The organism is Agarilytica rhodophyticola, from assembly GCF_002157225.2.
GTDB lineage: Bacteria > Pseudomonadota > Gammaproteobacteria > Pseudomonadales > Cellvibrionaceae > Agarilytica > Agarilytica rhodophyticola.
The window spans coordinates 461,370-519,040 of sequence record NZ_CP020038.1 but is presented as its reverse complement, the minus strand read 5'-3'; the positions used below and the strand labels follow the sequence as shown (position 1 = coordinate 519,040).

Here is a 57,671-nt window from a genome sequence, read left to right as displayed (position 1 = left end):
ATAGCACTAAGTAAACGCGAGTGTTATCACGCAGATATTTATTGCAGTGATAGCAACTCCGCGAAAAAAACATTAAGAGAAAATCAAATATCCATATTAGCCGTGGATTTTTATTTGTATGGCCGGGAGAACGGTACTCATGTCTTGGCGTGGGCTAGGAAAAAAAAACTACTTCCACCTTATGTAGTGGTAACAGAAAGCGACCGCAATAAACGTGTTCTATTAGCTGAAGAGCTCACGAAAGGAGGTTACAACTCTGCTGATGGGACAACATTTATAAAACATTAATGTCCTCGTGGCGCAACTGGAGAGCGCAACGGATTTCTACTCCGTAGGTTGTGGGTTCGAATCCTACCGGGGACGCCAGTTTAGCAACCAGTAGGAGCAGTAAGATGGGCAGAGTATTGCGCTTAGATATTTCCGGTACACCAACTTCTTGGCTTTCACGGGAAGAAGCGGCCGTTTTATACGTTAAAAATTTAGTGCAGTGGGAAGTCGGAGATAAAAGTTTAGTTATCTTCGGAGGAACAAATCGATTAACCGGCTTACAATCTTCGTTGGAAATCAGCCCAGTTATTGCAACTCGAGGTGATACTCATCGAAGAAAATTGGTTTCTGGGTTTAATAACCGAATGCTATTCCGTCGAGATAATTACCACTGTATGTACTGCGGTGGCAAATTTAGTCACGCAGAATTGACACGAGATCACGTAGTGCCGCGTGCACAAGGAGGATTAGATATTTGGGAAAATGTTGTTGCAGCCTGTGGAAGGTGCAATCACTTTAAAGCGGACCGCACACCTGAACAAGCGAGTATGAAGTTATTAGCCATACCCTTTAGACCAAATATATTTGAATCCATGTATTTAGCACAACACAAAGTACTGGCTGATCAAATGGAATACTTGGAAAAACAATTTTCAGGTAAAAGAACTTGGAAAGCGGCGTAATTTATTTACGTCGTATTCCACACAGAAGTTTATATCTTCGCCCAGAATTAGCGGAACTGGTTCTGTACGCCAGTCTGGCACAAGCGTTGCTAACGTGCTGTGTACCAATTTGAAAGCGGGAATAAACTACCACTGTTTTTGTAGCTCAGTTGGGTAGAGCAATCGACTCATAATCGAAAAGTCGCAGGTTCGATTCCTGCCAAAAACCACCGTCGTCTCCAAAACGACTCTATGGGAAGGCCGAGAGGCTTGAGGTTCGAGTCCTCACAAGACTTTCACTCTTGTTTAAAAATCTACGAGAGGTCCATGATCTTGAATTGGGTAGGTCAGTAGCGAAAGCCATTGACTGATCACAATTTAGGGTGCCGACAATATAGCCGGATTAAATGGGTCGAATTGGCACGATGACATTCTATGAATGGAATACGTTTATACATCACCTCAATATAAAAGGATGACTGTTGGGTAAGTGATAAATGAATCCATTCCTCTGGAATGCTTTCCTGCCGTTTTCAAATTTGATCCCCCTGTATTCGAGAGTGGGCCTCGCCAATAACATTATTTTTTAAGGCAAAAGGAAATACGATGTTCTTTTTCAAAACAGTTGATATTGCCGATAACGAACGAGCCTTGCTCTTTGATCGAGATCGGCTACAAAAAGTACTTGGCCCAGGTCGACACCGATTGTCTACTTTTGGGCGAAAGTTAAAAGTAGAAAAGTTTGATATTACCTCTGTACGCTTCGAACACCCAAAGCTCAAGTTTTTGGTGCGTCAGTACCAAGCACTTCTTGCAGACTATATTGATGTGTTCGAACTAAATGATAGTGAGGTCGGTGTTATCTACCGCGATCAAAAAATCTCAGATATTCTGCCTCCAGGTAATTTATTGGTAACTTGGAAAGGCTCTGAAGTCGTTCGAGTGGATATCGTAGATATTACCAAGAACTACGAGATTAAAGATGAACTAGTTGCACTTTTAGGTCGGGGTGTAAAAATCGGTACAAGTCGACAAGTTGTCAATGCTATTAACTATACAGAAGTGCCTGATGAACATGTCGGCCTTCTTCAAGTTAACGGTAAGTTGGAGCGTGTACTTCAGACCGGCGCTTACGCCTTCTGGAAGTACAACCGGTCAATTGTTGTAAAGCTGCTTGATTTACGTGTACAGACCACGGATGTCAGCGGTCAAGAAATCTTGACTAAAGATCGTGTGAGTCTGCGTATTAACTTATCAGCCAGCTACAATATCATCGATCCAGAAACCGTTGCGCTAAAACTGAAAGACTACGCAAACTTTCTTTATTTAGAGCTTCAATTGCGATTGCGTGAAGCCGTGGGCACAAAACTTTTAGATGAATTACTTGAAGATAAGGATGCACTCAATTCCGTCATCGCGGATGGCGTAAGTGAAAAACTTGCTGAATTTGGCATTAAATTGCGCAGCGTGGGTGTGAAGGACATTATCCTACCCGGTGATATGAAGGTAATCCTAAATCAGGTTGTCGAAGCTCAAAAAGAAGCCGAGGCCAACGTGATTAAGCGAAGAGAAGAAACTCAAGCGATGCGATCACTTCATAACACCGCAAAGGTAATGGAAAATAACCCAGTGCTATTGCGATTAAAAGAGCTTGAAGCACTAGAGCGAATCACTGCAAAAATCGATAAGATTTCTGTTTACGGTGGCCTAGACAGTGTCCTCAATGACATGGTCAAACTCGCTCCGTCCAAATCGGCTCAATAAAATCTCCCGTTCGAAAGAGCGGGAGTTATGAGGAAACGATTATGAAGACAATCACTTTATACCGACCAATAGGCCCTGAAGAGTTAAAACTCGTTGAGAAAAGCGGCTTTAAAAAGTGGCCTCCTCGGTTACCCGAACAGCCAATTTTTTATCCCGTCACAACCAGTGCTTACGCGGAGAAAATCGCAAGAGACTGGAACGTTAAGGATAGTGGCTGTGGGTTTGTCACGGAATTTCAGGTTGACGCTGAATTTCTCTCTCGCTACCCCGTCCAAATCGCCGGAGGCCGAGAGCACAGCGAATACTGGATTCCAGCCGACGAACTTGATAAGTTTAATCGCCACATAGTCGGTAAGATTAAAGTTATCAAATCGTTTAAATAGCCTCTGAAAATAAGGCTATTCTAACGCTTGTCGGATGACTTTCGTATAACAGTTTGACAGCACTACGTAAAGGCTTACTGCGTTAAAACGTCGGAATAAATCGATAACTCCCCCACCTCCCTAATGTTGCATTATTGCACCAAGGCAATAGCAAATTAATCCAATACATAGAATTTTTCTCTGTTTAGACTTGCATTTATGTGGTGTTTTTATATTTTTTTAAAAGAGGAAAACAGTTATGTTTACTTTTTGTATTCGTAAATTTGTATTAGGATTTTGTATAGTAAATACCTTGGTATTATTTCAAACGAGTGTAGCGGCTTCAACGCAAGACACTCATACACCCTCGAAATCACTGAAAGTGCACCTCAAAAAAGATAATTTATTGTCAATAATCAATCCTAAAAATAAGAAATCTGACGAAGCAAAAGCTGCGTTAAAGGTTTATTACGATAAGGCAATTCCATTTGCACAATCCTACGGTTACAAAAATGTTGGGGCATTGACAGTTGCAGAGACACTTGTAGGTGAAGATCAACCCGGAACATTTGTATTAGCCAAATGGCCTAGCGAAGAAGCCGATGTAGCCTTTGAATCACACCCAGACTGGCAACAATATAAAATAATGCGACCAATAATTTGGGAAGAGCTAAATTTTTATAAAGCCCCAGTCTCAGAAGAAACAACATTACATTTTTTTGAAAATAAATTTTATACCATAGCATTTGCTTGGTTAGATCAAGCACACCCAAAAGATTACCAAAAATATATGAAGGGCATCGCACCATCAGTAGAAGCTGTAGGAGGAAGGTTTATTCACACAATGAAAAACCCTAGGTATGTGTCTCATACAGATCAACAACCAGGGCCAGATCAAATAACTTTCGTTGAATGGGACAGCCTTAAAGCATTCGATAAATTTGGAACAAGTGAAGGGTTTAAACAACACGCTAAGTATTTAAATAGCGGAACATCACAATTTAAGCTATATCAAATTAAACCTATTATACGATGAATAAATAGAAAAAAGCCTAGTATTAACTGGGCTGTTTTATAAATTAGATCAAAATATAATTAATTTGCATTCACTAACATATTTAACAAAAGATAAGCTTGTATGAACTAGACGGCTATTTATACATTTATTTTAGAACGACAGAACTATACTATCAACACGAAAAGAGATTATCATTAGCGAACTACATAAAAATACTTGGTTACTATAAAGCGGTTAGAATAAAGGTTAAGATATGACTGAACTTGATGAGGAGTTTACAGAATTATTAGAGAAGAATGAACATAAACTACTTAAAGACATTGAGCTTGCTATTAAAGAGTGCGAGAAAAAATGCAAAAAATATGTTGTTCAGCATAATATTAAAATAGGTGAAATTTTACCCGCAAACACAGATTACCTGAAAGCCATTGTAATGAGTTATTTATTCGAAGATTTGCATAAAAATAATAAAGATGTAGCCAAGGTTATACTCACTAATATGGCCGGACAGGCGGGTTTATATGAAGATAATACACATGTAGAGCTTACCCCATCTAAACAAGATTAGGCTGGCGTCCTTAGATAGGCGAATATCAAAAAATACATCAACTCATATTTGTTAACATATTTAGTAGAAGGCAAGGCTTGACCCCGCCGCCTGTTTTAAATTGGGCTCCACAATTGTGATGCTATTTCCTGAAAGCATCATGCAATGGGATGCTGAAATTCAAACGAATAACGCGATAAAGATGGGGTAAAAAATTAGGAGCTTGAATTAAATTGTCTTTCGATAAGAGTAATTTAATTTTGTTTAATATATCACCAAAGCAATATGAACAAATGTATTATTCTCGCCTAAAAAACGTCTAGGGATTTAAGGGAGATTATTTTACACGGAAGTAATATGGGTCAATTTTGACACAGGATGTATAGCTACGCCCTCCCGCTACTCTGACCCATCATTACTGCTGCTCCAATTAAATGGGCCAATCTAAGTGCCTCTGGCACATTACCTCGGTCAGTCAATTTTGATAACGCTTCAACGACAAGTTGCGGGCTAGCACCACAAACCTGAAAAACAAAGTTATCAAGCTCATACACCTTTCCAGCACTTAATATCAAATCATACTTTTTATTTCCATCTTCAAGATTTTCCAGCGCCTTATTTATTGCATTCATATCTGGCACACGACGCATGACAGACACACAAGGCCTATCCACAATCAAACTCAAATTTTCTAGGTCTAGAACATTGAACCCACCAACAGCGATACCGTCGATAAGAACAAGATGTATTTGATCATGAAATTTGCTGTCCAGTATCATCTTTGAAAAAACGCTTGTAGCATCAGAGCCATCTTTTTGAACCTCTCCCCAAAGCATTCCCTCAAAACGTGTATTTGAACAGATCACACCAGAAACCTTTACAGATGATAATTTTTCACTTTTAAATGGAGCATCGTCAAAGCCAATAACTCGAATCGACTTACCAGCTTTCAGGGCATCTTTAAATGAAGGCATAAAATTCTATTACCATGAACCATTGGATATTATTTAATTAACGATAAACACTTTTTATTTTTCTTAAGTCATCTCGATAATCGTTATAATGCGAAATACTAGGTTTTCGCTTACTTAGTACTTGATGTAGATTGGATCTAATTTCAGAGTCTTTTAATCGACTAAGTTTTAAAGTGTGTAGTGTAGGGTGTTTTTGTATTTGATTGAGCATAGCGCAAACACTTCTGTGACCAATCCCAGTTTTGTTTAAGAGCAGTTCTTCGAGGCAATTTTGTTGAGAGAGCCATTCGTTCCACAATTCTCCCATTGTATCACCAAAAAATTTGCCCTTTGCTCCTAACACCTTTGTGCTTCTAGAATATCCTAAATCCAGTGATTTGAATTGGAGCTTTTCAGATGAACACAGTAATTTTTCCAAGTACTTAGAACTCAAACCATTACTGGCCAAGCCCAAAGTTAGAATTTTATTATTATATGGTGCATTATCTACCAGCGCATTTAAGAAATCATCACCTAGCAAATTCACATTTAAAAACAAAGCGTCTAATTTTGAGCTTTGAAGTATTCTAATTAGCGAGTATATGCATGTACTATCAAGGTGGTTTCCACCTAAAAATATTGCTTGTAAAGACGTTTCGTTCTGCTCGAGTGTATCAGCTAAAAGACTCAACCCATATGAGCTAATTTGTGTGTTAACCAAATCAAGAGTTCTCAAAGTCTGGTTCCGTTGTAACATTTCTGATATTGAAATAATGCCAGCATCACCGATTGGATTTCTCTTTAGCCACAGCGACTTAATTTGAGAGTTGTCTTTTAACGCTTTGGCTAATGCTTGTGCTCCCTGTTCAGTAATTACATTACACCCTAAATAGATTGTTTCTAGGTAGCTTGTTTCTTTAATATGTGAAGCTAAAAGCTTTACCCCCTCATCTCCTAGGCTATCAGTTCCAAGTAAAATATGTTTTATGGCTGGATTATCCTGCAAGGAATTCATTAACCTCTCGGTACCAGAGATACCAATTCCTTGCTTACACAGATCCAAGCGTCCATCTAAAGAGACATGCCCCCTTTCGAATCTAGTATTTGAGACGGGCAATTCCTTTTTTCTAAGAAAATTAAACAACTCGTCTAACTCCGTTGACTCACATAAGGGAACATTAGGCACTTGAGATTTTCGATCTTGCATTAAAGGGCAGAGAATAGTTTCTTTTGTATCCATTGTTTTCACACTTCTACCAAGCATAAGGTTCATAGTCTTTCAAAAAAAGTCCATAGATTTGATTACCTAACGTACCCTGTACAATAGGATCATAAACCCGCGCTGCACCATCGATTTCATCTAAGGGTGGAACAAAGCCGCTTTTCTCCATGCTTTGTGCTTTTGGATAGGGGTTTTCTTGAGTTATCCAACCTGTATCAACGCTGTTCATATAAATACCAGATTCCGCATAATCTGAGGCGGATGTACGAGTCATCATATTCAAAGCTGCTTTCGCCATATTGGTATGTGGATGGTAATATGTTTTACTCTTGCGGGAGAACTGCCCTTCCATCGCAGAAACATTAACTATATACCTATCAGGAAATGGCGACTTAATTAAAAGGTGTTTCAGGCTACTAGTAAGAAAAAAAGGGGAAAAATAGTTGATAACTTGAGATTCTACAAACTCAAGTCTCGATACACTATCGAGCTTTTCAACCCAGCTATTCTTAGATCGTTTATCTAGAGGCTGTAAAAAACGATCTACTTCCCCAGCAGGAAACAGAGATCTATCCACCCACTCGCCATTACTTGGCACTCTATTTGGCTTTGCAATTAGATTGTTTTTTTCAAACCCAATATCCAGCATATGTGCTGATTCTTTGATATAAAGTTCTTCATAAAAATTATTGGGTCTTTTTATTGTTTGGGCAGCATTATTTATTAAAATATCGATGTGAGTATAGTGCTTATGAATATGCTGAATAAATTCATCGACACTCGGCATATGACGTAAATCTAAACCATAAAACTGTATTCGATCTTGAAACTCAACAAAATCCTTTTCTTGCATTAATCTGTTCATCGCATCTAGCGGAAACCGTGTCGTTGCTACCACCGTTGCTCCATCACGTAACAGCTTCAGTACCAATTCGTAGCCAATCTTAATTCGACCACCTGTAACAATCGCAATACGTTTTTTTAAGCAAGCCTTCTGGCTGCGTTTTTGGTGATTATGCTTAGCACAAGCTGGACACAAGCGATGATAAAAGCTATCTAGAAACTGGTATTTAGTTTTACAAATATAGCATCGAATAGGTTTAAGCAAAAAATTATTATTCATCGAAATATCTGCAACATTATCTGCAGACTTTTCAAGACGGACTCGTTCGGTACTGTCGATAGCTAGGCGATCTATCTTTTGCTGATCTTTACGAACTAAACGATTTTTTTCACGCTTTGCTTGTTTATTAATTTTAGCAATTAAGGACTTAAAACGCGGTTCATTATCCGCCAAGTTTGTATCACTACAAACGGCCTGTAAAACTTTCAGGCAAATCCGAAATTCTTGGTCAGTAAATGATTCCATTGAATATCATCGCAGTTAATTTGGGGAGATTGGCCGGACTCGAACCGGCATCTCGGTATTTGGTTACCGTATTTTTCAATTAAACTACAACCTCCGTAGAAATGGGGGAGAACGGCCGGATTCGAACCGGCATCTCGGATTAGCTGTCCGATATTTTTCATTAAACTACGTTCTCCATGAAGAAGCCTAGGTGGATTTGAACCACCATCTCTATCTTGCTAAGATAGCGTTTTTCATTAAACTATAGGCTTCAATAAAACTTATTAACTTCTGCTTTTTACATTATCTAATATCTTCTGAATTTTTTCGAAGTGAGAACCTTTCCAATAAACCTGCCTACAGCTCATACACTGCTTAAACTCATCTTGCCAGTCATATACACCTTCTGGCACTTGTTTTTCCACAATTTCTTTATCAACCTTTTCAATCCGGCCATTACATTTAACGCAGAGTGACATGGGTTTAAAACTTTCTTTTAACTGATAGTGTTCAACAACCTCTTTAAACTGTAATTCTGGTAAAACGTTTCTTATCCATCGAGCGTATCTAACCTTACTCCTCTTAAGTAAACCTATATCACGAGTTAAGAGAATCAGATTCTCTTTAGCTGAAAATTCAGCTAGTGCAGCGTCCCCAATATCTAATGTCTGGTGCAAGCAGCTAAATCCAGCCATGCGCAGATAACGTGTTAAGGCCGACAAATGTACATCCAATAAAAATTCGACATTACCATCAGGTTTGTAAGGAAGAAGTTGCGCCTTTGAACTAGGGTTTGGATAGACTTCCAATTCATCGCCATCTCTAAGCTTTTCGTCAAAACTAACCCAATGACCATTCTTTTTAATTGCGCCTACTTCTGGGTGAGGCACACCAGACGCTTCTATTGCATCTTTAATTGATGGGGGGTCATTAAATGTATAATCAATAGGCACGCTTTCAGAATAGTCATTTAAAAAGTCCGTGCATTCACCAAAAAATTGTATTGACGCTTTGTACAATCTATCTTTATTTTTATTCTTTTCGCTGAGATAAATAGGCCATAGTTTATGAAGTAGCCTTCTAGCTTGAATATGATTCATCGAGCCAACTTGAGCTAACTTTTGTATCCATTCTACATACTGTTCATTGAGCAGCTGCTCAGTTGCAGGCTTTAGAGATGGCGATTTTTCTCGGATTGACTTGAGATAATCATGGCTATTTCTATAGCCATACAACTGGCTCAAAATGTCTCGGGCATAAGCTGTTTTGAAACCAGGGAAGGGCCAATTGTTTACTAAAACCTTAGCTTGTTGCTTGAAAACTCTTTGACTTACTAGGATAGGCATAACATTGTTTCCGTCAACTACAGCGAACTCTGTCCCACTCTAAACTCGCTGCACCAGACAAGACGACTTAAACTATGTTATAAAATTAATAAACTTTCAAAAAAGTATACGACTGCTTCATGACCGATAGATCTTTTCTTGTGGGAAGAAGGGCACAAAAGCTGCCCTTATCCAATAATTTATACAAGTTAGACCTAAGTGTCAATTTGTATTTAAATTTATTTATTGTCCCCCCCCATGGAATATTACAAATTATCCATTTGTAAATTAGAGCTCTAGGCGTAGTGCAAGAGGACAACTAACAACCCTTAACTCACAATCTACGACCATAAATGTGGCTTAAGGTTTGGTGGGCATTCCAACCCCTCCCCGAAGCCACAGACCCCTGGCATTTTGGTTACTATGCCATGAGTGATTGGTTGGAGGATTTGAGTGCAGCGGTAATGCATGAGGTAAAGGAGATTCAGACATGGACGGCGCAACAGGCTGACCTTATGACACAAATACATAGCAACAGCGGCTAAAGCATAAACACCAATAAAAAAGCCTAGGATTAACTAGGCTTTTATAAAAATAAGATCAAAAAAATATATCAACTCATATTTATTAACATGTTTGGCAAAAGACAGTAGATTTGATCCCGTTGCCTATTCTCTCACTTCGACCCCGTCGAATTAATTTAACTGAAACTTTTCCCCTTGCTCAGCTCCCTTAGGCCTTGGCGGGCCTAGTACATGAAAAGGAGCTAGCCCCTCGTGAGCGTGGTACATTTTTTCTGGTTGAGAGGAAAATCGGCCACAACAATCAAGCCTCACCCTAGTAAACTTTTCGTCACATGATTCGACGTAGATATTTACCCACTCAGGAACGCTTCCTTCACGCCAAAGAAGAGGAAATACATCCTCTACAGACTCTCTTAGACGTTCCACATCCAAATAATCATCAGGATATGTAATTTCCCCCTCCTGAAGCTCACTGTCATAAGAAGCTCCTAAGAAAACTATAAACTGAATCCTATCAGGCAAAGTATTTATTACTAGTGTCTTGGCAAACTCAACTGCACGTACAATTGCCTGATCCAAATTTTCCTTAAACCTGTTATAACTAATATCAACTAACTCCAAATAAGTATTCTCGGCTTTTAAAACAGGTATATCCGCTGCGGAATATTTTTTATCTGCCATAACCCATCCTCACCATGTTGGGGTAATTGTAATTTGTCCAGACAGTCTCAACTCATCAAACAGCGGAAATACGACCGGAAGTACGATCATCTCTAATCCAGGAGACTGCGAAGATGCACCTATTGGTGGCATATCCTGAATTACCGATCCAGCACTAATCGCCTGATATGCAGAAGTAGTAAACGTTACTTGCACAGCATTACCACCTCTCCTTTGACCAAAAAACTGTGCCACCCAGAGCTCTGGCGTTAAATAAAAACCTATTCTAGACGACTCCCCCGGATACTTTAGTTCGGTCGCTGCGTTGGCAGATAAGGGAGCACCTCCGAGCAAAGCTGCTAAAGAATCAACAGAAGCACCATGATACATCACAATACTTCCACTAGTATCCTCTCCTAATTTGTCAGTAACGAGGTCTAATAAATTAGATCCTGTTCCGGCCATCGCAGCCAACAATATCCAAAAGCTTTGGCGAGGAGAAGGTGTATCAAAAGAAGACGCGCTACTAGAAAAATTTGTCAAGCTAACTCCAGCGGCTGCGGCCGCTGAAGCACCAAGAATAGCTTGAATATTAGAAGCTACACCAAGGCTCCCGATGCTAAATTTCCCACTTGGATCAATTAAGTTAGCCGGCTCCGCATTGGCATATAAATATTTGTGAAGCGTAATCGGATCTTGATTATTACCCATCCACGTATCCATCTGCGTAAAACGACCCACACCCTGGTCGTAATACCTCGCCCTTAGGTAGTATTGGCTTAATGACGCATCCAACTGCTCCCCAGTAAATAAATAATTATTCACCGTAGAACCCGTTTGACTTAACGTCTCCCCAAAGGCCTCGTAATCATAGCTGTCTGTCAAAGAACCAAGGCTATCGCTCAGATGCCTCGTACTGCCTAATCCATCGTAATGGTAGTAACTTACTGTGCCTGCTCTGTCTTGATTTATCAAGTCGTGGCCGTAGCGGTAGGTCACTATGGCATTGTTATCCACCACTTCTTCCAATACTTGGGCGTAGTCACGGTTTTCATCGAGGATGAAATGGGTGGTAGTGCCTGCTTCGGTTTTACTGGAGCGGATTCCACTGTGATTGTAAGTATATGTGGTAATGGCTCCAGCATTATCCAGGCTGGTGAGTTTGTTTTTACCATCCCAGGTGTAGGTTTTTACATTGCCATCCAGGGTTTCGCTTAACGTGTTGCCGTTATTGTCGTAGGCGTAGGAGGTGCCACCGGTTTGGGTGAGGCGGTCGTTGTCGTCGTAGCTATACGATGTACTAACGCCATCCACCGTTTCAAAGGTTCGGTTGCCTACCCAGTCGTAGTCGTAATGTGCTCGGTAATCTGCACCGGTGGTATCGGTGAGGCAGCCTTCTGTAACAGGGCTTGTCGGCGCATCAAAAATAACGTCATCCACAAGTCGGTAAAGGGCGTCATAGCAATAGGCCGTGGTTCTGCCGTCTAATTCAATGATGGTTTCCCGTCGACCGGTGGCGGTTAAACCGTAGTTGTAATGGCTGATCACCGTGCCTAACGCATCGCGAGTATACACATCCGTTAATTGGTTAATGGTGTTGTACACATACTCAGTGACTAGAATCTTGGGATTAAGTCACTGTGCATATCCACTATTCACGTCATTGTAAATTTACCTAGTAATTACTTATATAAACAAGGTAGCTGAAAAATAAACATCAATAAAAAAACCTAGCATTAGCTAGGCTTTTGTAAAAATGAGATCAAAAGATATATCAACTCATACTTATAAAAATGTCTAGCAAAAAGCAATGTATGACTCGCCTCAGTCTGTCAACAGTGTTTTTCAATAAATAATTAGGTTGCGTCAATGTATTCGAGTTTTATTGTGAACATGTTATCTTCACGACTCAAAATGAGAATACGCACAACTTCTTCCTATCAAGACCTTCAGTATTTTTCATACTATTGCTTTTTACAGGTTTCAGAAATTGCGGATGACCTTTTTATTCATTGCTAACACTATCGGCAAACCCGGTAGAAAACATATTTTATTTACGAATGATCAGTTACATCATACTGATGGTTGATAACGTTCGTTCTTAGATAAGATCACCCAAAGCGTTCTCACCATCTTATTAGCTAATGCAATCACCACTTTCGACTTAGGCTTTTCCTGTAATAACTTCTCTGACCAACTTAGCCAACGCGTCGGATTTTTATGATGCCACTGCAATACCGAACGCGCTCCATGAATCAAGTAACAACGCAGCAACTTATGACCTCGCTTACCAATGCCTAGCAAGGTACTTTTCCCTCCCGTCGAATATTGTCTGGGTACTAAGCCAATCCATGCCGATAGTTCGCGACCCGATCGAAAGTGTCTCGCATCGCCTACCCAAGCAATTAAACTCGCTGCAGTGATTACTCCAATACCAGGCATACATAATAAACGCTTACCTTGACCACTATTTTTTAACACCTTAGATAAGTCCTTTTCTATTTGGAGGATAACATCATGTAAGTAATCATATTCTTCGATCAAGCGAAGAAGCAAACACCGCATTAATGATGGAAGTGGCGTATCTTCTTGTGATGTGAGATCCATCAGTGCTTGACGTGTACCTCGACCTTTTTTCAAAGCAATACCGTATTCCAGTAAAAATCCATGCGCTTGATTCAATACCGCGGTTCTTTGCTGCACTAATTGATTACGTGTTTTTACCATCGCGCCAATGGCTTGCTGTTCTGGATTACGTATCGTAACAAAGCGCATATTCGGTCTTTGCACGGCCTCACAAATCGCTTCAGCATCCAGAAAATCATTTTTATTGGATTTGAGATACGGCTTAACAAACTGGGCGGGCATCAATTTAGCTTCATGGCCGAATGTTTTGGCTTTGGCTGCCCAGTAATGAGCACCGCCACACGCTTCAAATCCAATCAAACACGGAGGTAACTGATTCAGATACAATAAAAACTTCTCACGTGTTAAACGTTTTTTCTCAACTAAATAGCCTTTGTGATCAACACCATAAACATGAAAACAATGCTTGCCTAAATCCACTCCAAGTACTTTAATGGTCATGATGATTCGCCTCTGTTGGTTTTGTCACCTACCATCCTAAATCAGGTGGGGAGGCGAGTCATCTCAGTAGACCTGACCCCGTGGCTTTCCCAGTCATTAATTTGGGCTGCCAACCTCTGTTTTATCGATTGCATTTTTTAGCAATTCTATAAGATTTTTAGCCTCTTCAAGGTTGAGTTCAATTTCTGTATTTCCAATAAATGCTTCGTCAGATAGCTTTCCATCACCCAACCTAGTATCAGCAATATCAACATCAGGGTGAATTTGCGTCACCTCGAGATTTACGTAACCCTTATGAATCTCAGGTTCAATCTCTATGTATCCTTTCCTATAGTTAATATTATTGCATCTAATTACACTCATATTAATTGAGTCCTAATTTTATTAAAATGTTACTTAAACGTCCTTAAAATTTCTTTGATAACTATATCTTGATTACTTTTATCTGACTTCCCAAGAATCTCAATCTCGCCTTTTATTACCCTAAAGTAAACCCTGCCGGCATTTTCTCCTCGCGCCTCAGATATTCCTTTTCCTATTGGCTTAGTGCCTTTCCCTGGATTTAGGTTTCCTTCTGATAACTTCTTGGTCAAATCATCTATATCTTTTTGTGCCTTTTTATTTTTACCCGCTTTCTCTGCTTCTTTCGCAAGACGCGGATTTTCTTTAATTCGAGAATTAAGTTTGAAACAATTATTATTATGATTTAAAACCTGTTGATTTCCGACAAAATAGTTATGCAGATCACTTACAGTCAAATTATAAACAGATGTATCTTTGAGAGTAATTTTTACTCCAGATACATTCACGATATTTCCTGCAATATTAAGAAGATCATCACCCTGCTTTAATTCTTTTGCAACTACCCAAGTCTCCGAATCAGCCAAATAAAATGGATGATCTGCAGTCGCGAGAATGGTCTCAGAGCTATTAAATGAAACTTCTACGATTTCTTTAAGACCATTGCTTTCGATAAGATGAGTTACTTCTCGCAACACAAACTCATCAGATTCAACATCATAAGACCATACCAAATCACCGATATTTACTTTAGATATAGGTTGCAATCCATTATCTGTTGATACAAGCGTTCCTTCTTCAAAACTATTTACCTTACAGGCCTTAGTTAATAAGTTTTTAACGAATTTGACTGGAAGCCTGCTCAGAAGAATTGAGGTTCCAAGTTCTCTTGCTGAGAATTCTTTATCACCACTAGCAATTTGAAATACGTCATAAGCGGTTGTTGCTCCGGTCACTAAATTGCTTAAAACATTAAGCCCACTCATCACCGACCCAATACTAAAGTTACCCGTCGGATCAATCATATTTCCTGGATCAGCATTGGCATATAAATACTTATGCAAAGTAACTGGATCATGGTTATTCCCCATCCACGTATCCATCTGCGTAAACCGTCCATTGCCTTGATCATAATATCTAGCACGCAAGTAATATTGGCTTAATGACGCGTCCAACTGCTCCCCAGTAAATAAATAATTATTCACCGTGGAACCCGTTTGGCTTAACGTCTCCCCAAAGGCTTCGTAATCATAGCTGTCTGTCAAAGAACCAAGGCTATCGCTCAGATGCCTCGTACTGCCTAATCCATCGTAATGGTAGTAACTTACTGTGCCTGCTCTGTCTTGATTTATCAAGTCGTGGCCGTAGCGGTAGGCCACTATGGCATTGTTATCCACCACTTCTTCCAATACTTGAGTGTATTCTCGACACGCTAGAGTTGATTAACATTTAACCAGCTCCGTCCCCTTTTCGCTTAACTGCTTTAATCTTTTCTAGAGTTTCAGATGCTCCATCAACATTATCTTTTACCGCTTCCGATACAAACTCAATTGCCTTATCTAAATCTTTGACGTAGCCATTAGAGCCATAGTACGTATTAACCCCTACGGATAATTTAGCCAACCCGAGGTTCATCTCTAGAGCGTGATCTAAATATTTTTTCCCAATTTCAGCATTTAACTCCACTGAATCACCAGAAAAATATAAAGTTGATAATCGATACATAGCCTCTGGCACATTACCCTCAGCTGCTTTTAGGAGAGACTCCACACACCTTTTATCAAATTCGATATCTGTCTCATTCCATTCAGATAAACTAAAACATGAATAATAGTGAAAAGCATGTGGATCGTCTTTCTCCAAGAAAGGTTTTATGAACTCATATAAATCAGACATAGAACCTTCTTCATAAATTTTATCTGCTATAACAATTTCTTCTTTATTCATAACGCCCTCCTAAATCCGCAATGTTTCCCAAACATTATTATCTTATGAGATACCAATAATACTATTTAGGCCGTTGAATTTGACCACTACTATCAATGCATCGCCATTGGGCATGATGCGTATCAATAGCTTGTATAGATCTATTAGCCATTCGAATAGCCGCTCTTTTTGCAGTTTGAAAATCCTTACTCATACCCCAGCCCCATCCATAAACTGCTCGGCTTCCAGCAGCCCTACCTAAGTCCTGAATCCTTGCAATACAAGTAGTCCATCGCTTTTTTCTCGGAGGAATAGGAACAGAAATACTCTCGGCAGCATCTCGACGCTCCAAATCTGCAACTTGAGCCTCAAGAACATCTTCTACTCTGGAAACAGAATTAGATTCGTCGCCATCGTTAAAAGCCATCTTCCACAAAGATAAACTAGGATTCATTGTCAATAAAGTTATAACACCAAGCTCTTTATTACTCAAAGCCCCGTTAAAACCTGGTTGGGTAATACGACTCAGGTTAAACCCATTATTACTATTTATCGCTATTGTACTACCAATACTTAAAATACTTATTGCGGCCATTGACGACCCAATAGAGATATTTCCACTTGGGTCGATCATATTGGCCGGATCAGCGTTGGCATATAAGTGCTTATTTAAAGTTATTGGGTTTTCAATGATCCCCATCCAAGTATCCATAGACAACATACGTCCATGACTTTGATCATAGTATCTTGCCCGTAAGTAATAATTATCAAGTGAACTATCATATTGCTCACCAGCAAATAGATAACTATTTTCGGTTCCTCCCGTTGAGTTAGATATTTCCCCAAAAGCTGTAAAGTCCCACGTATCAGTCATGACACTGGAGTCATCAGAAAGTGCTCGTGTAGATCCCAGGCCATCATAGTGGAAGTAACTAGTATTCGTACCTAGTGTCTGGTTGATGAGGTCATGACCATAGGTGTACTGCACTGTCACACTATCGTTCTCTATCTCCTCCAGCACTTGGGTGTAGTCACGGTTTTCATCGAGGATGAAATGGGTGGTGGTGCCTGCTTCGGTTTTACTGGAGCGGATGCCGTTGTGATTGTATGTGTACGTGGTAATTGCTCCTGCATTACCAGTACTTCCGCCATCCATGGCGGTCGTAACTTCAATCAGTTTGTTTTTACCATCCCAGGTGTAGGTTTTTACATTGCCATCCAGGGTTTCGCTTAACGTGTTGCCGTTATTGTCGTAGGCGTAGGTAGTGCCACCGGTTTGACTAAGGCGGTCGTTGTCGTCGTAGCTATACGATGTACTAACGCCATCCACCGTTTCAAAGGTGCGGTTACCTACCCAATCGTAGTCATAATGTGCTCGGTAATCTGCACCGGTGGTATCGGTGAGACAGCCTTCTGTAATAGGGCGTGTCGGCGCATCAAAGATAACGTCGTCTACGAGTCGGTAAAGGGCGTCATAGCAATAGGCCGTGGTTCTGCCGTCTAATTCAGTGATGGTTTCCCGTCGGCCGGTGGCGCTTAAACCATAGTTGTAATGGCTGATCACTGCACCCAAGGCATCGCGGGTATACACATCCGTTAATTGATTAATGGTGTTGTACACATACTCGGTGACTAAGCCACTGGGGTAAGTCAAGGTATGCATATTGCCTACATCATCGTAGGTATATGTACTCGTTTGAGCATTGGCGCCTTCCCCTTCGATCACGTGTTCTAGACGATTGAGTTCGTCGTAGGTGTAGGTGGTTAAGCTAGTGACTTGCCCATTTCTTGTGATGCTAACACGTGTACGATTCCCCACATCATCATACCCATAGTCCATCTGTGTGCCATCGGGCTTCACTTCACGTGTTAAGCGATTACGCACATCGTAGGTATAGGTCGTGGTGCCGTGTTGATCTGTCACCGTGTGTACTTGGTCGTTATCGTAGTAGGTGTACACCTGGCTTTGGCCGTCTTTGCTGTATTGGCTGGCGATCATCCGGCCCATAATATCGTAGGCCGTGGTGATGATGTCGCCGTTAAAGTCGGTGTGCACGGTGGTGCGGGGGCTGCTGGCGGTGGCGCAGTTAATACCGGCATTGGGCTGGCAGCCTTGGCCGTCGTTATAGACAAAGCTTTCGCTCATCCCTTCGGGCAAGGTTCTGGTAAGCACGCGGCCAAACAAGTCGTAAGTCCATATAGTGGTGTGACCATTGGCATCGGTTTGAGTGAGGCGATTACCCGCTTCGTCGTAGGTGTAACTGGTGGCGGGTACTGCCACCCCCTCGATCGTTACTTGAGGTGTTACCGACGTGAGGCGACCGAGGTCATCGTAATCAAACACCGTAGCGCGATTTTCTTGGTCGATGCTGCGGGTACGGGTGCCCATAAAGTCAAAGCGTTCTGCCATGCGTGAAGCATTGTGGTATTGCACCTCTATGCGCTGATCTAATTCATTCAGAATATAGGTGGTGGTGCGGTTAAGAGCGTCTGTTTCCGTGTGCAGTTCACCGTTGGGGTAGTAGGTGAAGCTGTGTACTTGGGTGCCACCATCAATATGGCGAATGACTTGGGTACGACGTCCGGCAAGGTCGTAGCCATATTCGGTGCGGTTGCGTTTCTCGTCGTATTCATTCGACACCCAGCCGTGTTCGGTGTAGCGGGTTTCGGTAAAGGTGTTATCGCTTTCGTTGCGCACAAAACGCAGGCGACCGGCATCGTCGTATTCGTTGCGAGTGACACGGCCAAGACGATCCGTCACGGTCTCCAATAACCCTTCTGGCGAGTAGGTACGCACTTCTTGTGTGCCGTCGGCGTAAGTGGTTAGGGTCAGGCGGCCATAAACATCGTAGACCATGTCCGTCCAATTGCCGAAGCGGTCCCTTTCACGATCCACATTACCTGCCAGGTCGTATTCCGTTTCGGTATAGCTGCCATCATGATAGGTGGTGCGAGTGCGGCGATCGCGCTCATCGTAGCTATAGCTTGTGGTTTCGTTAACAACGACGCCATTCACCGTTCGCTCACGCATTTCTGTGGCGAGGTTATTATTAGCATCATAGGTATAAGTCACAGTTCCGGTAATTGGATTACTTTCAGTGTGCTTTTGCCCCTCGTTAACATGATCTATCGGGTAATAGGTGTAGGTCGTCGTCAGACCACGTAAATCCGTGGTGTTGTCCACTAAGCCCTGATTATTAATCATATTGACCGCCAGAGGTGTGCTCACAGTGCCCGTATCGGGGTCCGTCACTGTCGGCGAATCCACCTGGGTCAAGTTTCCCGCAGGGTCATAATGCATGGTGTAGCTATGGTTGCGCTCATCGGTAATCGTACCTTCTTGACCGAGGGCATTGTAATTGGAGTAGCTCACACACTCGCGTTCGGGGTTACACGATTCGGTGATATCGTCATTATCGTCATGAGGTGTGGTCCATGTGCTTAAGCCAATAGTTCTGCTCGTCTGGTTATCACGGCTATCGTGGCTGTAGCTCGTTACAATATCGGCCGCATAGCTGCCATCACTGATAAGCACGGTTTCTGTCTGCACATTGCCGCGCTCATCGTAGCCAAAGAGTGTACTGCGGCCATCCAAATCCACCACGATGGATAGGCGAGCAGCAGTATCATGATTGAAAGATTTCTCCACACCATTTTCATCTTGCTGGCCAACTAAACGACCACTGTCATCATAAATATTGCGAATTACACGGCGGTTAAGCGGATCAATAATATCCAACAAACCATGATTGCGGTTATAGGCATAACGGGTTTTGGCATCGTCGCGTTCTGTTACGGAACGCAGGTCACCATTGGCGTTGTAATCATATTCAATGCGTTGACCTTGGGGATCAACCACCGCCGTGATGCGACTTTGGCTATCGCGCTCAAAGCCGATGGACTTCCCTGCCGAGTGCACAATACCGGTATCACTGTAGGTGATCGTATGGCCATTAGGATCGATCACAAATTCGATACCAAAATCCTGATTGATCACATACTCGTAGCCATTACGGGTTGTTAGGCGATAGCGATTGATGTTGTAAGGAGCAATTTCACCTGGATCAGCACTTAAATTACCATCGTTGGTATTAGTCAGGTAAAGGTTGAAGAGGCCTTCCCACTCCAGAGTGGAATCAGTATTGCCAATGGCATCAAAATGCAATGTTGTAAAACGAGCGGGTGTTAAAAAGCAGTTAGCATCGGCAATAGAAGCAGCTCCGCCACCTACCATTTGTGGGCGCACGGCAAATTTGTGCAACTCTCCATCAGGCAGTGTGACCGTCACCTTTTTAGGCTGACGGGGATAAATACAGGTGCCACGGGCAACAAAAGGCCCAGATCCAGAATTAAACGGCAATACACGTTCTTCCCAGTACCAACCTTCCGTGGGCTCTGAGCTTTCATCAAGTTTTAGGTCTTGATAAGACACTTGCCAACCGTAGCCAAAATCCAAAGATTCGTGACGGCGGCGAGAGTCGTAACTGCGCTGCACCCGAATAGGAATGCCCGCCATTGGAATCTCTAAATCCAGTATGCTAAAGCTAAAGTTGCCCACTTTTAGATCGCCATCAAGGGTAATTAACACGCTGGCAACACTGGTTTCGCCATTAATATCGCTGGCCTGAAGAGTGATAATGTATTGACCGTTGGTCATTACAGAAGGATCAAGTTGTGCCAGAACGCCACCGGTAACATTGCTAGACCCACGATTAAGAATTTGGAAGTCCTGTGTATTGGCCGGAGCAACGGCAACAATGTACTCCGCGAGGTTGGCATCATTAACCGAGCCAGTAATATCCATCGGCGCCAGCACTTCAGAGTTATCAGTTGGAGAAGTAATACTGACCACGGGAGCCTCTGTGTCATTGGCATCACGCACAGTAAAAAATGTGTTCGCTACAACAGTTTCTTGAGCATCGGTGACGGTGGCTCTCAGGGTATGAACCCCAGTGCTATCACCGCTGATCGCGGCGCTATGGTTGACGGGGTCAAGGGCGACAACCGCACCGTCCACTTCCAGTTGTATCGCAGTAACTCCTCGATTACCGTTCACCTGAACTTGGACGAGAACCGTCTCACCAAGATCAATATTCTTTGGGTCGACAAAGATATTGGCGGTAAGAAATAGGTCAGGGTCCAGCACTTGTAGGCTAAAAGTTTGTGTGGTGCTAAAAGTACCATCGGAAACTTGAACCCTCACTTCGTGAGCACCCGCTTGCTGTTTTGTTGGCAGCCAGTTGATGGCGTTGCCACTCATCGTCATGCCTTCAATAGTGCTAAGTAGCTGGTAGGTCAGTGTATCGTTATCGGCGTCAGTCGCAATAACGCTGTAACTATAGGCTTCGCTATAGAAAGCATTGAAAATAGGTGTGCTGACAATCTCCGGGGCACTATTACTAGCGGAGCTTACCTCTAAGTTAAAGCTAGTCGATGCTTGTCGTCCACGTGTATCAGAGGCGATTAGGCCAATACTGTAGCTGTCCACATCTGTATCATTGGTCTGCCATTGAATAGCGCCAGAGCTGGCGTCGATAGTCATACCTGAAGGCGCTCCTGCTGCTAACGCATAAGTTACAGGGCGACCGTCTGAGTGAAAGGCTGTGACAGAAGCTTGATAGAGTTCGCCAGCTGCAATACTGCTATCAACGGGAGAATCTGTGATGATAATGTGCTCATTCACCACCGTGACATCAAAGTTTTGTATAGTTATGCCACCAAAATTATCTCGCGCTTCAAGACTGACCGCATGAGTTCCCAGTTGCGTGGCAGAGGGGTTCCATAGTAGCGATCGACCAAATGCAATCATATTCTGTGGACCGCTGAGCAGTCGGAAGAAAACATTATCATTGTCGGCATCGCTAGCTGTCATGCTGTAGTTGTAATTGTTCGCTGCAACCCGAGCATAGTTGATGGGCACCGAGGTAAATACCGGTGGTGAATTAGGCACAACAGTAATATCAAAAGTTTGTGTCACAAATGCGCCGTGACCGTCATGTTGGTAGATTTCAACGGTGTGTGTACCTACTTGCTCCGCTGTTGGTCTCCAATTTAACGTATTGGTCAATGTCATACCTGTGGGGCCCTGACGAAGTTCTGGTCGGCAGGAACATGAATCCCCTTCAGGATCTTCTATCACGTAGTGATATGTATAGTGATGACCTACCACCGCATGAGTGCTGGGCACCGAGGTAAATTGCGGCGGCTGATTTGCGGCGACACTAATAGTAAATGACTGTTGTGTGACACCCCCAAATTGATCTGCAGCTTCGATAATCACAGGAAAGTCACCCACTTGTTCTTGTGTGGGTGTCCAACGAATATAAAACGACAGGCTGTTGACGATAGTCATGCCTTCGGGCCCGCTGACAAGGCGGTAGCTTAACGTATCACCGTTAGCATCATTGGCAACATAATTGTAACGATATGAATGATTAGTGATCGCCGTGGTTACAGGCGTACTGGTAAATTGCGGTACTTGATTAGGTTCAATGACCAAAGTAAATGACTGTGTGTCAGTGAGCCCTGCTTGATCACGAACTTCCAAGCTAATAGCATAGTTACCTGTGGCATCCGCAGGTACATCCCATTGCAGGAAGCCACTTGCATTGGCGGCATTATTTTGATTAACGAAAGCCATACCCTCTGGCCCGCTAACAATCCTAAAAGTTAAATCATCACCCTCTCCGGTAAGAGGCCAACGATCAGCATCTGTCGCTATAACTCGATAAGAATACTGGCGTCCAGCAAAGCCTTCTGTTAAAGGCTCAGTAGTAATTTCTGGATAGCGGTTTTGGCTAGCATGAGTGCTAACTCGATAACGCTGTGTATCTGTGGCAGAGCCATCACTTACCTCAACCTCAACCCAAGCTTGTCCAAAGTTGCGAGGTGTTTGCCATGTAATAAGACCGTTTGCGTCAATCGCCATTCCTTCAGGCGCATCCAGTAGGCTATAACTCAAGGCATCGTTGTCAGCATCTCGCGCTAGCAGCGTATAACTGTAATTTTCATTGGGTATGGCAAACATTGATGGACGCGAGACAATCAGAGGGGCTAGATTATCCGAACTCTGTCGAGGAATAGCCGTTATCGACACTGTCTCAGTCAAGTTAGCAGTACTAACGTGCACAGTTTCTAAAGACGCACTCGCTTGAAAACACCACCTCGCTTGGCCAAGAATATCGGTGGTAGCGCTATTGTCTAGATCAGTGCCATTAACGCGATATTGAAAACTCACTTGCGTTTGTGCAACGGGTACATTCGCCGGATCAGTCACCAGCGCTTCTACACAGACTTGATCACCCATAGCGGGTGACTCCAGTGTCGTACTAATATTCAAGTTTGCTGAACTTACGCGACCTTGCAAGGCTAATCCACCTAAATAACCATAGGACTCTTCCTGTCCATAGCCATAAGAATAGAGAGTGAAAACGTCATCACCTGTAAAAACGAAGGATTGCCCCATTTCAACGGGGATTTGGGCTCCGACAAAATCAGTGTTTGCCGTATCCTGCCAAAGCGCTGGATCCACAGGAAAATTGTTCATAGTAATAGAAAGATGGGAGCCACGCTTAGCCAAGATATTAAAATAGTTGCGCGGAAAGCGCGTGGTGCCACTTGTCACAAGATAAGACGTTAGGGCTTGCTCGATGGATGGGACAGTTATCATGAAAGGATCACCATAACCATCAACACCGCCATCACTTTGGAGACCGTTGGAAAATTGCGCTAGGGATGCCGGCTTAGAAGTGCGAACAGATTGTGCTTGAGGGGTCTGCCATTCATAAAATTCACCAGCATTAAGTTGAGCAACATAGTTGTCGTTAATCACGACATAGGTATTATCATAGGCGGCCAACACTCGGAAAGTGTCTCCCCCGCTTCGGCCAAAAAGTGGGAGAGTTTCATAACTCGCGCCCCAGCTTTCGATAGGAATTAATTGCTCCACAAGATGGTCGCAGAACAGCGCTTGTATAGCCGCACAAACATTTCCAGAAAAGACGGCAATGGGCTTATCGGCAGAAATTAGGCTACCAGCAAGTTCGGTATAGTCTTGTGCTTGGGCGCCTACAGGCGTTCGCACTTGGTAGCTCTGCCCTGCATTGAGCATCACTTGGTAAGTCTCACCTGCTGCATGATTTTCGACATCTGCTCTAGGTGTAACGTTAACAATAGTATTATCTTCAGTGGCAACAAAGCCAATATAGTTGCCAAATGAACCACCGAAATGCCCCGTGTTGTAGAGGGGGTCAGTCCACGTCATGGTCATATATTCTGTGCCTAAGGCATCCACAGGCAGTATCAGTGCCGCATCTGTTGTTTTTGGGGATTTATTATTGATTGCAACAGAGACATTACGATCAGACGTTAAATGAAAGCCCAGATTCTGGGTTCCAAACACATTATAAAAAGTCGTATCAAGACCGAAGGCCTGCGCAACATCGATAATCTCCACAGTCCCTGCGGCAATAGCAACAGAATGGGTAGAACCTAACAACGGCATCGCAATGTCGATTTGCGTATCTTGTTGTGCAGCAATAGATACGAGTGTTTCAGCAGTGCCTGAATTACTATTAAACATAAACCAAAAATCGCTGCCTAAATAGGTAACAGGGGGCTGCTCAGAAACAACGTGCAAGGTGAAACTTTGTTGCACAGATAAACCAGAAGGGTCACTGGCTTGAAGAACAATAGGGTAGACACCTACCACAGGGTTAGCCCAAACAAGTGCCCCTGCAACCGAGTCAACCGTCATCATCTCTGGGCCGTTTAGGAGCGTTAATGTTGTGGCATCGCCATCGGGATCAACAACGTTTACAGGGTAGCGATATTCACTTGCTTCGGCCACGACTGTAGGTGCTTGACTGACAATTGTGGGGGCTTGATTAGAGGAAGTTACGGTGATAAAAACATTAACAATATCAGAGTCTAGCTCACCATCATTCACATGAAATGTAAAAGCATCACTACCGCTGAAGCCACTGTTTGGAGTGTAGGTAAAAATATTTTCTGAACCCGACAAAACACCATTGGCTGGCTGTGTGTCTATTATGTAACTCAAGCTACCACTTTCTATATCAGAGCCAGTGAGTGTAATTGTTAACGCACGACCTTCCTCTGTTTGCACAGATTGAATATTAGCAAGTGGTGGGTCATTAACAGCGGCAACGTTTAATGTCACGGTTGCCACATTCGAATCTGCCGTACCATCATTAACAATAAAAGTAAGGCTATCTCCACCATTGAAATTTTCATTTGGTGAATAAGTTAAATTCGGAGCAGTGCCCGTTAGGTTGCCATTAGTTGGTTGAGTTTGTAATGAATATGTTAATGCGTCCCCATCCACATCAGAAGCTTGTAAGGTAAAGGCAACAGACTGATCTTCGGTAGCGTTTACCGTGCTATTTATGGCTTGTGGAGGGCTATTGCTTGGCGGCGTTCCATCAATATTCAAAGGATAAAGGTGGCGATCCCGCCCGAGGCGGCCATCATCTACTGAAACAACAATAATGTAATCAACACCATCAGCGGCACCCGGTGTCCATTCAACCACACCAGTATTTGATATCGTCATGCTGGGAATATTAGGAATAGATTCCACTTTATAACTTAATACATCGTTATCGGGGTCAATAGCATTAAGTTCATAGCGATAAAGTTGCCCGGCAAGCGCAACTTCCGAAGGGGATTTATTGGTAATTTGCGGTGGATTATTGGTAGGGTCGATAACAGCTAAATCATATTTTAAATAGGCAACGCCAAGGCGATTATCTTCTGCACGCACAATCACAGAATATTCACCAATCTGATTGGTCGCAGGCGTCCAGTTTATGACGCCTTGGGAATTTATTGTCATACCGGTAGCAAGTGGCTCGGTATCTACAAAAAATGTTAACGGGTCGCCATCGATATCACTTGCTTGAATGTCAAAAGAATAAGTTTGATTAATAGGTGCTTGGACAATAGGTTCTGCAGAAATAACGGGGGCAGTATTACTTGGATCAGTCACTCTCACATCCACATATTGGGACGCCTCTAAGTTTTCAGGATCATTGACAATAATTCGATAAGCATGATCACCCACATCTGCAACTGTAGGCGTCCAGGTAATAAGCCCTGTATTGCTTATTGCCATACTAGGCGGTTTAAAATCGAAGTAATAATTTAATGCACCGCCTTCAGGATCAGTAGCGTTGAGCTGGTAGGAATAAGTTTGGTTAACTTCTATTTCACTTGGTGCATTACTGGTAATTTCTGGTGGCGCCGCAAGTAATCTTACGGAAAACAGGGTAAACAAAAAAATACTTTTTGCTATTAATGAAGGTCTCATACCTATACCTTTACATCCTTAATAATTCCATTGGCGAGGCCGAAATTAAAGCCTCACTCCTTATATTTTTCTCAATATTTTTAATATTTAAAAAGCTTTATGACCGACTAAAGGTCAAAGCAGAATATTATTTAATTTTTTTATGGCCTGACATACATCATTAGTTATAGTTTTTTACTAGAAATAAGCTTTTAGCAACTTATTTCTCTGCGCACGGCTCTATCGTCCAAGTAACAGCCTAAGGCTTGATACTAGACGAAATCGCAAGTAGAAAATGGGTAAAATCAGGAAGAAAGACTCCTTTCTTTAAGCTTTTATATGCTCACATACTTGGCGTATAAAATATATTTATATCCTTAATATTTATCATGATTCGTATTTTACAACACATTATATATAAAAAACACCCTCATACAGAAAAATAGTGTCGGAATATTTTACCCTTTTTACCTCCCCTTTGCTCTTGATCAATATTTCATAAAAGTTGTACCATCTGCCGAGCAATATCCCGCATTCTTAAGTTCAAGAGATAGTAAAATACGTTTGCTACGCTCGCTCTCTGTCACAACAACATATTGTGGAAGCACATTTTTTACTTTCCCCCAAGCAATAATAGTCACCCCATTATCTCGGCCTTTTAAATAGAAATCGATGGCAAGTAGAGATACACGGTGTTCTCTTAATGCTTTTTTTGCAGCGCTAGTATCACTACAGTATAAATCGGCATGGTACACACCACGTTTGCTTACAGCTACTCTCATAATAGCGCCCCTTTAAATACTAGAAGTATGTAACAATATAATTAAGCAAATATAATGGATTAAAATTGAAAGCTCTATGTTAACGTTTGCCTATACAAAGCCCACTAATCTCACTATTTATTTCTCATAACACTAAAAAAAACACGATAAAATTCGCTGAGAATAGCTTGATCATCAGCTTTATTTTTTTCAGCCTCTCCAGGTTTTGACAGTTTCTCTTTAGTTTTAAAATAGTTCTCATAAATAAATATTTTGTATTTCATTTTCCCTCCAATTATATTTTTAAAAATTTACAGACAAAAAAAACCCCAGCTGTTTACACCAACCGGGGTTTATCTAGTATCCGGAAGGCCGTAGCCCTCCTAAAGAAAGCTACTTACATCATTTTTTCACTACCACTGACATTAATTCTTTACACCAATCTAGACGACGATATTTACCTAAGCGCACTTGTAAGATCTGCTGAGCAGCACGCATATTAAAATGGCGCTTACGCTTAGATAAATGATGTCGGTTTTGAATCTTCATAATGTTGTATCGTTGTATTAGTAAATATTTTTTAACTGTAAATTAATATGGTAGTGGCTACAAGCCAAGTTTAAGCAGCGCTAAAACCAATTAGTAAGTAATGTTATATAACATTTAGCGCCATTCTATTTATTTAAGTTGATAAGTAACCTATCGCGCACATATGCAATATAAAAGACAGAGGGCATTAGAGAAGCTTTGATAATAAATCAAGTTTTCCCTACCGGTAAAATCACGCTATTCATTTATAAAATTTTAATCTAAGCCTCATTCAATAAATTTTCTCTTACAACTCTCAATTGCTTTACTAAAGCTCTCGCATTTCCTGTGCTTCGCGGAATAAGCCCTTCCATGGGCAAAGCCGCTCTCGTACTTCCTGTACTTCGCGGAATAAGCCCATCCATGGGCAAAACCGCTCTCACACTTCCATGTGTTCCGCGCAATAAGCCCTTCCGTGGGCAAAAAAAAACCCGGAGAGGCGTTGGGCCTTCCGGGTTTTTTTAATGAAAACTTAAGATCTGGAAGGCGCTCTGCCTACCAAATTTCTTTTATTTAGCAGGCAAGGATAAACGATTAATATGCCACTGGCGTTTACGCATCACACGGATCGCATGCAGGCAGACATTGTTTATGTATGAATATAAGTGAATCATCATGACGTTTATCGTGTTAAATATTAGTGCCGAGCCAAATGAAAGTTTATTTGTCGAGCATTATATGACGGCTGCTCTCAATTGCCAAGGGAATTAGAAGCTTAAATTGTATGGGCCTCAATTAGAGGCACAATCGTAAACAAGATCCAACGAGGTGCATGCACCTTTATGTGGGCTTTTATATAGAGGGTTCTGATATTTTCTCGATGTACGAATCTTATTTCGAAACTCTTCGAAGCTTAGGCCAAATTTTGTTAGAGCACTCTCGACTTCCTTTTGGGCAGATTGTCGAGCTTTGAACAACTGCATTTGCACACGACTATAGACATTCACGGCTCCGTCGCCACTGGTCTCAATGGGTAGGAATATTGCATTAGGATGCAACTCAGTGATAAGTGATTGCACACCATCAGAGACTGCACTGGAAGGCATACAACCGAAAGGCTTGATGCTTAAGGTCATATTGGCTTTCTGATGTAAGACATTTTGAATCAACTTACCTACTTCCATATGACCCTCGCCACCACGTAGATTGTTGTCATAATACTTGTGACTAATCTTAGCGATCTCATCCATATTAGGAAGTTTATAGTTTTTGAGCCCCAGTAATTTTGCATAGCTGTAAAATAAAGCTCGAACAACTTTGTCACCGAACTTCAACATTAATAGGCGCTTGCGTACATCCACATTCTCCAAGGCAAACTTACTTCCTTTATCGCCACCTTTATCAGTACCTTTTAAACGCGCGCGATCCTCCGTGTCGTATTTAGCACACCACATTAAATACAGCGGCCAAGCTATGGCTAGTTGAATATCCACTTCAGCGCCTTCCTGCTCCAAAAAGGACTGCATTTTATAATTACCATCACCCTCTGTTGTCATCGCCCAAAATTCACCAATAATGGCTACTTTAGGTTTTACTTGGGTGCGGTCAACAGGTATAGCTTGCAACTCTTTGCGGGAGGTTAGCAGTGCGCGCAACAAACCTTTGTTTGTTTCCATAGCCTTAGCAATTCGAGCTTTGGCCCGCTCAAGGGTGGCTTCGGTTTGCCCAGGATTTATTTCATAGGGACGAATGCGGTATCCCAGAGCATTGAGAATATCTCCTACTATCACCGCTTTCACCATGGAGAGAAAAAACTGCGCATTGATTTTTAATCCTAGCTCCTCACCAGTGGCTTGCTTAATCCCACCGGCCTGCTGTACCAACAGCACGCGAAAACCTTCAAAACCCGCATCCCGAAGCGCTTTACGATATTCTGTTACGTAAGTACCAAACCTACATGGCCCACAAGAGCCCACTGTGGCAAAAAGGTAATTATTAACGATTTCTTTTTTAGGAATCCCCGACGCTTCAAGCTGTTTAAGTTTTTTAATCAAGTTACCCACCGTAAAATAGGTGGGGTTACATTGACCGCGATTGCCAAACTCACGACCAAACTGCAAGGCTTCGTTATCGGGCACCTCCATAGCTTCAACCTTATAACCCAGTCCACGAAATGTAGACTGTAGAAACAAGTCGTGAGCCATGGTTAGGCCTGCGTGTAAAATTGTCGTGGAGCTTCTTTGCTGCGCAGTGAATTTTCTTGGGTTGGCATCGCGCCAATGCTCTTTTGTTTCACTATCGAGCCCTAAGCGCTGACGCTCATCTTCCTCAAAACTAAGCACCTGCTCATCAATATTTTTAAGAAAAGCATTGGGATCTAGCGTTTGCACTGCATCTTGTTTATCAGTAGTCTGGCGCATGTTAATTTACCTAATCTCTTCTATTAATCTATTTGTACCGCCTCAATTAATTGAGGGGCATTTAATATTGGCTCGACAATCTTCGGTTCACTTATGGTAACGGAAGGTGACGATAGTTGTTCAACTTGATGTTTTAATTTTTCAATTTCGTTAACGATCATTTGATCGTTGCGAATTTCTTGAGGGGCAGCCTCCAGCAGAGCTAAACGTTTAGCCACCAAGTTTTTCTCCAGTTCTTGGCAACGCAGGTGCTCATCTTCTAGCTTTTCTTCCGCCAGTTTCAAAGTATAACCGTATGTTTTGACACGAATTTTAATAGAACCAGAAGGTTTATTAGCATCGATATCGTGAAGTGCAGAGTAAGGCGTACCATTGGCTCCAACAATACGATCAACCAAACCATAAGTCGGCGCATCATGCCCGCATTTAAAGCTTGATAGATCTAAAATTGCCACATTGGGATGGCGGGAAGCAAACTTGGTCGCCCAAACTTTTTGCACACTGTTAACACTATAATTTTCTGGCCAAATGTCGTGAATTTCTAATGGAGAGTCTACATGTTTTTTCTCTAGATCTTCGGCAAAATAAGGTTTTAGATATTCGCTATCTTTAGGTATAGAACGCAGAGAAAGAATGGGATAACCCAAGGCTTGATATTCTTCTAGAACACTATGATTCATTCCTGGATCATTATGATAGGGGCGGCCTGTCATAAGTAACGCAATGCGATTTTGCGAAGAGACTTCCTCTAAAATCGCGCGGCCTTTCTCTTGCATCATACTGTCGAACGATGCCAGTGCTTTATATGCTTGATCAATAGCAAAATTATTTTCATCTTCAGTTATTTCAAGCAGCTCTTGAAATTGCTCAAACATTTTCTGTTTAATGAGTAAAGGCTCATTCAAAGATACAGCAGTATCGTAGTACTCAATATTTCGCTGAGCGAAAAAGTCCGTCTCTTTAGTGAAAGTCGCACCAATAACTTTCGGTGTGCCCGCCACAATGGGGCAACAAGCCGTATCCATCACACCTTCAACAAAAGTGGGAATATGAGTAATAGAGGGAAAAAAGATGCAGTCTAACGGCTTTTTCTCATGATGGACAAATAACAAGTTATGTATATGAGCCTGAACTACTTTAGCTGGATAACAAGGGTCGACAGAGCCATACTTGCCGCCAGCCTGCCATAATTCTTCACTAGTATCATCAGAAAAAACCACATTGCGAGGTTTAATGCCTAAAGTCTCAAAGTAGGCGCGCCAAAACGGTCCGGTGCTCCACATATTTAAAGCTTTAGGCATACCGATCCTAAGCTGCGAGCGTTTTTCCTGCGCGTCTTTAGAGGAGCGAAGAAAACCACGAACATAAGGCTTATGCTTGATCTTACCAAACCAACTTTTTTCTACTTTAATATCTTCAATAGCACTATGTTCTTCTGGCAGGGGTTCTGTTTTGTAAAGAGGCTTAAAATTCCATGTAGCTTCGTAGTCAACTAAATTGGGGTAAGCCCGCATGCGCTCTCGTCGCTTTTTATTTAGTTGCCGCAACGCATCATAATCTTCCACTGTTCCTTTTTCACAGGAAAAGCCCGAAATATAACGCGCTATTTCCTTAGTAGGCGTTACCGCATCAATAAAAGTACGCGAGCAATCGTTAGCGCAAAAATGACAGCGCGTACTTTCGTCATTGCGGGTTTCATATTTTAAATTAATCGCTTCTGTAAGACCGACAAAGGTAGAGTAGCCGCGTCGATTAACTACCCTGCGAGCCTCAAATGCAGCACCTAGTGCACCCGCTTCACCAGTGTGAGGATGGACATGTACTTGTGCTTCTGGTACTCGCTCACAGATGTAATCTACCTGAGCTTTTACGGCTGCTAAGTTCTTTTGTGTTCCACCTTGTAAAACAAACACTTTACCTAGTTCAGCCATTCTGGGAATCTGTACCACATATTGCCAGATATTTTTAGGCAGAACCAAAGCGAGACCGGCGAGTAACTCTTCACCGTTGTATCCTTCTTTTTGAAAATTCACTCGATCAGAATCAAGAAAAACAGCACAGCCATAACTAAAAGTTGGAGAAAGGTTCGCACTGAAGGCTTTTTCAGAATACTCTGTTACCGGTACACCGAACTGATCTGCCATTGCTTGTAGTAACATACCGTTACCAGCGCTGCATGAGTTGGATAGACGGAAATTTTTAATCGTTCTATTTTCCATAAAAAGAACTTTAATATCTTGTCCACCCACATCACAAATCACGTCTACATCGGGAAAATAATGTTGAGCGCTTTTCATATGAGCGACGGTTTCAACAATATTAGCATCGGCATTTAAAGAGGATTCCATAATATCCCCGGCATAACCGGTAACACCAAAACCGAGAATATGTAAAGTCGAATCGTATTGCCCAGCCCAATCTTGTAAAGCACTGAACATTTCCTTCATATCTTCTAGAGGGTTACCTTTAGAAAGCTGATAAACTTTTTGTAGAATTTCACCTTGCTCATCTAGTAACACACATTTACTTGATGTTGAGCCACCATCGAGCCCAATATAACCAGAGATAGTTTTTTTATAAGGTATTTTGGCCGCATCAAACGCCGGGAGCTGATATTTTGTAATAAACGCTTGTGCTTCATCATTGCTACTAGATAAAGGGGGGCCTGCATCATCACCTAGCTGTTCTTGGCGCCCAACTAAAATAAATTCTTGTAAATCATCTAACCCTTTAAATATATCAAATTTATTTTCCACAATACCAAATAATACCGCTCCATAAGCCGCATAATATTCAGAGTTTTCCGGAGTAAAAATAAGTTCTTCAATTGGCACATCTTTAGGATAGTCGTACTCACGCTCCAACCAGGTTTCGGGAATACGGTAACGCCAACATTCTTTTAAGAACGGCAAATAGGTGTTAGGACCACCAAGTAATAAAACTTTTGCTTTAAGAGTATTACCACGAGTAAGTACAGATAAGTTCTGTCCTACAATCGCATCGGCGAGAGAACACATAATTTCTTCAGCAGGAATGCCACTCTTAACCAGATTGACAATATCTGTTTCGGCAAATACACCACACTTAGCTGCTACATGATGAAGTTTATCAGGATTAAATTTTAATTTTGCCAGTTCATCCTGTGGTAGGCCAGCTTTAATCACACACTTGTCAATAGTGGCGCCGGTACCAGAAGCGCACTTGTCGTTCATCGATGTTATTGCGCGCTTTTCACCTGTTTTGGTATTCTCTTTAAAAATAATGATTTTAGCATCTTGCCCGCCAAGCTCAATTACACTAGCGACATCAGGATGTAATTCCTCTACCGCTAGAGTTACGGCGTTAACTTCTTGAACGAACTTCGCCCCAATATGTGGCGCGATCGGCCCTGCACCAGAGCCCGTAATAAATGCTTTAAAGTTTGTGGTAGGAATATTTGGAAATGCGGCAAGGATTTCACCAAGCATTCTTAAAACACATTCTGCTTGCTTGGTTTCGTGACGCAAATACTTGCTCCACACAATTTTCTTTGATTCTTCTTCAACGACAGCAATTTTAACTGTTGTTGACCCAACATCAATACCGAGCAATAATGTATTATTATCCATAACTTTCTTGTGGTTATTGGTTGATAATAAATAATTCTGAAACTTTTATAATATACGTAAGCAGTTATAAGCGCTAGAAATTGCGCATAGATCTACTTTTTATTATCAATACTATCAAAATTGACACGTGAAACAACAACGAAACATTAACATCTGATGCATAAAAATGCTGTGCTCACATTACTATGCTCTTGTTCACAAAAGCACCTATCATTGTCCTCTAATAAATAGCCAAGCCACCCAGTTAAGAACAATCGTTAAAATACGATTTTTTACATAAGTCCTTGCTCTATTCATGTTTAATTAACCCATGAAGCATTATAATGGTGCTAATTTAGTGCTTATAATGCAGCCAAAGTTACATATAGCTTTCACGTAAAAGTTGTAAGCCTACCGATACTAGGAAGCCATCTAGATGAGATCTTCAACTAAGTTTTTTTCCCTTTGTATATTCGCCATATTACAAGGGTGTACATCGCTGCCAAAACCCTCTACTAGCCAATTAGTACTGACTCAGGCAAAGTCTGATGCTGAAGTTTTAAAGTATGTTGAGGCACAGCAAGATTTTTCAAAACGTTTACAACAACAGCAAAATAAACTTTATAGCCGCCACTCTTTTTCGCAAATAGAAGAAGTAGCATTTCTAGCGGATGCGAAATCCGCCCCTTTAGCTAAGTCTGCAGCGCCAGATAGTGAAGGTAATTCTATTACCAATAATCAGGAGGCATCTGTTGACGAAGGCGGTATTGTTAAGCGTTATGGCAAATATTTGTTGATTCTTAAACGGGGAAAAATCTATGTTGTGGAAACCAAAGACCCGCTAAGAAAAGTGGGTGAGTTCAATGTGCAACAAACAGAAAAACATTACGACTCGTGGTATGATGAATTATTAATTTATAAAAACAAAGTTATCGTGATTGGCTATAGCTATGCTCTCAATGGGAGTGAGTATCAGTTTTTTACTATCGACGCTGATGGTCAACTTGAACATGATAAAACATACTTAATTAACTCGTCTGACTATTTTGATCAAAGTAATTACGCTAGCCGCTTAGTGGACGGTAAGCTGGTTTTTATTCTCAAAAATATGCCAGTTAAGAGCGATGCAAAAGAAGACTCGGATGATGATGCGAATTTAGTATTACCTACAGTAGCCACACTCAATAAAGATAATTCTTTAACTGACTCACGAGACCTCTTTTCTAACCATACCATCTACAATCCTCTACTAGGCACCTACCGACCTCACATGACTTCTGTGGTGGTTTGTCCTCTGGATGAAGAGAACTTTGAGTGCTCTGCTACCAGTGTTTTTGGCGGCTACTCAGCAGACCACTACGTATCAAGAAACGCAGTATATGTATGGAATTCAGGCAACCGTCATGTACTGGCCTTACCCGAGCTGGTGGATGATCAAATCACGGACATGCTCAAACTGGGCTATTTGCAAGAAGATGAATTATCAGTTGTTTATCGTATACCCTTGCCACAGGATAACGTCCAGGAAAATAGCGATGTCACAGCGGTAGCGCTCAAGGGACAGCCCCTAGATCAATTTTCATTTGCTGAAAAAGAAGACAATCTATTTTTAGTGACTCGCAGTTATCCCTTAGATAAGGAGCATCCTTATAGTGATATTCATACACCCTACCCACTTGAGACTTATGCTCTATCGATTCCCCTATCCGAGTTTTCTAACACTGTACCCCACATCCCAGAGGAAAACTATCTGCGATTAGATCCGCAAAACTACGGCAGCCATTGGGGAATGGTCAATCGTTTTGTAGGAAATTATTTACTTTTCTCTCACGCTTCCACAAATAATATTCCACAATCCTTGTTAACCATTGCAGATCCCCTGAATTTTCAAATAGTGGATAGACTTGAGACAGAGTTTAATATTGCACAAATCTACCCAGCAGGGAAAAATGCGGTTTTACTCGGTAATACTATCAAAGAAAACACTTATTCATCAGTGACTGCTACTTTACAGCTGGAATATGACGCTCCCATTATGATTGATGCTTATTCGCAAACAGGATCTCATTTGGCAGAGTCTCGCAGTCATAGTTTTTTCTACCGGCCATACGAAGCTGGAGGTATCGCAGGCTTTCCTGTTGGTCGACCAATGGAAGGTAAAAGCTATAAGCGCGAAGGAGGGAAGTTTTTTCAACGAGAACCCATTGTTGATATGAATTACCTCACTTTGGATGAGCAACTATTCATTCAACCAGCAGGCGCACTTGAGGGTGATCGCACAGTTAAATGGTCAAATCCCAACAAGTGCACAGTGTCCTGCACGGACTGGTATGGCTCTGCCCGCCCCATATTTATTGGAGATCGTATATTCGCTTTATTGAAATATGAACTGATCGAAGGCTATCTTTCGGGTGGTTATGTAATAGAAAAACAGAGAATTAATTTTGGGGCCAGTGATTAATCAACTGGGCCAATCAACATCTTGTTATTACTTTAGCTTCAGTTCTCACAAGGCTTGATAGTCAAATCCCTCTTTTTCATGGCAATTCCTTTAACAATACGTTTTGCCAGTTTATTTTTCACATAGGGCCAAATACCAGAAGCAGGTTTATCTAGGTAGGGAAATACTTTGTTTTTAAAATTATTGGGGGCAATACCATCGTTAATACCTTGGCCATGACCACCATTAATCATTGTTGTAGTTAACTGATTGATAACTCTTTCTCCTGGCACCCTGCCACCACTTCGAGTGTGAGGTTTATTGTCTAGCATGGAACTCTCAATATCAAAGTAGCCACTTGAACTAAAGGGTTTAGCAATATCGATCACTAAAAAGTCATTTACCAATAAATCGACCAACACTTTGCCCCAATCTTTTGACCAGTCTTTCATCTCATCGAGACCATCAAGATAATCCAAGTTTTCTTGCAGGCGTGCCTGATAGCGAGTTTTATTTTCAGGCTTTAATGAAAAGGTGTCTTCACGATTATAATAAGGCCTTAAATCCTCCTCGTTAACTAAGGTCACCAATCGGCCATTACTCACTTCTGGTCGTCCAACTCGATCCATAATCGTCTCGTGTTTGTCGCCTTCTAGGGTTTGTGTAATCTCACCAGCAACCGCAAATAGACTGCCTTTATGAAGGTGGGTAAGTTTGCTTATATCGAATTCCAAAACGATACTCAGCACATTTAAATTGGACATTTCATTAGAAGCATTGGAGGGCGGAATGCAGCGATCGAATAACAAGGTTTTAAACCAAGAGGAATCGAACAAAAAAGGGTCTTCTCTTTTACCGGCAAACACTCGTATACCATCTTTTTCTTTCCCACTTTCATCGTTGACATTGCGCTTGATCGACTCATCCAAAGACGATCGACAAGTTATCGAATATTCTTTCAGGTCGTGAGGCGTTAAAAAACGACAGTCAAAACGATATTCCTTATCAACAATATTAAAGCGAGATTCAAGTCCCATTCCAGTTATCTCGACGGGTTTAATGCGAAATCGATATGTCAATTTATCAGAGAAATGAGCCCTCGGCGGCACAAAAGGATATGAATTTAAAATTAGTACGAGACGTTCCGGATTCTGTGGACTCATAAAAGCATAGAGATCACTAATATCCACCAGTGGGTTTTCAAAATATATATCGCCATCGACATGATCCGTAGCAAAAGCAATCGATGACAATATTATTAGTGAAGTAATAGCCGCTTTTACAACAACAAAAAGACCATCGGAAAATATTTTCTGAATATACAATGCATCTCTCCATGCAAAGCCTGATACAACATTATATAGGTTCGAATACTACAAACTGAAAAATATAATATGAACGCCTATGTCATATGCGAGATATCAAAATAGGTCTGCTTTATGATAATAGAATACATAGCATAACAATCAATTGAAATTCGAACAACTCATTGCACGATATTAGAAGCTGTTAACAGACGCTAGTTAAGAAATAGGAATGAGTGAAAAAATCTAGTGACTCTAAAGAGCCTCAACAATATCGATCTCTTGTTCTTGATATTTCAATGTGACAACATCGCCGTACTGAATTTCAGGGATTTTTTCAGATATAACTTCTATTAAGGAATCTGACTGGAAATGATTAATTTTTGTCTCGGGATGCGGGTAGTAGATATAACCATTAAAACTACTATTGCGGTATAACAATTCGCATTGCGAAAAAGAAAAGTCTTCTGATGAGAAACCTTCGGCCCAATGCACGGAGCGGAACGTGTACTCTGGGTTCACGCATTTGAAAATATAAGGGGCAATAGATAAATTTAATGTTCCAGGAAAAAAATTAGAAACATCTAAGCCGCGACGCTGAAAGTGAGGTGTTTGCATTTCAATCGTCCCTCTTGGGTAAGGCGAAGTCTTAGACTTACCAGAAGCAACACCATGTCCTTGCATCACTATAGTTTTTATTAATTTTATCATCTATTTTTATAGCCCAAGGCAATAAAACTTATGCCAACTTTGTATTGAAAAAGTCTACTGGGCGATTCTAACTCGATTTAAATGTGTCGCAAACATAATTAACCCGGCAGGAATTTATGCCGGGTTAATGAACAGGTTAAAATTTAGTGGGCGCAGGCGGTGCTTTCATTGCAGGCGCAGGAGAAGCAGGTAGCTCTTTTAACAATTCGTTAACCGCACGCTCTATGGAAGGGTCTTTGCCTTGGTGGATCAATTCAGGACGATCCAATACTTCTATATCCGGTGTAACACCTTCGTTTTCTACCGCCCATTTACCTTCGGTATCAAGAAAACGAAAAGTCGAAGCAAGCACCTGCCCACCATCAACAAGCCTGGGGTTGCCAGATATACCAATTAATCCGCCCCAGGTGCGAGTGCCGATAATTTTGCCAAGACCATTTTTACGGAAGTAATAAGGCAAAGCATCACCACCCGAACTGGAATAACCATTCACTAGCATCGCCTTCGGGCCTGTATGCTGATAGAAAGGCGTCGACAATGGTTCTGTGCCACGGCGTTTCCAATAATTTAATGGCTCCCGAGATAACATAGCAATCATGTGCTCAGGAATAAAACCACCGCCATTGTAGCGATCATCAATAATTAACGCTTCTTTATTAATTTGTGGTAAAAACTGTTTAAATAACTCTCGATTACCGTCAATCGCTGTATTGGGTAGATGAATATAACCTACTCTGCCGTTAGATAATTTATCAACATAGGCCGCGCGAGAAGCTACCCAATCGAGATAGCGTAAGCTTGTCTCACGTTTTATAGGTTTTACTAAAACATCACGAGTATTTTTACCGTTGGCCGTTGCCGCAACGGTTAAAGTGGTTATTTTACCAGCGGTATTCTCCATCAACTGATAGAAGTTTTTAACTGTATTACTTGCAATCCCATTCACCGCTAAAATAAATTCACCCTCGCTAACATTCACACCAGCTTGGGTTAAAGGAGAACGAAAATTGTCATGCCAATTCTCTCCTCTAAATATTTTTTTGATTTGGAAATTTCCAGAAGTATGCGAGGCTATTTCAGCACCGAGTAAACCACCTTCGATACGTTTAACAGAGGGTTCGTCGCCAGATTGGACATAAATATGACCCGCATTCATCTCACCGGCTACTTCACTTAAAATAAAGTCTAAATCACTGCGGTGAGCAGCATGAGCAACTAAAGGCTGGTATTTATCATAGATTTTTTGCCAGTCTTGACCGTGCATGTTGGGATCATAGAACCAATCACGTAGGGTACGCCATGCATCTCTATACATTTGTGCCCATTCGATTTCAGGATCGATACGCATGTGTAAGTGTTTAAGTGAAAGACGATTATTCTCAGGTTTTTGCTTCGCTTTCGCATCGATAATTGAGAAGTCTTTACCTTGTTTCACCAGCACTTTTTTACCACCAGCGGCGAGGCGATAGCTATCAATTTTGCTGGCAATCACTTCACTCTTGGCTTTTTCATCAACCGTCACCAATGTCAGCTTACCACTGCCGCCATTGCCCGCAATCACCAACACGCCCTCATCATTAGCAGATAATTGCTGATAATCTCCGGCTTTAGCCACGAGAGCAACTGCATGATCGCGCATTTTCTTAGCGTTGAGGGTAATCACCTGGGCTTTGTCAGACTTTTTATCTTTTTTACCTTTGCCATCTGTGCTTTTAGCCTCTCCCACTTCGTCGCTGCTAAGTGCGCCAGGCATAGTGATAGTATCATTGAGCGGCGCGGCATATATTCGGGTGGCGTCGTGATAGAGATAATTAAATTCATAACTTGAAAAATTTAAGTTGTAATCACGATTTGATAAGAAATAGAGATAGCGTCCTTTAGGATCAAATACGGGTGAAAAATCAGAAGTCTGATTATCACTTAACTTCCGCGTGCTATTAGACTTACTATCATACAACCAAATTTGCGCCAAACCGTTTTGAGCTTGCTTGACATAACCTAAATAACGTCCATCAGCAGAAAATTGATACTCTTCTATATCACCATAGCGGCCACGATCCACTTCTACTGCTTTACCATTGATCGACATCACCCAAAGTTTTTGATTGGCATCAGACCAAGCCAATTTATCAGAGCTTCCGGACCACACGGGAGGAAATAGCCAAATGTTCGAATCTTTGGTTAGCTGTTTGGCGGTGCCTTTACCATTTTGTGAGCGCATATAAATTTCGTACTCACCACTGGCATCACTTAAGAAGACAATATTTTTGCCATCTGGTGACCAACTCGCACTGATTTCTCGAGCGCTTGGTGTGTTAGAAATATTGCGCGTGGGGCCATTTTTTTCAGGCACCGTAAATAGCTCACCTCTCGAGGCAAACAGTGCCCGTTTACCATCATGAGATAAATCAAAGGTATCGGTAAAAGCCGCGACATTTTTGAACACTGGCTGACGATGGGGCCGAGCACCCGCTACCTTAATATCCATTTTTTCCGCTTTTTCTGAAGCGGGATCAAAGCGGTATAAATAGCCACCATTTTGATAAACTACTGCATCAGGGCCGGCGCTAGGCCAGAGCACATCAAACTCTTTGTGGAACGTTTGTTGTACAGGCTCTCCATCTTTTTGATACCGATAAAGATTAAGGGTATAGGCACGATCGGAGGCAAAGTAAATATTATCTCCTACCCAAACTGGTTGCTGATCTGTTGCTCTACTGGTTGTCAACTGCTCGCTAGTGTTATCGTTGAGATTATAAATCCAGACATCCTGCGCGCGGCCACCACGATGACGTTTCCAAGTACGCCATTCACGGTCGATAGGTGTATAGAGAAGACGATTACCATCGGGCGATAACATACCACCGCCGCCTTCAGGCACCGCCATATCTTGAGCCATGCCTCCTTCTACAGGCACCAACATTGGCCGTCCCATGCGTGGCCCCCAAGGTAAGCGGTTGCCGCGTACAAGAATATTCTTGCCATCAGGCGTCCAGTCTAACACCCGATAGTCAAAACCACCTCGTGGTGGCATTTTACCCACATCGTTATAATAGGTGAGCTGGGTTAAATCACTGCCATCAGCATTCATTACATAGACCTGACGATTGCCACTGTATTCGGCGGAAAAAGCGATTTTTTTACCATCAGGTGAAAATTTAGGGAATAATTCCGAACCTTCATCGGAAGTCAATTTCGTGGCTAAACCACCCTTAGTTGAAGAGATATAAATATCCCCGCCATAAACAAAGGTAACATAGTTTTTGTGAATATCAGGAAAGCGTAGTAATCGTGTTGAATCCTGAGGCGTCGCTTGCACTTTAGCAAACGATACGACACCGCTTAATAAAGCACCGAGTAAAAAAATATTTTTATATTTCATCTTATCTTCTCAGCAGAAATTCCATAGTCGTTGATCTGTTAATGAAAGAGCTCTAAATAGACTGGAGCTTGTTAGCTGGCCCCAATTAGTTGCTGCTCATTCTACAACGGTCTGACAAGCTCTTGCATCAAACTCCACGAGCTTTATACGACAGGAGGAGTGGCTCTATCGATCAAAGGGCCAAGTCAGAAGGTTTAAGTAAAAGGCTTAGTTAAAAAGCCAGCCAGCCCATTTTATATACGTAACTAATCAACATGCCAAAGCACATCAATACGATCATCGGTTTAAGGATACTAATGCGAATGGAAAACAAAACATTTGCGCCAAACCTGGCCCCGATGAACTGTCCTAACATCATTAGAACACCCACCTGCCACACGAACTGGCCTGCAAATAAAAATACTATCAGCGAAGCAATATTGGTTGAAAAATTTAACGGCTTTGCCTGCGCCGTCGAACTCACCAATCCATAGCCCCGTAAAGACACCCCTGCCAAAGCAAAAAAAGAGCCAGTGCCGGGGCCAAACATACCGTCATACCACCCTACCAGGGGCACGACAAACATACGATAAAGCCGCTCGGAAATTCTCGGCTGACAATCCTCTTCTCTTACCTTAGGACTGAACAAAAAATAACTGCCGATAAAAAACAACACCACAGGAATCACAAAACTCAAGGTCGCCGCGTCGATTAACTGCAATGCCAAAGTGCCCAACACAGAACCAATAAAAGCACTTAACATCAACCAACGTATCCCCTGCCAAGATGCCTTGCGTTTGCTAATCACCATATACGCCGCTGTCGCCGTTCCCATAGTACTCTGCAACTTATTAGTTCCCAAAGCCATAAGCGGAGACATACCAGAGAGAATCAACGCCGGCGTCGTCAACAAACCGCCGCCTCCGACTAAGGTATCAAGAAAACCTGCAAGCAAGGCAACGGCAAAAAGTATGAGATAGAGCTGGGGAGTAAGGTCGGCGAATTCCAATGGGGAGTGATTCCTTAATATCTAGTTTTGTTTTGGGTATTTTACATTAAAAATATGTATATTTTTATAAACTCAGAATGTCGCCTGATGGCGAGTTACTTTTCTTGTATGAAAACCATCCCCGGATTCCACCCTCCGGGCGACTGCGTCGTACAAAATTATTCCCGTTTATTTTGCTGAACAAAAGTCGTAATTTTTAGGGCAATCACACAGGATGTGTGATTGAGGTATGGAGAGCCATGGATGGCTCTTTCATACCGACCTGAAAATTACGACTTTTGAGAAGGAACCCGCAGGGCAAAATAACAGGGTGTGCTTTTTTGGTTACTTTTTTTCACAAGCAAAAAAGTAACAAGAAACTACTGATCATTTTGTGTTACTGGCAAAACAAAAGGTTCTATATTCTCAAACAGCGATGTTTCACCGCTTTCTTTTAAAATGTTTCGAGCATTTTCTAATGTCTCTTTACTTGCTCTTAAGTTTGATAAATCACTCTCCTCTTTATTATAAAAGAGGTAGTCGATAAGTTTTTGTCGGGTTTGTTCTTTTTCCGGGCCAATAATTTCTTGGTTCATCCATTCGATTAAAAATAAGGCCACCATAAAAGGGAAGGCATGTTCTATACCTGTTAGACCTGCGTCTTCTTTATGGTAGTGCTGCAGTAGGTTATAGCTATTATATAAGCGTTTTATCTGGCGGGGGTTGCGCAGATCCAGTTGGATAAGCCAGTAGTAGAATGCTTGTTTTTGTTCGGGGCTTAGTCCTAGGTTTTCTATTTTTTTGGTATTTTCTTTATCTTGATAAAATACGGCTTTCACATCAATTTTAGCGATATCAGCAAATATTTCTTCCAAGCTTTCTTCTTTTTCTTGCTCTCCTTCCTCCTCTCCCTCTTTATCTTTCTCCTGCTTAGAAGCTTGTTGTTCATCAACAAGATCACTTTCATTTATTGTTTCTATTGTATTTTCCTTATCATCAGCGTCTGTGACTTGTTCTTCAGGAGGTGCAGCAGCAAAACTACTGTCATTAAAAAGATGGGCGAGATATTGTGCTACCGAGCTATCATCCGGTGGCGGCAGGTGTAAGGGCATATTAATCACCTTGGCTAAATAATCCCGAGCGATATTCTTAGCATCATGTTTATGATGGGTAGACAGTTGTTCGTAATGACAGGCCAGAGCAGGTAGAGCAATACGTTGATCCACTGCGATAATCACAATAACATTGTCCAGCTCTAAAATTAAACGCACCGCTTCAAAGGTTTTAACAATACCCTCCACACCACAACGATCTAAATCATCCACCACAAAAATCAAACGTCGATGAATTTTATTAAACAAGCCCCGCTTGCCCAAACACAGCTTACATAAAGTTTTAATCTGCTTCGCCATAACAGGAATCAAACCTAAATGCTTACCGTAAGTAGGCAAACGCAAATAGGTTTTTAACTCCTTAGCAAAAGGCTGCGCAGCAATGGCTTTAAACTCCTTTAACAAAAACCAAATCACCGCCAAAGTGCCAGCACCGGCAACGCCAATACCTAAATGACCCAACTCCTTATCATAAGAGGGAAAAAGCTTGGCAATATCATGGCCAAAAAACACAGCAATCATAAACAAAGCATAATAATTAATAAAACGTATATGATGCAAAGCCACCGCCGAACATAACACCAACCAAGGGGTTTTAAACACAAACTCCAATAAATTTAAAAAAGTAGAACAACACAACTTTAATTTTTTACCGAGCGGCAAACCTGCAAAATCCCCCCGCAACAAACGCCGCTTACTCACACACTGAAAACTAGTTAAAGCATTCATCATCTCCTGCGTCATCCCCGCCTGGATATTATCCGTATGCTCATACGCCCAAGCATTAAACTCCCCATAAATAAACTCCATCTTACGACCATTCTCCCTAACCCCCGACTTCTCATCCAACGCCTGCTTCAACAACTTAATAAAATTAGACTTCCCCGCCCCCCAATCACCAAACAAACCGATCGTCAAATGACCACTATCCCCCACCACCCGCAAACGCGGCAACAACGCCCCCAACAAACGCCCACGCCCCAAAAAATCATCATCTGCCAAAGTCTCGTGTTGGTTTTTTTCCTCAGGGCGGTATTTAACTTCAATATTTTCCATATCGTTTTCATCATCACCCTGCAGATAACGGCCATGGAGGATAGCATCGTAGTCTTGTTGGATTTTTAGGATTTGGTTTTTGAGATTGGGGTTACTGGCGACTTCTTTTTGTTCTAGGAGAGAGTTTATGGCAGAAGGCCATTCATTTGTGTAGATATTTGCAATATAGCTCTCTTTGAATTTTTGTCCATCATTCCAGAGAGGAGTTGTTCTTAAGTCAGTATAGTTATTCGCTTTATTTTCGAGGAATTTCAAATCGTAGGCGGCGGCGTAGGCGGAGGCGGAGGCGGCGTAGTAGGCGCCGATGTCGGCGGCGTAGTAGGCGGCGGCGGCGAAGGAGGCGGCGGAGGAGGAAGAGGCGGCGGCGGCGGAGAAGGAGGAGGCGGCGGCGGCGGCGGCGGCGTCGGCGTCGACGAAGGAGGAGGCGGCGGAGGAGGCGGCGGAGGAGGCGGCGGAGGAGGCGCTCCTAACTTTCAAAAGTTCTATTTCTTGAATTTGTTTCCATTTCCAGCCAACTAATATCCCTCTCCATAAAGCGGCGAGGTGTTTTATTGCGTGATTACCACTTTTGCTATTCCAGTAATCAAGATTTCCGTCATACCCCAGTAAAGGAAATATCCTTAATGCACACCTAGTGGCAAATAATGCAAGTTTTTCGCGTCCATTTTCTTGATCTTCAGCTAAGATTTTTTCTAACCGTCTCTTTATTTCTTCTTTACGAAGTTTGCGTCCATTTTCTTTTTTTTCTGCCACGACGATTAGTCCTTCTGTATATGCGTTATCTTCTTGTTGCTAGAGTAACAGGGTATTGGGGTGGGGCAATATTTTGATGAGGATTGATAAGCAAATTGGCGGGCATATCTTCTTTTTTTGGATTTGAATAGATTACCTGATTAAGGTTTAACCTAAAGCGCGCTATCTCTATTTGAGAAAGCTTTAGCTGGAATTAAACTTGTGGTTTAGTATTTTTATTTAAAGGTTTTTAAACGTTTATTTTTTAGATTTCGCCTAAAGGCGAGTTACTTTTGTATGAAAACCATCCTTGGGTTTCATACAAAAGTAACTCAATACAAACATTTCTTCATATCCAACAATTGCTTATCAATATACAAATTCCAGGAGTTACGACCGTCTTTGTCTTTTTTCAGTTGTTTTAAAATCTCAGTTCTATCTAAGGCTATAGAGCATTTTTTATATATAATTTTTATCTGCTCAACGGATTTCGGAAATACTGTAAATTTGCTTTCATCATCGTAGAGGAGTACGTACTCTAGATCGTTAGGAGGGATTTTTGAGTTATCATTCCAATACCCGTCTAATCGTACAGAAAGATCAATTGAATAATCTAATGTATTAAAGACCACGAAAGACGATTTCGGAAGCTGTATTACATGGCCGCAAGATACACAAGCAGCAATTAAAAAGGATAGAACAATGTATTTAAGCCTTTTTGGTATCATAATGTAAATTCCAATTTACTTAGGAGTTGCAATTATAATATTTTAACAGATCAATACTTCATTTTTTTGCTTTTTATCCTGAAGCACGAAACTTACCTACAGTTTCACCGCCAATTCAACCTTCTTCCTCAGCTTTTCTTGGACAGGAACTATATACTAACTTCAACTTTAAGTTGATTTGATATTTGTTAATCACTTAAATTTTTATTTTTAATATTAGATTTCGCCTAAAGGCGAGTTACTTTTCTTTGCTTGCTCACAAAATTATCAGGAGTAATTTTGTACGACGAAGTCGCCCGAAGGGTGAAAACCAAGGATGGTTTTCATACATGAAAAGTAACCAAAAGAAAGGTCACCCCTGCTATTGAGGTCGCTTCGCGACTACCCTCACAATGACATATTTTTCTGGTCGCTCAGATGGGGCATCCCGCCCCACCTCGCTAAATACCACATCCATGTGGTATTTACTCAGAAAAATATGCCCTTGTTCAGCTCAATAAAAGGGGAAATCAGCCCGAGGATTTAATCAACATTTTAATATATAAATTAAAAAACAGGACTCACACTTTCCCGTTTACTTTGCCAAACAAAAGGCATCATTTTTAGGGCAATCACACATAGCCACATGGATGTGGCGTATTAGAACAATGCAGGAGCAATTGTCGAGACGTGCGATTAAGATATATTGAGCCATGGATGGCTCATATATATCGACCTCGAAATCTAAAGTTTTATGAGGGAACCCGAAGGGCAAAGTAATAGGGTGTGCTTTTTTGATTACTTTTTTGCGCAGTCACAAAATTATCTGGAATAATTTTGTACGACGTAGTCGCCCGTAGGGTGAAACCCAGGGATGGGTTTCATACAAAAGTAACTCAGTTAGTACTAGTTGCCACCTTTACCCCAAACCCCATTAAAATAACTCCAACCACTTTTTCTATCCGTGTTCGGTAAGAATTAAATTTCTTTAACAATGCTGGCTGGCTCAAAAAAACTGCGACGGCGCTGAACCATAGTAGGTGGGCGAGTGAGATGATTGCGCCGTAGATAATTTGTAGCCATAGGGGTGTTTGTGGGTTGACGATTTGGGTGAAGATACTTAAAAAGAATATTGTAGTTTTAGGGTTGAGGGCGTTGGTGATAAAACCTATTTTAAATGCGGCGGTGTTGGTGAGTGTTTGTTGTTTGTCTTGGTATTGTTCTTCGTTGTGGTGTTTGGTCTGGAAGGTTTTCCAACCGATGTAAATTAGGTAGGCGGCGCCAAGGTATTTAATAATGGAAAACAACAGGATGGAGTTGGAGATAATAATGGCGAGGCCGGCGATGGAGTAGGCCACGTGTATCCATATAGCAAGGGCGATGCCTAGGGCGGAATAGAGTCCTGCTGAGCGACCATGGAAAATGCTGTTGCGTGTAATCATAACGAAATCAGCACCGGGGCTTATGGCCATAAAAATGGAAATAACGATGATGGAAATAATTTGCGATAAATAAGGTAGCAGTTCGGCAATCATAGGGTAACTCAATATTTTTTAGTGTTTAGCTATTAACCTGGTGGCTAAATATATTAGGCTGACTTTCTTTCGTAAAGGTTAACGTTATCACCCAGGTAACTGGCAATGCCGATGGGATGATAGCCCATCTTGTTAGCCACTCTAATAGAGGCCTGATGTTCTGGGTCGATAATACAAACTGTAGTGGCAGCACTAAGATGGCTGTCCGCCCATTGGGTAATACATGTCATAGCTTCAGAAGCATAGCCCTTGCCTTGCTGATGGCTGGTAATTCCCCAGCCTGCTTCTGGGCGGCCTTCGATAGAGGGTGTCATATTTCTTTTATAATCGGCAAATCCTGCCTCGCCAATAAATTCCCCAGTGCTTCTGTCTTTTATCACCCAGTAGCCAAAGCCGTTAACTTGCCAATGACCAAAATAGCGTAGGAAACGTGTCCAAGACTCTTCCCGTGTGGAAGGAACGCGAAAGGTGTATTTCACAAAATTGATATCTCCCCACATGGTAGCGCAGGACTCAAAATCTTCAGGTGTGTGTCCTTGTAGGGTAAGTCTTGGGGTTTCAAGTATCGGGGCTTTCACTAGGGTTTGTTCCATTGCTACTGCCTTAAAAGATCAGCCATTGAACGTGCAAATGTTACTAATTGTTAGCAACAGCTATTTAGACAAAAACCTTAATCGCAGATCGTTTGAAGTGCAAGCACCTTATTTTAAGCGGCACAAAATAAGCCATAGGTTTATAATAAGATCTTACGATTGCATCTGCATACGCACGCAAATCATCGAATTTTTCGAACATTCTACGGTAAATAATACACTATTCATTCTACTTTTTGTTTTTATAATAACTCTTATTACAGCAGATGAAGCAATAAGTAGAGGTTGGCATGGGTTTATTAGTGAATGGTGTGTGGCAAGATAAATGGTATGACACAAAGCAAAGCGGCGGTGCTTTTGAACGAGAGGCAGCGCAGTTACGCAATTGGGTTACTAAAGATGGCGCGGCAGGTAGTTCCGGTATCGGTGGTTTTGCGGCGGAAAGCGGACGTTATCATTTATATGTTTCTTATGCCTGCCCTTGGGCACACAGAACTCTGATTTTCCGTCAGCTTAAAGACTTAGAAGAACATATTAGTGTGTCAGTGGTAAGCCCGGATATGCTCACCGAAGGCTGGACCTTTAACAAAGACGAGGGCAGCACGGGCGATGCATTATTTGGGCACGATTTTATGCATCAAGTGTATACCAGTAATAACCCTACTTATAACGGCCGGGTGACGGTGCCGGTTTTATGGGATAAAAAACAACAGCGTATTGTGAGCAATGAATCTTCAGAAATTATTCGTATGCTCAACAGTGCTTTTAATGATATTACCGGCAATAGTGACGATTACTATCCTGAACATTTACGAGCAGAAATCGATCGGGTCAACGAAATGATCTATCACAATGTTAACAATGGAGTATATCGCTGCGGTTTTGCGACCACTCAAGAAGCCTATGAGCATGCCTATTTAGGTCTGTTCGAAACCTTGGATAAGGTAGAAGAACGCTTGTCGAAACAAGCTTATCTTTGTGGCTCGGCCATTACCGAAGCGGACTGGCGCTTGTTTACCACATTGATTCGTTTTGATTCTGTATATCACGGTCATTTTAAGTGTAACAGACAGCGTATTGAGGATTTTCCTAATATCTCTAACTATGTACGCGAGCTATACCAGCGGCCTGGCGTGGCGGATACGGTTAACTTCTTCCATATTAAACGGCATTATTACTACAGCCATGAAACGGTAAATCCAACGCGAGTGGTGCCACTAGGTCCAGAGATTGATTATTTGCGCCCACACAATCGCGCCGATATATGATAGGTCGACGGATAAAGTTGATCGCTAGCTCGCGCCATATTGAGCAAACAATTCTTCGCCGGTCATATTCTTAGTATCATTGGCGAAGGTGTAGTGTGCGGGCTTTTCTTCGATAAATAGTTGATGATCAAAATTGAAATTCTCGTCATTAAATAACCCTGACGAGAGCATATATTGGTTGGCTTGTTTTAAGCGATAAAATAAAGGACTGCCGCATTTTCCACAAAAGCCTCGCTCTGCCCATTTAGAAGAGTTGTAAATGCTGATATTTTCACTGCCACTAAAATTTACGTCGCTGCCGCATTCCACCGCCATATAAGGACTGCCACCGCTTATTTTACGGCAGGTACTGCAGTGACACGCACCCACACTTTGAGAAATATTTTTTGCCTCTACAGTAATCGCACCACAGGCGCAGGAACCTTTTGCACTTCTTGTTGCATTGCTCATTGTACTTTCTGTGTTAGTCATATTATTTCTCCTGTTAGGCCTTGAGCAGTAACCATCAATTGTCTCAATTTATTTTATTTTTGCGCAAAGGGGTGGCCATCTTTATATTCAATAAGATCCCATAAGTTACCATATAAATCTTTAAATACCGCGACTGTGCCGTACTCCATATGGTTAGGACCGCGAGTAAATGTAATACCTTTTTCTTTCATGGCGGTGTAATCTCTTGCAAAGTTATCGGTACTTAGAAATAAAAATACGCGTCCTCCGGTTTGGCTGCCGATATGTTCTGCTTGTTCAGAATTGGAGGCTTTAGCCAGCAACAATGCAATACCTTGCGAACCGGGTGGCGCAACCAAAACCCAACGTTTACCGGCATCATCCATAACGATATCTTCAACTAATGTAAAATTAAGCTTTTGTGTATAGAAGGCGATCGCTTCGTCATAGTCGTTAACAACGAGGCTAACATGTACAATAGATTGTTTCATAAAACAGAAGGGCTCACTGTTTGTAAATATTATTAATAGGGTATTTTTTTGAATGCGATACTTTACAACAAATATCGCTATTTAAGAATTATCAACAGAATAGTTGTGAAAAGCATTCAGCCCTTAGAGCCTTTCAAGATTATTTATCAGGCGCTAGGCACTTTGTACACGATCTCGCCCCAACTCCTTAGCTCGGTAAAGCCTTTGATCTGCTAATGTGATCAGACCATTGGCGTCGACCTTGTCTTTGTCCTCATGCTCCGCAATGGGATCAATGGAGGCAACACCAAAACTACAAGTAATATTCATAGTTTTTTCCTCCGCCACAAAAACATGCTCGCTAATCGCCACGCGGATACGCTCTGCCACCATTTTGGCAACTTTATTGTCGGCATAGGATAGAATAATCAGAAACTCCTCCCCCCCGAAACGAGCTAACCAATCGGAATCCTCCCGTATACACTCTTGGCTAATAGCCACAAACTGTTGTAGCACTGCATCACCAACGTTGTGGCCATAGTCATCATTTATTTTTTTAAAGTGGTCGATATCGGCAAAAATAATGGAAATAGGATAGCCAACTCGATAACAACGTTGAATTTCTTCAATGAGTTTTTTATCTAGGTAAAGACGGTTGTAGCACTGAGTAAGCGGATCTTTCATCGACAGATACTTCACTTCTTTATTCAGCTTTATCAGCTGTCGCGTCAAATTGTTACCTAAAAAGGCAAAGCAGCCAAAATAAGAACAGAAGAATAAGAAGATAATGACATCTGTAGCGATACTTGCCGGTATTAAATAATCTGGCCTTAGTACAAGATAAGTAGCGGCCGCTGCTAGTAAAAACGCTGCTAGAGTAGTAGCCAATAAACGAAAAGATCCGATGAACAAACCATTGCTTACCAGCAATATACCCACCGTAGAAGCATATTCAAATGAGGGATAAGCAATCACTAAGAGACCACAAAAAACTGCATCCAAATGCATATTGATTTCTTCTTGGCGTTTACTATCAACCTTTTGAGATGCAAGAAATAACGCAACATGAGGCCACGATGCACCAAGTATAGCGATGGAAATAAAAGGCAGTGAAAGAAGCGAATCTAGAGAAATGCTACCTATGATAATGACATAAAAAGTACAGGCGATAATGCGTGGTATGAGGTTGAGGCGTGCAATGGGGTGTAATTTTCGCGTGCTTTTCATTAGGGCCTGTCAACATTAATATATGCGCCAAATTCCATGCTTTCATTATAGCTTAAGGAAACAGGCGGCGATTATTTGAACACGCCTTTTCGCAGCTACTATCACCCAGCCTAACCAGAAGAGTGCCCCCCCACATCACCTAAAAATTATAGCACAAATGGATAGTGAACAATCACATACAAAGTGCAATCAGACAATAATACAATTCCGTCGGGTTTATCTCTATAATGCGCCACTCGATATTTCATGCGCCGCCTTTGGCTTTATTAACAGACGATTTCATATGGCAATATCTCACCTTATCGCACACCGTTTACAACGTATGGCACCCTCTTCCCCTGCGACCTTAAGCTTACGTGACAAAGAGCTTGTGCGTGATGGTAAGGTTGATGAATGTGCACGCGAACTAAAGCTAAGTTTTATTAAGAAACTAGGCAAAATTCATGGCCGTTTCTCTAATGATGCTGCCAACCACCCGCTTTCTACCTGGCTTAACGAGTGTATTGATGAAAAAATGAGCTTTGTCTCACTTACTCAACATGCGATGAAGCATTTTAAGTTGGAGCTAGACAAAACCGAGGCACTGCTGGATAGCTATATATTTTTCGTACAAGAAAGTTATGAACATGCTGATGAACTCTATATTTTTGCTAGCGACCACCTATCAGGGCAGTATATAGACGGCGAACTCAATATTGCCGACTCTATTTATCTCGATACTCGCAGTATTACGCTTGCAGCAAAGATAAATTTACGTGAATGGCAAGACGAAGATAAAAATTTAAACTATCTATCATTGCTGACCATGCGCGGAGAAAAGGACTTGAGCGACGCATTTGTCGCTTTTGTTGGTTTTACTGATAAAGCAGATATAAAAGAAGAAACAGAGAACTTTCTGGAAGCCGTAGAAAGCTATACAAAGGAGTTACCACAGGAACAGGCAGCAGAAACCCGCGAAACGGTGGTTAATTACTGCTTAGAACAAGATAAAGCGGGCAAACGCGTAGTCATTGCTGATCTTTCAAGCCAAGTAAATGAAGAAAAACAGAAAGATTTTGAACAACATGTACTCAAGAGCAAACCTCAGCTGAAACCTGAGCTAATCCCAGATCGAGCACAGTTGCGTCAATATATTCGCATTAGTGGGAGAAACGACCTACTGAGCATGAGCTTTGACTCGAAGTGTTTAGGAGAATCCATTGTTTACGACTCAGAATCAGACTCCCTAACCATCACCAAAATTCCAAGTGCCTTAAAGTCTCGCCTATTAAAGCACCTGAAAAGTAGCTAAGGTCTACTTAGCAACAGCTTATTCACCGTCCTCTGAGCTTGCCATACTCGCAATATGCTGAGGAAAGAAATGTGCATACTCTGGGCCTGGAATGCCTTGTAGATCGAGGAATATTTCATCCTCTTCGGGCACACATATAATACTGCCTTGAGCAAAGGGTATAGGGGTATGCTCGCCTAGTACAACAAGAAAACGGTTGTCCATTTCAAGAAGAAAAGCGCCATCTTCCTCAACGCCCCCCTCTTCGAGCATCCAACGGCTAAGGTCTTCACAGGTTCCTGCTTCCACTAGCTCCCCAGAAGCACAGCAGATTGAAGGATCGCCACTTTCAAGTTTAGTAACGCCAATTAACTTATTTCGAAACAACAACCTAAACATAATTTGCTCCTGCTATAGTTTTAGAATTTCCAGACAATGATGTCGATATTATCTACCCCACAATATGCCATAGAGAATTAGAACCTGATGACACGCTCTAATTATATCACTACAGATAACCTAAGATAGTTGCAATATTATCTGTAAAATAAGGATAGTGAGAATAAGAACTTACGGTACATATGTTTGCATACTATTTTTTGTTTGCATACTATTTTTCACTAGTATAGAGATCATGGAATGATTGGCATTAGAAATAACATTATCTCTTAAATAGAAGATAGAGGCCCGTACGTCACTTTTAGATATCATCTATAAGTTGCTTCACTAGCAGCAGTACTAGTACTGCTGCAGAGTACCATACTACTCTGTGTAACAAAGCTATAACTAGGTAATTAAGCTATTTGCCGAAAACTACCTGGCGTTTGCTCTGTTGAGTCTAGTTGAATATCTGGATTAATTGAATTTCTTTTTAGCACATTATGAGATGTTAGTACCGCATAAAACTGAGCGTTATCTTCGGCTAATCTTACACTCTCGGGAATGTCTTCATCATGGTTGCGATCCGCTCTTCGAGATACTGATGTATCATAATCTACATTGACTTGGACAAATACATGCTCATCCGAATCTATTAGATGTGGTGTAGAAATCCCCTCTATTATATAAGTCTCACTGGCTGGAATTTTAACTTCTTTATAAGACTCTTCTGAGTCTCTCATACCTCGAGGGTAAGGATCGCTAGCTTCACATCTTTACGGTAAGTTGATGGAATAGTATAAGAATATGCCTCATCATTTTTGGCAGCCGTCATTAATTGATCTAATGCTTCTCTATAGAATGACTCAGGATCGCCATGAACAACGGGCCAATCTATAACTGGTTTACCCATATTCTCCGGATGTTGGCTCAATTCTAGAAAAGGTTTTAAAAAATGATCAGTTTTCACAACAGGCACATTACTATCACTCGACTCTTTAATGATAGGTGAGACCGAAGATTTACCTGACGCAGAAGGGTAAGATATAAAGATAATGCTAGGCTAGGCTAGACTTGTCTTCTTACTTTTTTTATCTGTTTCGATTTTTAAAGTGGATTTGAATTTTTGCAAACTAATTACTGACGACTGGTCGCCTAATTCAGAGACTTTCGGTTTCGCCGCCGATTTCACATTAATAGCAGCCATCTCTTTTGTCGCGCTATATCGGACGCTGCTGGATATGCACCACCTCGCCCAACTATCTCGTGTGTATAAGCCTCCTGATTTCTATATTCAATATCGCCAGAATCACTCAAGTTACGAACTTTAATATTGGGATAAGGTGCTACGTCAGCAAAAATTGAATTTAAGGTTTCTATATCTCTCTGCTGTGAGCTTCCGGCATCCCAAACTCGCACAGTACGACTTAATATTAATCTATCGGCTTCGAAAAACTTTTCATTATTTTTATGAGTAAAATCCTTAAACCTCTGTAAAACAGCTTCGATCAACTTTATCTACACCACCGAGTAATTTTTCTTTTCACTGTGCATAATCACTTTCGTTTAGTATTTTGGTCAATTCTTTTACTGCCTGATTGAATTCTCCTCCTAACTGATCAGGAAACTGCGGATATCTTCCCACATTAAGACTTACTTTTAACTGGTTAAATAACCTTCCAGGCATTTTTATTAAATATAATTTATTTAAATAATAGCTTTTTTCTCATTTCCTGCAAATCATCAATCTATACTAACCAGTATCACACTAAATTTTCACCAAAAAATATTTTCCACCAAAGCCCCTATGGATCAGTTATTTTCTGTACAGGCGTGTTATGGCAAATTGTAATTAAACAGAGATAATGGAGGAAGATCTGAAAACAAATTTAGTTTGATCAGAAGTAAGACAAGGATCTAAATAAATATTACTTTTTCGGTTAGATAGAAATATGGGTAGAAGAATTAAAAGTAACAACATTCATCGCTAATATAATATGCAAAATATTTAGTCATTGATGGTAGAAGGTTAAAACTAGGATAATGTTCATCCAAAAGTATAACATCAATAATTTACTTATTAGCTCTCTACTCTTTGATGAAAATCATTATCAGTACCAATAGCAATGTCAGTTTCTTTTAAATCTATTGATTCATAACTCAAAAAATCCGAAGTTATTAACAAAAAGAAACTAAGGAATATACCGCCGCACAATAAATACATTAACATTTTCATAGATACTTCCTCTTAAATAGAGAGATTAAAAAGCTTAGATTCGAACTACACCTATAGTTAAACATAGTCACTTAAAAGCTACTAATTGATTTTTTTTCTTAAACTGATCTAAAAAACATATCGTAAAGTGCTATGAGTGAATTGGTAAAAAATTGATAATGATTCTCATTACTAAAAAAACCATCTCCTGTGCTGTTATTACCTATTCAATTTATTCTAGTCGATTACTTAAAAAATAAAGATCACAAATCTATAAAATTTATTGTCATAATTTTTTAGTCATTAGCGCTCTATTTATAGTTTCTAATCTGTAATACCAAATAGTTATGAAATCGCTTTAATTTTTTTAAAATTTTATGGCATGATTAAAACGATAAAGATTGAGATTTATTTTTAGTGCGATAATATTTTTTTATTAAAACTATTTTAAGAATCTATTTAAATTTATCTTCATTTTTTATTGTCTAGAACATGTTAAGTAATAATTCAGCTTATATATAAATTAATTCCAAAATAATAATCACTTTCATTTGTTATACCTGTCACCCTAATTATCAATATTAAAAGAAAGTATCACAACGGGTTTTATTCGTTACTTGAGGCGCCACAAGTGATGACTATGTGAGAAGTTACAAGTAAGTTATATAGAACAGCTTTTTGTTAAATGACTCCCTATCGTTTTTTCAAAAAGTTTTCTATCACAACAATATCCTTCTTTAATTTTTAAAGGTTGCAGGAGATTTTAGCTATGGCTTCAAAAACCAAAAAGTTAGGTTTAGTAAGTTTGGCGCTCTGTATTGGCTTAAGTCTAAATATTAATGTCAATGCCGCCACCCCTCATAAAAAAAGTAATTTCTTCCGTTATAATGGCGGAATTAGTAAAACTGATATTTTGCTACGCAAAAAACTTAGGTTTCACGACGTTAAGTCAGTGGAAAAACCCGCACCACAAGATCCAGCAATGGTAGAACTTGGTCAGAGTCTTTTCTTTGACAAAGAACTTTCTGGACGCCGTAATATTGACTGTGAAACATGTCACAGTCCTTTTCTTGGTTCAGCAGATGGACAGAGTCAATCTCGTGCTCAAGGTGCTATTGGCTTAGGACCTAGCCGTCGACAAAATGGTGATGAGCGTTTCGATTTTTTACCTCGTAACGCTTTGAGCTTATGGAACCGTGGTGTTCCCGGTTGGGATGTAATGTTCTGGGATGGTCGTTTATCAGGTAACGCACAAGAAGGCTTTATCTCTCCTGCTGGTGATGATACCCCACAAAACTTCACTAACGCGTTGGGTGCATTCTCTGCATTCCCAATTACTCCAGACGAAGAAATGAGAGGCTTCCCTGGCCAGCTTGATGTATTCGGTCAACCGAATGAGCTTGGTGATTTAACGGATGAAGACTTTGTAGAAATTTGGGATTTAATTACTGCACGTATTGTTAACAACGAAGGTTATGATGAGCTGCTAGATGCTGCATTCCCTGGCGTTGAACAAAAAGATCTTGATATCGCAGATCTTTCAAATGCAATGGGTGCCTTTATGACCGAAGCCTTTACCGCTTTGGATTCACCTTTTGACCGTTACCTAGCCGGTGATAACTCGGCAATGTCAGACAGTGCAAAACGTGGTGCATTACTATTCTACGGACGCGCTAACTGTGCTGCTTGTCACTCTGGCGGTTTACAAACCGACTTTGAATTCCACAACATTGCTGCACCACAAGTGGGTACAGGTCGTGGAGACGCAGCGCCACTTGATTTAGGACGTGGTGCAATTACTGGTAACCCAAGTGAAAACTTCCAGTTCCGTACACCTTCACTGCGTAACATAGAGCTTGAAGGACCTTATATGCACAACGGTGCGTTTGATGAACTTGAAGACGCAATTCGTCACCATCTTGATCCGTTCACTTCTTTGGCAACCTATGATGCCAGTCAAATTGAGTTTGAATTAGCAGGTATTTTCCAAAATGACCCACAAACTCTCGAAACAATTTTAAGCACCCTTGATCCAGAATTGGTTGTTTATGGCAGACCACTTAATGATAACGAGATCAAAGATCTTATGTCTTTCATGTCAGCTTTAACTGATCCTGCATCTCTTAACTTGTTCGAGATTATTCCAACCTCTGTTGCTAGTGGATTGCCTTTGGCAGACTAGTAGTACCTACCATAAAAAAGTAATTCTTAAAGAAATAATTTAGGGCCGCTTATGCGGCCCTTTTTTAAAGTTCACAGCCGCACAAAATTTATAACTTCTCTA

General features: G+C 41.3%; 44 protein-coding genes and 5 tRNA genes (2 of these 49 cut by a window edge). 13 read left to right on the top strand and 36 right to left on the bottom strand.

Features of this window, described 5'->3' with window-relative positions; translation table 11 throughout:
- The 8 genes from BVC89_RS02140 to BVC89_RS02105 form a co-directional block, all read left to right on the top strand.
- Window positions 1–288: the 3' portion of a response regulator gene (locus BVC89_RS02140; RefSeq protein ID WP_086929655.1), read on the top strand. 6 nt of this gene lie to the left of the window's left edge; 288 of the gene's 294 nt are visible here — the last part of the coding sequence; its start codon lies beyond the left edge, outside the window; its stop codon occupies window positions 286–288.
- A 1-nt stretch (window position 289) separates the two neighbouring features.
- Window positions 290–366, top strand: a tRNA-Arg gene (locus tag BVC89_RS02135).
- A 26-nt stretch (window positions 367–392) separates the two neighbouring features.
- Window positions 393–950, top strand: coding sequence for an HNH endonuclease (locus tag BVC89_RS02130; protein WP_086929654.1), 558 nt, complete (start codon window positions 393–395; stop codon window positions 948–950).
- A gap of 134 nt (window positions 951–1,084) precedes the next feature.
- Window positions 1,085–1,158, top strand: a tRNA-Met gene (locus BVC89_RS02125).
- A gap of 377 nt (window positions 1,159–1,535) precedes the next feature.
- The gene (locus BVC89_RS02120; protein ID WP_086929653.1) at window positions 1,536–2,693 is read left to right on the top strand and encodes a slipin family protein; all 1,158 of its coding nucleotides are present in this window, start codon (window positions 1,536–1,538) and stop codon (window positions 2,691–2,693) included.
- A 41-nt stretch (window positions 2,694–2,734) separates the two neighbouring features.
- Window positions 2,735–3,076, top strand: coding sequence for a hypothetical protein (locus BVC89_RS02115; protein WP_086929652.1), 342 nt, complete (start codon window positions 2,735–2,737; stop codon window positions 3,074–3,076).
- A 238-nt stretch (window positions 3,077–3,314) separates the two neighbouring features.
- A complete protein-coding gene (locus BVC89_RS02110) occupies window positions 3,315–4,091 on the top strand; it encodes a DUF1330 domain-containing protein (RefSeq protein WP_086929651.1) in 777 nt (258 codons plus the stop codon).
- A 235-nt stretch (window positions 4,092–4,326) separates the two neighbouring features.
- Entirely contained in the window at window positions 4,327–4,641 is a 315-nt protein-coding gene (locus BVC89_RS02105; RefSeq protein ID WP_086929650.1) for a hypothetical protein, read from the top strand.
- A 365-nt stretch (window positions 4,642–5,006) separates the two neighbouring features.
- On the opposite strand, the gene BVC89_RS02100 is transcribed toward BVC89_RS02105, so the two are convergent.
- The 7 genes from BVC89_RS02100 to BVC89_RS02085 form a co-directional block, all read right to left on the bottom strand.
- A complete protein-coding gene (locus tag BVC89_RS02100; RefSeq protein ID WP_086929649.1) occupies window positions 5,007–5,594 on the bottom strand; it encodes an endonuclease dU in 588 nt (195 codons plus the stop codon).
- Between the two features lie 37 nt (window positions 5,595–5,631).
- Entirely contained in the window at window positions 5,632–6,813 is a 1,182-nt protein-coding gene (locus BVC89_RS02095; RefSeq protein ID WP_158657751.1) for a leucine-rich repeat domain-containing protein, read from the bottom strand.
- Between the two features lie 13 nt (window positions 6,814–6,826).
- Entirely contained in the window at window positions 6,827–8,164 is a 1,338-nt protein-coding gene (locus BVC89_RS02090; protein ID WP_086929647.1) for an SDR family oxidoreductase, read from the bottom strand.
- Window positions 8,165–8,185: 21 nt separating this feature from the next.
- A tRNA-OTHER gene (locus BVC89_RS29530) sits at window positions 8,186–8,258 on the bottom strand.
- Window positions 8,259–8,266: 8 nt separating this feature from the next.
- A tRNA-Ser gene (locus tag BVC89_RS29525) sits at window positions 8,267–8,340 on the bottom strand.
- A 4-nt stretch (window positions 8,341–8,344) separates the two neighbouring features.
- Window positions 8,345–8,416 (bottom strand) — tRNA-Ala (locus BVC89_RS29520).
- Between the two features lie 11 nt (window positions 8,417–8,427).
- Window positions 8,428–9,489, bottom strand: a complete 1,062-nt coding sequence (locus BVC89_RS02085) for a Mut7-C RNAse domain-containing protein (RefSeq protein ID WP_086929646.1) — start codon at window positions 9,487–9,489, stop codon at window positions 8,428–8,430.
- A gap of 332 nt (window positions 9,490–9,821) precedes the next feature.
- On the opposite strand from BVC89_RS02085, the gene BVC89_RS02080 reads away from it, so the two are divergent.
- Entirely contained in the window at window positions 9,822–10,013 is a 192-nt protein-coding gene (locus tag BVC89_RS02080) for a hypothetical protein (RefSeq protein ID WP_086929645.1), read from the top strand.
- A 150-nt stretch (window positions 10,014–10,163) separates the two neighbouring features.
- On the opposite strand, the gene BVC89_RS02075 is transcribed toward BVC89_RS02080, so the two are convergent.
- The 13 genes from BVC89_RS02075 to BVC89_RS02030 all read right to left on the bottom strand — a co-directional run bounded on the left by BVC89_RS02075 (window position 10,164) and on the right by BVC89_RS02030 (window position 33,591).
- Complete coding sequence (locus BVC89_RS02075; RefSeq protein WP_086929644.1) at window positions 10,164–10,673, bottom strand: hypothetical protein; 510 nt, start codon at window positions 10,671–10,673, stop codon at window positions 10,164–10,166.
- 9 nt (window positions 10,674–10,682) lie between these two features.
- Complete coding sequence (locus BVC89_RS02070) at window positions 10,683–12,257, bottom strand: RHS repeat-associated core domain-containing protein (RefSeq protein ID WP_245929290.1); 1,575 nt, start codon at window positions 12,255–12,257, stop codon at window positions 10,683–10,685.
- Between the two features lie 468 nt (window positions 12,258–12,725).
- On the bottom strand, window positions 12,726–13,739 hold the full coding sequence (locus tag BVC89_RS02065; protein ID WP_086929642.1) for an IS110 family RNA-guided transposase: 1,014 nt from the start codon (window positions 13,737–13,739) through the stop codon (window positions 12,726–12,728).
- A 96-nt stretch (window positions 13,740–13,835) separates the two neighbouring features.
- Complete coding sequence (locus BVC89_RS02060) at window positions 13,836–14,102, bottom strand: hypothetical protein (RefSeq protein WP_086929641.1); 267 nt, start codon at window positions 14,100–14,102, stop codon at window positions 13,836–13,838.
- Between the two features lie 29 nt (window positions 14,103–14,131).
- Window positions 14,132–15,436 carry a polymorphic toxin-type HINT domain-containing protein gene (locus BVC89_RS29515; protein WP_216825072.1) on the bottom strand — a complete coding sequence of 435 codons (1,305 nt, stop codon included), beginning with the start codon at window positions 15,434–15,436 and terminating at the stop codon, window positions 14,132–14,134.
- A 52-nt stretch (window positions 15,437–15,488) separates the two neighbouring features.
- A complete protein-coding gene (locus tag BVC89_RS02050) occupies window positions 15,489–15,986 on the bottom strand; it encodes an SEL1-like repeat protein (RefSeq protein ID WP_086929640.1) in 498 nt (165 codons plus the stop codon).
- A gap of 61 nt (window positions 15,987–16,047) precedes the next feature.
- Window positions 16,048–26,295: an Ig-like domain-containing protein gene (locus tag BVC89_RS02045; protein ID WP_086929639.1), complete on the bottom strand. Its 10,248-nt coding sequence runs from the start codon at window positions 26,293–26,295 to the stop codon at window positions 16,048–16,050.
- Between the two features lie 467 nt (window positions 26,296–26,762).
- Window positions 26,763–27,056, bottom strand: coding sequence for a hypothetical protein (locus tag BVC89_RS02040; protein WP_086929638.1), 294 nt, complete (start codon window positions 27,054–27,056; stop codon window positions 26,763–26,765).
- 113 nt (window positions 27,057–27,169) lie between these two features.
- On the bottom strand, window positions 27,170–27,319 hold the full coding sequence (locus BVC89_RS29510; protein ID WP_158657749.1) for a hypothetical protein: 150 nt from the start codon (window positions 27,317–27,319) through the stop codon (window positions 27,170–27,172).
- Between the two features lie 118 nt (window positions 27,320–27,437).
- Window positions 27,438–27,584 (bottom strand): hypothetical protein, encoded by a 147-nt coding sequence (locus BVC89_RS29505; RefSeq protein WP_158657748.1) that lies wholly within the window; start codon window positions 27,582–27,584, stop codon window positions 27,438–27,440.
- Between the two features lie 260 nt (window positions 27,585–27,844).
- Entirely contained in the window at window positions 27,845–28,006 is a 162-nt protein-coding gene (locus tag BVC89_RS29500; RefSeq protein WP_158657747.1) for a hypothetical protein, read from the bottom strand.
- A 348-nt stretch (window positions 28,007–28,354) separates the two neighbouring features.
- Complete coding sequence (locus BVC89_RS02035) at window positions 28,355–29,983, bottom strand: 2-hydroxyglutaryl-CoA dehydratase (protein ID WP_086929637.1); 1,629 nt, start codon at window positions 29,981–29,983, stop codon at window positions 28,355–28,357.
- A gap of 23 nt (window positions 29,984–30,006) precedes the next feature.
- Window positions 30,007–33,591: a BadF/BadG/BcrA/BcrD ATPase family protein gene (locus BVC89_RS02030; RefSeq protein WP_086929636.1), complete on the bottom strand. Its 3,585-nt coding sequence runs from the start codon at window positions 33,589–33,591 to the stop codon at window positions 30,007–30,009.
- Between the two features lie 415 nt (window positions 33,592–34,006).
- On the opposite strand from BVC89_RS02030, the gene BVC89_RS02025 reads away from it, so the two are divergent.
- Window positions 34,007–36,031 carry a beta-propeller domain-containing protein gene (locus BVC89_RS02025; RefSeq protein WP_086929635.1) on the top strand — a complete coding sequence of 675 codons (2,025 nt, stop codon included), beginning with the start codon at window positions 34,007–34,009 and terminating at the stop codon, window positions 36,029–36,031.
- 38 nt (window positions 36,032–36,069) lie between these two features.
- On the opposite strand, the gene BVC89_RS02020 is transcribed toward BVC89_RS02025, so the two are convergent.
- From BVC89_RS02020 to BVC89_RS01985, 7 genes are all read right to left on the bottom strand, one after another.
- Window positions 36,070–37,335, bottom strand: coding sequence for a DUF4331 family protein (locus BVC89_RS02020; RefSeq protein WP_086929634.1), 1,266 nt, complete (start codon window positions 37,333–37,335; stop codon window positions 36,070–36,072).
- 234 nt (window positions 37,336–37,569) lie between these two features.
- Entirely contained in the window at window positions 37,570–38,025 is a 456-nt protein-coding gene (locus BVC89_RS02015; protein ID WP_086929633.1) for a hypothetical protein, read from the bottom strand.
- A 136-nt stretch (window positions 38,026–38,161) separates the two neighbouring features.
- A complete protein-coding gene (locus BVC89_RS02010; protein ID WP_086929632.1) occupies window positions 38,162–41,407 on the bottom strand; it encodes a S41 family peptidase in 3,246 nt (1,081 codons plus the stop codon).
- Window positions 41,408–41,618: 211 nt separating this feature from the next.
- A complete protein-coding gene (locus BVC89_RS02005; protein WP_086929631.1) occupies window positions 41,619–42,395 on the bottom strand; it encodes a TSUP family transporter in 777 nt (258 codons plus the stop codon).
- Between the two features lie 359 nt (window positions 42,396–42,754).
- Window positions 42,755–45,295, bottom strand: a complete 2,541-nt coding sequence (locus BVC89_RS30055) for a KAP family P-loop NTPase fold protein (RefSeq protein ID WP_086929630.1) — start codon at window positions 45,293–45,295, stop codon at window positions 42,755–42,757.
- Window positions 45,296–46,877: 1,582 nt separating this feature from the next.
- Complete coding sequence (locus tag BVC89_RS01990; protein ID WP_086929628.1) at window positions 46,878–47,516, bottom strand: LysE family translocator; 639 nt, start codon at window positions 47,514–47,516, stop codon at window positions 46,878–46,880.
- A gap of 53 nt (window positions 47,517–47,569) precedes the next feature.
- A complete protein-coding gene (locus tag BVC89_RS01985; protein ID WP_086929627.1) occupies window positions 47,570–48,109 on the bottom strand; it encodes a GNAT family N-acetyltransferase in 540 nt (179 codons plus the stop codon).
- Between the two features lie 290 nt (window positions 48,110–48,399).
- On the opposite strand from BVC89_RS01985, the gene BVC89_RS01980 reads away from it, so the two are divergent.
- Window positions 48,400–49,377: a glutathione S-transferase family protein gene (locus BVC89_RS01980; RefSeq protein WP_086929626.1), complete on the top strand. Its 978-nt coding sequence runs from the start codon at window positions 48,400–48,402 to the stop codon at window positions 49,375–49,377.
- Between the two features lie 24 nt (window positions 49,378–49,401).
- On the opposite strand, the gene BVC89_RS01975 is transcribed toward BVC89_RS01980, so the two are convergent.
- From BVC89_RS01975 to BVC89_RS01965, 3 genes are all read right to left on the bottom strand, one after another.
- Entirely contained in the window at window positions 49,402–49,848 is a 447-nt protein-coding gene (locus tag BVC89_RS01975; RefSeq protein WP_245929288.1) for a GFA family protein, read from the bottom strand.
- 53 nt (window positions 49,849–49,901) lie between these two features.
- Window positions 49,902–50,318 (bottom strand): VOC family protein, encoded by a 417-nt coding sequence (locus BVC89_RS01970; protein WP_086929625.1) that lies wholly within the window; start codon window positions 50,316–50,318, stop codon window positions 49,902–49,904.
- Window positions 50,319–50,471: 153 nt separating this feature from the next.
- The gene (locus BVC89_RS01965) at window positions 50,472–51,524 is read right to left on the bottom strand and encodes a sensor domain-containing diguanylate cyclase (protein ID WP_086929624.1); all 1,053 of its coding nucleotides are present in this window, start codon (window positions 51,522–51,524) and stop codon (window positions 50,472–50,474) included.
- Window positions 51,525–51,807: 283 nt separating this feature from the next.
- On the opposite strand from BVC89_RS01965, the gene BVC89_RS01960 reads away from it, so the two are divergent.
- A complete protein-coding gene (locus BVC89_RS01960) occupies window positions 51,808–52,815 on the top strand; it encodes a nucleoid-associated protein (RefSeq protein WP_158657746.1) in 1,008 nt (335 codons plus the stop codon).
- An 18-nt stretch (window positions 52,816–52,833) separates the two neighbouring features.
- On the opposite strand, the gene BVC89_RS01955 is transcribed toward BVC89_RS01960, so the two are convergent.
- The 5 genes from BVC89_RS01955 to BVC89_RS29490 form a co-directional block, all read right to left on the bottom strand.
- Window positions 52,834–53,193: a hypothetical protein gene (locus BVC89_RS01955; protein ID WP_086929622.1), complete on the bottom strand. Its 360-nt coding sequence runs from the start codon at window positions 53,191–53,193 to the stop codon at window positions 52,834–52,836.
- Window positions 53,194–53,588: 395 nt separating this feature from the next.
- Window positions 53,589–53,915 carry a hypothetical protein gene (locus BVC89_RS01950; protein ID WP_086929621.1) on the bottom strand — a complete coding sequence of 109 codons (327 nt, stop codon included), beginning with the start codon at window positions 53,913–53,915 and terminating at the stop codon, window positions 53,589–53,591.
- On the bottom strand, window positions 53,912–54,085 hold the full coding sequence (locus BVC89_RS01945; RefSeq protein ID WP_158657745.1) for a hypothetical protein: 174 nt from the start codon (window positions 54,083–54,085) through the stop codon (window positions 53,912–53,914). The genes BVC89_RS01950 and BVC89_RS01945 overlap by 4 nt, the downstream gene beginning before the upstream one ends.
- A 275-nt stretch (window positions 54,086–54,360) precedes the next feature.
- Window positions 54,361–54,684, bottom strand: coding sequence for a hypothetical protein (locus BVC89_RS01940; protein ID WP_086929619.1), 324 nt, complete (start codon window positions 54,682–54,684; stop codon window positions 54,361–54,363).
- 568 nt (window positions 54,685–55,252) lie between these two features.
- Window positions 55,253–55,408, bottom strand: coding sequence for a hypothetical protein (locus tag BVC89_RS29490; RefSeq protein ID WP_158657744.1), 156 nt, complete (start codon window positions 55,406–55,408; stop codon window positions 55,253–55,255).
- Window positions 55,409–56,156: 748 nt separating this feature from the next.
- Between BVC89_RS29490 and BVC89_RS01935 the strand changes: the two genes are divergently transcribed.
- A complete protein-coding gene (locus BVC89_RS01935) occupies window positions 56,157–57,569 on the top strand; it encodes a cytochrome-c peroxidase (protein WP_086929618.1) in 1,413 nt (470 codons plus the stop codon).
- A gap of 88 nt (window positions 57,570–57,657) precedes the next feature.
- Here the strand turns inward: BVC89_RS01935 and BVC89_RS01930 are convergent, their stop codons facing one another.
- Window positions 57,658–57,671 carry the 3' portion of a metallophosphoesterase gene (locus BVC89_RS01930; protein ID WP_086929617.1) on the bottom strand. Its footprint extends 1,993 nt past the window's final position, so only the last 14 of its 2,007 coding nucleotides appear in the window; its start codon lies beyond the right edge, outside the window; the stop codon is at window positions 57,658–57,660.

Coding starts and splice junctions, on each gene's coding strand:
- BVC89_RS02130 (WP_086929654.1), top strand. CDS start 393: ATGGGCAGAGTATTGCGCTTAGATATTTCCGGTACACCAACTTCTTGG.
- BVC89_RS02120 (WP_086929653.1), top strand. CDS start 1,536: ATGTTCTTTTTCAAAACAGTTGATATTGCCGATAACGAACGAGCCTTG.
- BVC89_RS02115 (WP_086929652.1), top strand. CDS start 2,735: ATGAAGACAATCACTTTATACCGACCAATAGGCCCTGAAGAGTTAAAA.
- BVC89_RS02110 (WP_086929651.1), top strand. CDS start 3,315: ATGTTTACTTTTTGTATTCGTAAATTTGTATTAGGATTTTGTATAGTA.
- BVC89_RS02105 (WP_086929650.1), top strand. CDS start 4,327: ATGACTGAACTTGATGAGGAGTTTACAGAATTATTAGAGAAGAATGAA.
- BVC89_RS02100 (WP_086929649.1), bottom strand. CDS start 5,594: ATGCCTTCATTTAAAGATGCCCTGAAAGCTGGTAAGTCGATTCGAGTT.
- BVC89_RS02095 (WP_158657751.1), bottom strand. CDS start 6,813: ATGGATACAAAAGAAACTATTCTCTGCCCTTTAATGCAAGATCGAAAA.
- BVC89_RS02090 (WP_086929647.1), bottom strand. CDS start 8,164: ATGGAATCATTTACTGACCAAGAATTTCGGATTTGCCTGAAAGTTTTA.
- BVC89_RS02085 (WP_086929646.1), bottom strand. CDS start 9,489: ATGCCTATCCTAGTAAGTCAAAGAGTTTTCAAGCAACAAGCTAAGGTT.
- BVC89_RS02080 (WP_086929645.1), top strand. CDS start 9,822: ATGTGGCTTAAGGTTTGGTGGGCATTCCAACCCCTCCCCGAAGCCACA.
- BVC89_RS02075 (WP_086929644.1), bottom strand. CDS start 10,673: ATGGCAGATAAAAAATATTCCGCAGCGGATATACCTGTTTTAAAAGCC.
- BVC89_RS02065 (WP_086929642.1), bottom strand. CDS start 13,739: ATGACCATTAAAGTACTTGGAGTGGATTTAGGCAAGCATTGTTTTCAT.
- BVC89_RS02060 (WP_086929641.1), bottom strand. CDS start 14,102: ATGAGTGTAATTAGATGCAATAATATTAACTATAGGAAAGGATACATA.
- BVC89_RS02050 (WP_086929640.1), bottom strand. CDS start 15,986: ATGAATAAAGAAGAAATTGTTATAGCAGATAAAATTTATGAAGAAGGT.
- BVC89_RS02045 (WP_086929639.1), bottom strand. CDS start 26,295: ATGAGACCTTCATTAATAGCAAAAAGTATTTTTTTGTTTACCCTGTTT.
- BVC89_RS02040 (WP_086929638.1), bottom strand. CDS start 27,056: ATGAGAGTAGCTGTAAGCAAACGTGGTGTGTACCATGCCGATTTATAC.
- BVC89_RS29510 (WP_158657749.1), bottom strand. CDS start 27,319: ATGAAATACAAAATATTTATTTATGAGAACTATTTTAAAACTAAAGAG.
- BVC89_RS29505 (WP_158657748.1), bottom strand. CDS start 27,584: ATGAAGATTCAAAACCGACATCATTTATCTAAGCGTAAGCGCCATTTT.
- BVC89_RS02035 (WP_086929637.1), bottom strand. CDS start 29,983: ATGCGCCAGACTACTGATAAACAAGATGCAGTGCAAACGCTAGATCCC.
- BVC89_RS02030 (WP_086929636.1), bottom strand. CDS start 33,591: ATGGATAATAATACATTATTGCTCGGTATTGATGTTGGGTCAACAACA.
- BVC89_RS02025 (WP_086929635.1), top strand. CDS start 34,007: ATGAGATCTTCAACTAAGTTTTTTTCCCTTTGTATATTCGCCATATTA.
- BVC89_RS02015 (WP_086929633.1), bottom strand. CDS start 38,025: ATGATAAAATTAATAAAAACTATAGTGATGCAAGGACATGGTGTTGCT.
- BVC89_RS02010 (WP_086929632.1), bottom strand. CDS start 41,407: ATGAAATATAAAAATATTTTTTTACTCGGTGCTTTATTAAGCGGTGTC.
- BVC89_RS01990 (WP_086929628.1), bottom strand. CDS start 47,516: ATGATTGCCGAACTGCTACCTTATTTATCGCAAATTATTTCCATCATC.
- BVC89_RS01985 (WP_086929627.1), bottom strand. CDS start 48,109: ATGGAACAAACCCTAGTGAAAGCCCCGATACTTGAAACCCCAAGACTT.
- BVC89_RS01980 (WP_086929626.1), top strand. CDS start 48,400: ATGGGTTTATTAGTGAATGGTGTGTGGCAAGATAAATGGTATGACACA.
- BVC89_RS01975 (WP_245929288.1), bottom strand. CDS start 49,848: ATGACTAACACAGAAAGTACAATGAGCAATGCAACAAGAAGTGCAAAA.
- BVC89_RS01970 (WP_086929625.1), bottom strand. CDS start 50,318: ATGAAACAATCTATTGTACATGTTAGCCTCGTTGTTAACGACTATGAC.
- BVC89_RS01965 (WP_086929624.1), bottom strand. CDS start 51,524: ATGAAAAGCACGCGAAAATTACACCCCATTGCACGCCTCAACCTCATA.
- BVC89_RS01960 (WP_158657746.1), top strand. CDS start 51,808: ATGGCAATATCTCACCTTATCGCACACCGTTTACAACGTATGGCACCC.
- BVC89_RS01955 (WP_086929622.1), bottom strand. CDS start 53,193: ATGTTTAGGTTGTTGTTTCGAAATAAGTTAATTGGCGTTACTAAACTT.
- BVC89_RS01950 (WP_086929621.1), bottom strand. CDS start 53,915: ATGAGAGACTCAGAAGAGTCTTATAAAGAAGTTAAAATTCCAGCCAGT.
- BVC89_RS01945 (WP_158657745.1), bottom strand. CDS start 54,085: ATGGGTAAACCAGTTATAGATTGGCCCGTTGTTCATGGCGATCCTGAG.
- BVC89_RS29490 (WP_158657744.1), bottom strand. CDS start 55,408: ATGAAAATGTTAATGTATTTATTGTGCGGCGGTATATTCCTTAGTTTC.
- BVC89_RS01935 (WP_086929618.1), top strand. CDS start 56,157: ATGGCTTCAAAAACCAAAAAGTTAGGTTTAGTAAGTTTGGCGCTCTGT.